Below are 56,699 nucleotides of genomic sequence, written 5' to 3' on the forward strand. Positions count from 1 at the left end.
GGAGGCCGGGGTTCCGGGGGCGTTCGACAGGCGTTGTGAGGAAGTGCTTGATGAGTTTGATTCGGTCGTCGCGTTCGGGGAGCCCGACTTCGAACGAGGTTTCGAAGCGGTCACCGCGCTCGAACGCTTCATCAACGCGGTCACGGCGATTGGTGGTACCGATCACGAGGACGCCGCGGGGCGATTTCTCGAATTCATCGAGGAAGGTGTTGATCATATCGTCTTTACCGGTGGAGTTGTTGTCGGCGCCGCGGCTGGTAGCGAGAGCATCGACTTCGTCCATGCAGATGATGCAGGGGGCGTGTTCCCGTGCGGTGGCGAAGAGTTCCTGGATGTTTTCTTCGGAGCCGCCGACGTACCGATCCTTGATGTCGGGGATCTTGACTTCGATGTAGGAGAGTTTACCCTCTCCTCCGAGGGCGCGGGCGACGTAGCTCTTTCCGGTTCCTGGCGGGCCGTGAAGCAACACGCCGGACGTTGTCTCAAGGCCAAGTTCTTCGATGCGGTTAGCGTCTCGGTAGGGGCCAAGGACACGTGCCCGGAGATCCGCCTTGAGGTCGTCGCGGCCGATGTAATCGGAGAAATCTATCTCGGGCGTTTCCGGCGCGAACGTCCCGGGCGTGTCACTGTCAGCGGAGTCGTCCGTGGTGTTTGAGTTGGTTTGGGGGCCCGGGTCATTCTCGGAGATCTCGTCCGAGTTGGATGGCTCGGAGTCGGCCTCCGTGTCGGATTCGGTGTTGAGCGCGGTTTCCCGGACATCGTAGAGGTCGTCCAGGCGGTCGCGGACGTATTCGAGTCGGGAGTCCGTGTGCGGGGTGGCGACATCCGTGTCTTTGATCGTGATGAGGTTTTGTTTCAGGGATTCGTAGAACTGGATCGTTGCCTCGAGATCCGAGCTCTGTTCGATATCCTCAATTTGGTCGATCTGAGATTCGATTTTGGTCGCGGTGTCTGCGAGTGACCCGTCATCGGCCGTAGGGTTCGTGTTGGTGTTCGGGGTGTCAGTGGACATGGTTTGATCCAGGGAAAGGAAGTGGTGAGCGTGCTGTACCCGAGGAGGAAGTGGTAGGAAGTGGGGGTGGTTAGAGGTCTTGGAGGTCTTCCATGGTCAGCGGGTCGGACGTGTCTTCGAGGTTAGTGGTGTCGTCGGTGTCACTGACGGTGTCGAGATCCCAGTCGTCGTCGCGTTTGCTGGAGAGGCGGTCTTTCTCGAGTTCTGCGAGGTCTTTGTTCACGTCGCCGAGGTCGGGTTCGGCGGTGGTGCCGAGCATGTCGAGCTGGCGGCGGAGCCGGTCGGCGTTTTGCTGTTCGATCTGGCCTTCCTCCTCGAGTTCCTCGATTTTGCGGCGGGCTGCCTCGATGTCAATCTGGGTGAGGTCGACTTCGTATTCGCGCTGGCGCTGTTTCCGGCGCTGAACGCGCTCCCATTTCTTCAGGGCGCGGCGGAGCACTTGGTATTTCTTGGCGAGGGCGTCGTACTCGGTGCGTTTTTCTTGGGCGTCCTCCAGTTCGGCCTGGGCGTCCATTTTGTAGTCCGTTGCGTCGATGCCGTCGGTCTGTTCGGCGGCCTGCAAGTACTCTTGGTAGCGCTCGAGGTGCTTGCGGATGTCCCGGCTGAGCGACCGGAGGTCGTCCCGCATTGCGGTGACAGCGTTGTTGAGCTCGGTGGTAGAGACGCCGAGGCCGAGTACGTCAGCGTTGGGCTCTACCATTTCGTCGAGTTTTGCTTCGGGGTTTCCGGAGTGTTTGAGACGCTGGATTAGCGTGCCGACCCAAGCGCGACGCTGAGGCATTAGTCGTCACCTCCGGCATCCTGGATTTTGTGCCGGTTCTGCATCATGTCGTCCAGTGCGGCCTGTTCGGCTTCGACCGGCGGAGCGCTCGGGGAGGGTGCAGGTTCCCACATGAGGAGGGCCGCGCTGATTCCGATGGCGGCGCCGATGACAGCGGTGATGGTGGTGAATTCGAATTGCGTCCAGGTCTGGAAGGTGATGGCGTTGCCGGTGAACCAGTTGCCGGTGATGATAGCGGCTGCGAAGACGCTGGTGGTGCTGATGGCGCGCGTGGGCGAGTGTTCCAGGCCGCTGTAGGCCGTCCAGACGAGTGCGGCGCCGGCGAGGAGGTTGATGAGCGCGGCAGCCATCGTGAGGGTGAGTGTGTCGGGCATTGTGTTGGGAGCGTGATTTACTCGGAGGTGTTCGTGGTCGGGCTGCGTGTGCTGTTCGTGGGGGTAGTTCCACGGTCGTGGGGAGTGGGTGGGTCGCACATCGCGTTTTGACCTATCGGAGGGAGTGAAAAGCATCCGCCGTGGAGTTGCCATCAGGTGGAATCGATATCCGGATGCGTCAAACCCCCCAATATTGATGGGTGTCGGTGGGAGTAACTCAAAGGATGAGTTGGGGCACGACGCGGACGTGGAAGTACCTCGGGAAGAATACGGTGACGCGGGATAATGTTGGTCGAATCGTGATCCCTCAGCGGGTGTTCGAGCTGGGGGTTCTCGACCAGCCGCCGGACGATCAGGAGGCGTCGGATGAGACGGTGACGGGGCACTGGAGTTTTGACAGTGAGAAGGGGTGGTTGATTCTCTCCGATTCCGAGTTGACGAATGACCCACCAGTCGTTCAGGACGGTGTAGCCCAAGATGACCGGTTCAAAACGCAACGAGAGATCGTTTCGCGGGGACCAGAAGACGGCTATCGGATGACAATCCCCTCGATGTTCTTTGCGGAGTCTGCTGGTGGAAACGCCGCGGTCTCCGATCACGTCCCTGAACGCGCACGTGTTGAACCGGGGGAAATTCGGCATTTCATCACTGCAGAAGAGTTCCTTGCGGACACACCGACAGCGACGAAGTCGTGTTACCTGATTCGTCGAAGCCAACTCGAGCACATCATGAGTTCAAACGGTGAAGAGTTCGACGACGCGTACCCTGTACCACGATTGGACAGCTAACGACCGCTGTCATCGTCCCCACTGTTATCGTCTTCTTGGAGGCGTGTGAGGCGTTCGTCGGGTGCTGGATGTGCTTTTCCCATGTGGTAGTCGCCGTAGAGGAGTTCGAACCACGAACCAACGGAGGGTGGAGAGGTGGTGTCTGGGAGAAGCGGGGTGAGTGCGGCCGCTGCACGGCGAGTATTTCGTTCGTGGTCCGCGCGGGCGCCATCAGAGAGTTGGTCGTCCAGTCGGAGCTGGCGGAGTTTCTGAAAGGCGGTGGTGAAGGTTTCGCGGCTTGTTTTGGTGGCTGCGTAGCGGTCGGCACGTAGTTCCCGGCCGGAGTAATTCAGGGCTGTGAAGAGGACGTTCCGGCCGACGAGGCAGAGGCTGGCGAGGAGGGGGGCGTAGAAGCTGAGCCAGCCGTCAGTATACTTGGACGCGTGTGCGTCTTCGTGGGCGATGAGCGCGGCCAATTGGTCGGCGGAGAGTTCCTCAACTGCGATTTCGGGGATGAAGATATAGCCGGTGCGTCCCGTGGACGTTGCGAAAAACGCGTTCACAGTGCCGGGATACAGCCGGAGTTGTGCGTCCGCGACATCGGCGGGGAGATCGATTGCTTCGGGTGAAACGGGGCGGCTGACGGTGAAGAGTGTGGTGAGCCCCCAGATGCCGGAGGCGACTTGATAGAGGAGGCCGGTGAGGAGGTAGAGGGCGCCGGACGCGACGAGAAGCGTGGTGAGGAGGTCGACGCCTGGTTGTTGTGAGACATACTGGGCCGCGAGCAATGGTAAGCCGATCCCCAGCGCCGCGACGACGACGCTTGAGAGGTAGACGCCTGCTCGGAAGACAGAGGATGTTGGGGGATCTGTGAGTGTGTCTCGGAATCGAGACATGGCAAGGTGTCGTTCACGCCGGCACGTGTACGCTGCAACGCACGCGACAGCGAGGGAGAGAACGCCTGCGAGACGGTATGCAGCGGGATCAGAATTGAAGAAGCCGGTGAGGAGGAACATGGCGGGCATCGCTGATACGATGCCGATTGTTGCGTGGATTTCGATCGTTGCGGGGAGTTGGAGGCTGGGGAGTCCACTGGCGAACCAGGAGGTCAGTGTCTCGTAGTAGGTGGCTGCGATGAAGCTCGCCACGACAAGCAGGATTGCGAGTGCGTTTACGACGTAGTTGGTGTTGAGGTAGACGGCGACCAGCCCGAGGGCTAACAGTCCGTAGATGATGGTGAGGAGGGGGGCGGGGAGAAAGCGCGATTCGGAGATGGTGAGATGGGGGTCTGTCTCGTCAAGCCCGCGCGGGAAGAGGAGGGCGGGGAGTGGGGCGAAGAGTGCGAGTGCGAGTAAGGGGAGTAACAGACTGGGCGCGAAGAGCACGGCGAACGAGCTGAGACCGGGGATGCTGCCCGTGTAGAGCAGGAGTGTGTAGGCGCCGAGCACCCCGAATATCCAGAAGAAGTAGCGGTAATCGCGGGCGATGTAGACGGTTTCGCTGACGGTGAATTCGCGGACGTCGCCAGCCGACCACCCGATTGGTTCGGCGCGCCATTCGTAGCGTGCGCGAAGTCCGAACCGGGAGAGCACGCCTTCACCGAGTATGCGGTTGTCTTCGTCGATGGTTGGGGAGGGTTCGATGTTGAGGTCGAGTGAGTCTGCTGCGTCAGCGACGCGGGTGAGAAGGTCGTTGGTATCGGTGACTGTGTAGGTGGCGTCGACTGACCGGTAGGGGGTGACGAGATCGTCGCGTTCTGTGTCGGTGTCGAAGAAGAAGTCGAGGTGATTGTGCGTGAATTCGAGACGGTGGAGCGAGTTTGTTCGGGCGAGAAAGAGGAGGAGGGCGAGGGCAGCAAGACTGGAGAGAATGTAGAGTGTACCGAGGAGCGTTCCGTACTCGAAAATGATGCGTGGGCCCTCGAGTGTGGCGAGGATGATGAGGGGGGTTGTGAGTGGGGCGTAGATGGCTGCGAGGAGGATGCTGATGCCGGTGGCGGTTGAGGCGGTGGTTCGGGGTGTGTCTGCGTCTTCGTGTTCCAGGTTGGTGATGGGGGCGGGCGCGTTGCTAACCCGGTAGAAAAAGAGGAAGACGACGGTGATAAGTGTGAAACAGACCGCGCCACCAGCGTAGTACGCAATGATCGGAAGGCCCGTTGGGGAAGTGCCCTGAACCGTCCCCGGGGAGAGGGCTGAGGAGGGAGTGTATATTCCGACTGTTGTCAGGGTCAAGAAGAGCAGGCCGAGTATGAGGGGGAGGAGGAAGAGGCTGCAGAACCCGAGGAGCGTCCACGTGTTGAACTGCCAGCGTTCACGAACCAAGGTTCCGTCGGAAGTTGGTTCGAGCGTCCAGTCGTAGAAGAATGTGAGCGGACCAACAGTGTACGTCCCGGTCGTAGAATCGTCGTCAGTCGTGATGTCAGTGAGTGTGATTTCGCGGGTAAGTCTGTCACGGGCATCGTCTTGACTAACGGGGAGTTCTTTGGTCGTTTCTCCCCCGTAATACCGTGACGGCATGATTGAGGCCTTTCAGACTATCCTACTAAGATGTAGGGGACACGAACTCATGGGCCACCTGGGTAGCGACAATCTTTTGCGCGGAGTTGGGCGTTTGGGCGAGCGCTAGTTGACGCTCTCACGCCAGATCTTCTCGGAAGTACTTCCATTCGCAGTCTCGTAGCGAGTGAGTTGGACATCGGAGGGGTTGATATTGAGCTGGTAGACCTTGATGTTATCTTCACCGCGATTTTCACAGGCCTCTTTGTACTGCTCCCTCAGTGCTCTAGTGAAGTCCGAGTAGGCGACGAGGAATTCATTGGTTGCTTCGTCGACGATGAGGGTGCTACCGTCGGCTCCTGCAGAGATTCGATCTCGAACTTCCGATTCAATGTAGGGCGGAATATCATCCAGTGAGTTGAGCATACCTGCTGTTTGGCAGGATTCCTGAAAATGGTTCGGCAGAATGGATCACTCGTGGTCAAGAAGCTACGAAGAACGAGGAACCGATAATCGGGATTGTCTCTATCTGGTGTGAAAACGTGGGGGTGTTAGTAGTCGTCCAGGAGGGGGTCGTCGTAGTAGGCCGTGTCCTCGATCATGGGGTCGTCGAGCATCGCGGGATCCTGGACGAGTTGTTCGTTGTAGTCGGGGAGGCCCCGACCGATCGTTTCGATGTCTTCCCAATTCCAGTTTTGCTGGGTCATGACTGCAACTGTTGCTTGCGCGGGGTAATGAGTAAACCCAGTGTGGAGTTGCCAGTCAGTGGCAACACCCGGTCGTTCGGGAGGAAACAGTGTGTGGCTGGTTCTAGCCGGGTTTTTCGGATACCGGTGGTTAGGTGTCGCGTGGTTTAGGTGGCGTAGATGTGCAGACAGGGTGGATGTACTGTTTGAGAGGTCTACAAATGTTGGTATGAAGGGTGTCGATTGCGTGACTGGTCGTTGTGATTGCGGAGAGTGTACTGGTGAGTTCGTCGGTGGTTATGTGTGGGGGGAGGGGAGCGGTGAGTACGTAGATGGGATCCGCGTGGGGTGTGAGGTAGGGTGTTTGGTGGGAGGCGGCGATGAGTTTGTGCGTGAGGGCGAGGGAGCCGGCGAAGTAGGCGTCCTTAGATTCGAGTGTCGGGTCAAGGGCGGCGTTCAGCGCGAGTGTCGCGCTAGTTTCCGTGGTAGGGGTGTGTTCTACTTCGAGGGTTGCGGAGGTAGTAGGATGCATGAGGCGGATTGCGGGATCACCTGTCGTGATGGCGTCCCTGATTCGGCCGTCTAGATTCTGGGGATGAGGATAGTACCAAGGACTGCTGTCGATGATCGTGGTAAGGAGTTGGTGGTAAGCTGTGTGGCCGCCGTCACTGCGGTGTGTAGAGGGCATAGTCGTGTATTGTATGGTGTGTTCGCGGGTCTTTGGGTGGGTTTCCAGTGAGTGGCAATGAGGAGGGGGAGCGGATCTGCGGAAGTATCAGATGTAGCGCATTGGTTGACAGGGTGCGTTTCGGTGGGGTTTGTCGCCCCCGCGAGGGGGTGGCGGGGCGCGTCACGTGCCCCCGATTGACGATGGCTTCGGAACGACGCAGCAAGTCACGAGCAGCGCATCAGGCAGCGACCACCCTCGACGATGAGGCGCCGTGGGAGGACCTCGAGATGACGGTTCCGACCGACCGGGGTCACGCGTCGGTCGTTGCGCTCGTGGAGTTGGCACGAGACCGCCGTCCCTCGACGAACCGTTCGCAACGAGCGCATCACCCAGCTCACGCAGTCGCCTTCGGCGCCAGCGGAGCGGTCAGGTGAAGGAGCAGCCAGCGAGCCAGATATCTTCGTCGTGAAGCCAGCTCGAGAGCTCCGAGCGCCGTAGGGACGAGTGTTAACCAACATTTTCGACCAATACCGGCACGGTGTTGGTTAACGCTGGGGTTGGATCCACTCCCTTGCCCCCACCCACCGCCCGACTTCTCGAGTGAGTGCATCCTTAGCGGACGGGCGATCTGAGGAGGTACCGAATCTGTGCGCCATGAGCTGTTTGTCGGCGCTAGGAGGCGTGCAGCGCGCAACAGCGTGCGCTGCGTGACTCACCCTGCCTGGTCCCGATCCGCACGACGACACGAGTCGCGACTACGAACAGTTCGAGAAAGAACAGCTCGCCCAGGACCGCGACGCCACCGATGTCGACACGCTCGCCGCGCTCACGCGATTCCGGGGTGAGGTCGGCCATCTTTTCATCGGCCTCGGCGCAAAACTGGTCGATGTACTAAGCGAGTAGTGGACGAAGGGATTCCTCAGGACCTCAGAGCAGGACCGTGCGATGGCACAACCCGTAATCTCGTAATGCAGGGAACGAACTGTTCTTACAAGGAGGGGGTTGACGGTACTGAGAGCTAACTATCTTGTCTGGGTACGTCACCGAGGGCCGCGAGATGGTCCATATTACTGGCTGTAAAGAACACGGCTCCGTCGACCATTACTGGTGGGACAATCACGTTGGGACTCCCGTCGAATTCGTAATGCCAGCGCATCGCTCCCGAGTCACGATCAAGCGCGCTGATTGTCGTGGTATGCGGTGAGAAGTCGGGGTCCCGGAGCGGGAGTACGACCGTTTCAGTTCCAACACAAATTCCCGCGTAGCCTACTGCGTCATCGCGACACCATTGCTCCGAGCCGGTGTCGCTGTTGACGGCGACGACACCGTCCTGGCTGGCAGCGAAGACAATCCCGTCGGTGGCGCCAACCGCCCTAATGTCGTGTCTCCCTCCGTCGTACGTGAACGAGTAGAGTTCGCGGCGGCGGTCGCCCGTTTCTTTGTCGTAGACAACGAGCGTTCGGTCGTCAGCAACAACCACTCCGGTCTGGGTTACGACGGGAGGAATGGATGAAGGAATGGCCGTGAGTTCGGTCCGCCAGCGTTCCGAGCCATCGTGCAGGGAGACGGCAGTGAGACGCGGCGCGCCATCAACCGTCCCGACGGCGAACACACGCTCGTCGGCCACTGCTGGCGCCTGGGTGAGTTGACGTACCGTGTTGGTCTTCCAGCGTTTCTCGCCGTTCGCTGCCGCGAACGCCTCGATACCGTCTTCGGACGCAACTACGACGGTTCCGGTGGCTTCGTCTGCGACGAACAGTTCTGAGAACTGGAGTCCGTTCGTCGTTTCCGTCCAGATTCGTTCCCCCGTTTGGGGATCGAGCGCAACCAACGTCGTGTCGTACGCGACGATAAATCGGTCGTCGATGATGACGGACCCGTTGTTCCCGCTCGCAGTAAGGGTGGTTCGCCACTGTTCGGTGCCATCCTGTGCGTCAAGTGCGATCGCACTCCCGTCGAGGCTCGGGGCGAAGTTCGTCAGATACACCGTCCCGTCAGAGACGACGGGCTGCCAGCGAGTGAACGCGTCCGACGTCCATGCCAGGTTTCCCTGCGATGGCGAAGAGACGCCCGGGGCGAACGTGTTCGCCCCGTCAGCACCATATTGAGCCCACACCCCGGTTGGCGTTTTTGGAAGCGGCCGGTCCGAATGCGAGGACGTGAACATCGATACACACCCCGAGAGGGTGCTGGCACCAACAGCTGCTGTCGCTAAGAATTTTCTCCGGTTCATAATTGAATTTGGAGATGGAATTTTATTATTCTTGGGCGTTTAGATGGCGGTGTTCAGATTAGCTGATTCCATGCGAAGGCGGAGGGTTTTACGGACAAGCGCATACCGCTGGCGCAGAATTCGGTCCAGTACCGAATGGTGGTGCGGACGATCCAGTAAGCGACTGAGAGAAAAATGAGCGGGTCGTCGCCTACTGTACGTGTCCCCACCATCTATCAGGTATTCGCCGGGGAACATGACCGAATCAGGGTTCACAGGAGGATACATTCTAAAACCGGGAATGGAACCGTGGGCGGAAAACAACTATCCCGTAGCCAGGACACAAGCAAGGAAGACCGACTTCGTTGACGACTATTCCAACGTCAACGGAGACCAGAAAAGCGAATGAGCGTCTCAAAGACAGCAGGAAACACAACTAATTCACCTTTTGAAGTGTAGTCTACGACGTGATAAACAAAATTATAACTCCCATATCCGCCATCTTTTCCCAGACCGTCGCACTTCAATAGTCTTCTCACGCGGCTGCGTCGTCTCATCGTCCACCGACAAGACGAGTGTGAACGGCAGTATCACCCCCCTACCGCTTTGCTGGACGTCAGTTTTCGACAATCCGACAGAGTGATGGTTCTGCCCAGCAGGATCACTCCTCGCTGAGTTCGGAGAGTCGAGCCTGAATTTCCTCGGCATCCGCCTCAGAGAGCGCCTCAATACCGAACTGGACGAGTAGCGGGTAGAAGTGGCGGTTCTTCTTGAACTCGTCCTGGCCCGCCTTGCGGAGCTTCAGCTGGGACTCGAGGTAGGTATCCTCCATCTCGTCGAGGACATCGTCGGGGATGTAGATCGTCCGCCCATTCCATTCGTCCTTGATGTTCGTCTTCGTTTTGCTCGTTTCGTTCGTTTCACTCGTTGAAGTCGATTCGGTCGTTTCGGTCGATGAACTGGTGTCCACCGTTTCACTCACCTCACTCGTTTCGCCGGAATCGACCTCATCGTCCGCCTCCTCGTAGTTGCCCTCGATGCCGGAAGCATCACCCCAGCCGTCGCTCATGCTTCCACCTCCTCAGGCGCAGTCTTCTCAAACGTCTCGTCGAACAGGTCGGCAATCTCGTTGAACAGGTCGCGTGCATCCTCGACGCGCTGGTTCTCCTTACCGAAGCCGAAGACGGACACGCCCTCGCCAATCGACTGGGAGAGGTCGGTCCGCTTCGGGATCTCGAACACCGGGAGGGAGTACGCCGACTTGATCTCCTCGATAGTGTCGCGGTGCTCGGCGTTCTGCTCGACGCGGTTACAGACAATTGCGAGCCGATTGATGTCTCCGTACGCCTGTTCGAGGGAACTCAGCTGCTTTGCGAAAATCTGGAGGCTGTTGGCGTTGAGCTTCTCGGGAATGACGGGGATGACGACGTTGCCGGTCGCGACCAGGGCGTTGTCGGTGAGGACGTTCAGGGATGGCGGCGTGTCGACAATGATGTAGTCGTAGTCCTTGTCGAGTTCGTCCAGAGTCATCTCCAACCGCTCGCGACTCTTCGGCGCCTCTAGCAGGGTCTGGATGTTCTTGTTGTTCGCGAGCTTCTCGCTGGCGGGAAGGATGTCGAATTCCTCGTGCTCGACGATGATGTTGTTCACCGACTCCATCTGGTCGAAGTCGAGGACGTCGAACAGCGTCGTACGGTCGGTATCGTAGTACAGATCGTTGTAGCCAAGCGAGCAGGTGAGTCCTCCGTGATAGTCGATATCGACCAGGAGGACGTCGTGGCCTCGGGCGGCGAGTGCGCCACCAGTATGAATGACGTCGGTAGTCTTCCCCGCGCCTCCCTTCTGATTCGCCACCGTGATTCGTGCGGTATTGGTGTCGGTCATTAGCTTCGTTTTCTCGTTGTGTTCGTTTCGTTCGTTTTGGTCGTTTAGTTCGGTGCGTTCGGTGAGGGTGTTTCACTCGGTGAGAGGATTACTACGATGTTAAAACCAACTGTTCGTTTCGCTCGTGGAACTAATTGCGTTCATTTCTATCACTCACTTCGTTCCGTTCGTTTCTACTACAAGCCAACCAGAGACAAACCAGTTCGTTTGGAGAATTCAATTCATCAACTTCGTTTACTTCATCTCCTTCATTCTATTCGTTTCGTTCGTTCCTTTCGTTTCGGCAAAGGAGGTCGTACCTTCTGTGGGGATGGCGAAGCTGGATAGGATAGTCAGCTGAGAAGGCTTCAACCGCTCTAGCGTTCTGCTGTAACAAGCTCGCCGAGCACGGGCTCGTGCAGCATCTCGGGCTTCAACCGCTCTAGCGTTCTGCTGTAACGACGCGACGAATGCAGCTTCGTCGACGCCACAACACGCTTCAACCGCTCTAGCGTTCTGCTGTAACTTCCAATCCATGCCCGTAGCGTCGGGGCACCGTGCCTTCAACCGCTCTAGCGTTCTGCTGTAACGCGTTACACTATACGTTTTATCACTTCCATTAAACTCCTTCAACCGCTCTAGCGTTCTGCTGTAACGTGCGCGACCATCTCGGAAACGGGTGGCACCCGCCCTTCAACCGCTCTAGCGTTCTGCTGTAACACGTCCTCGGCGTCGAGCACGTCGCCGTTCTTCATGCCCTTCAACCGCTCTAGCGTTCTGCTGTAACACCGGTGGTGACGGGGACGATGAAGACGACGGGGGTGCCTTCAACCGCTCTAGCGTTCTGCTGTAACACCCTACAAGGCGAAGTCGCCGAATACATTCTTACCCGCCTTCAACCGCTCTAGCGTTCTGCTGTAACACGGGGTCGAACTCGCGCCAGTCCTCGCCCTCCTCACCCTTCAACCGCTCTAGCGTTCTGCTGTAACACCATGGCCCGTTCGGCGGCCATACGCGTCCTACCGCTGGTTCGTGCTTGAAGGTTTTCGTCGACCGGCAATTGTCCTGTTACCCCAGGGGGTTGATGGTGTGGACGTGCTGCAGGGTGGTTGCGTGTGTGTGGTATGCTGGTTGGGGAGTACTCTTGAGTGGGTTGCTTGCTGGTTGGGGAGGATTGGAGTATCCTGTTTTGTTTCACGAGGCGGTGAATGCCTAGTAGGGTATCTGAGACGCTGCGATTCAGTGGTGGAGTGGTGAGAGTGACGTTACTATTTCTGTATCAGCGCCAATGAGAGCTGAGTGGGGTGGTGAGGTTACTAGACAGCTTCAAATCCGGAGTTAGAGTTCACTATTGGATTGGGTTGCGGGTAGACTGGGGCCAGCGCCCGTCTCAATATCATAGTTGGACTCGCACTCTTGGGGCGTGAGCACGAGCACATCATCTGAGGGATTTGTTGTGGGGACTGAGACAAGATGTTGTTTGAGATCCTGGAACTCCCCACGGGCCCTCGTCCACTCTCTATTGTCACGTAGCTGCTGATACGCCTGGTACTGCGTGTAGACGCCGTCATTGGGAAGGATAAGAATATCCTGAGTAGAATATGACTGCTCGATAAGCGACGCCTTCCGAAGCTCTTCGCCCCGCCCCGATATGAATGCATCCTCTAAGTCGTCCTCGAGATGTTCGGATTGCCGCTGGTCATGGAACCGATCATAATACTCAGTGGTGCTCTCGACGAGCTCGGCCTCCGGAATTTCATCCCCAAACTCGGATTGGAGTGAGGCGAGGACTGCTTGTGTCGGGCGCAGCCGTGACTCATAGATAAGTTCGCTCGGTGTGTACTCACTCTCGCTGGGATTTTCTAGGCGCCAGACTGTTGCCATACTTGGGGTGTCTCCGAAGCTGCGATTACACCGGCCCGCCGCCTGCACCAATGCTGGCAGTGGCGCGTAGTCCCGATACAAACGGTCGAAGCTCAAGTCGACACCCGCTTCGATGAGTTGAGTGGAGAGGGTGAGTGTTGGAATATCATCGAAGGGCGTCTGCGTCTCAGTGTCAAGAATGAGCTTGAGGCAGGTGAGAATCCGGGAGCGGTCAATTGGACGAAGCCGCGTCGTCAGGGGAGCGATCAGCCGATTCGAGTTGTCAGTGTGCTCGGCGAGATGCTCAAGGTACCCGGCGGAATCGAAGTCGTCCGGGGTATCCTGGTAGTCGAGTAACTTGCTCGTGATATTCGTGGTGTGGTCCGTGGTGGTGTGTTCGACGAGGCTTGCGACTGAATCAACGGTGTTGACGATTGCGAGCGTATTTTCGCCGTCACGGGTGGGGGTGGTGAGTTCGGCGGCTGCGTCTGAAAGCGCTAGCGGCCGCGCTGAATGCGAGTTGAGGTGCGTGGTGAGCGATGGGTGAAGAGAGAACGTCACGCGAGGGTAGTCCGCGAGGAGACTCGTTGTCTCCGTATCGAGCTCGAGCAATGGCGTGGGTGTGGGGGCGTCTGCGTGTCGGGCGAGGATGCGTGGCTGAGTCGCGGTCATCAAGATAACCGTCGCGTCATACTCTTCAACGAGATACGTGGTAAGGCGGCCGATAAGCGGCCACCAATTCGGTGTGACGGCTTGTGGTTCGTCAATGATGATGACGCTGTCCTCGAGCGCGGGGAGTTTGAGGGACTGGGTGTTCTGGGGGCCTGCGAGACTCTCGAAGAGTTGTGTGAAGGTCGTGAGGACGAGGCCAGCACGCCACGATTCAGCATGTAATGTCTCCCGGCCCGTCGAGTACTCTGCTCCCACTGGCGAGTCGGAAAGGTTAGTGCGTGTGTCCGCGAGATGGTGATGTTTCGTATACTTCGGACTACTCGGGGGGATGTCGAAGATGTCTTGGACGGTCTGGTCGACCTGGTCAATAATCGACGTGTAGGGGAGCGCGTAGATTACGCGACTGTCGCGGTCGCCCGCGAGTGATAGGGCTGCCCGCAGGCCACACAGTGTTTTCCCGAACCCGGTTGGCAGGCTGAGATTGAACACGCGCGTGCCTGTCTGGAACTCTTCGGTGAGTGTCTTCGTCGCGCGTGCGTTTGCCGCCGTTCGAATCGCCGCAAACCGCTCCTCCCGCGACGCATCTTCCCCGGGGAGTGCAGCCTCTGGAGTCGACAGATACCGTGCAGCAGTCCCACCGCTTTCAAGCGGCGTTTTAGAAAGCTCTTGCACGTGCTGGGTGAGTGTCTCAACGGAGAGTTTCGGCGTGTCTCGTAGACTACCTGCAGTATCGGCGGACGTGATATCGCTCGCGTCGAATTTATCCGCCGTAACGAGCGTTGCCCAGACACGGAGGACGTAGCCATAAAAACCGTCTTGTGAGGCAATCCGCTCAACAGCCTTGAGCAGCGTCTGTGTATATTCCGGGGAGTGCCGGATGTCCCCCCACGAGAGCTGGCCATCGCTCGCTTGCTGGAGCACATGGGTGGCTGCGGCAGACGCGTTGTCATCAATATCTTTGAACTGCTTCTCGACTGTCTCTATGCGGTTTTCAGCAGCTTCTCCCTGAGTGTACTTTTGAACACCGGGACGGAGATTTGGAAGACAGGAGTGATGTTTCGCCACCGCGAAAAACCCTGCTAGCGCGGTTTTTTCCGAAAACCCCTGCTCCTTGAGGGCTTGCAGGGTGACAATCGCGCCGATATCTCCGTGATACGTCAATTCGGACCAGGGCGCATGCGTCCGTGTGTCTGTCTCGAGATATGTCTGGAAGTAGGAGGTGAGTTTACCGAAATCATGCGTCCATCCCAGCGTCCTGAGGACCGCCTGCCATGACTCGCCTGTTGGCGTTGTAGACGCAGTAACGAGGTTCTGTGCAGCCGAACTAACGCCTTCGAGATGTACGGAGAGGGATTGCCCGGGTCGTGCTGCAAACTTCTCGAGCTGCATTAGCGGAAGCAGACGTGACGGCCGTCCACGTCCCGAATTGGCGCGTCCGGAGCGGTAAGCGTCCCGTCGTCGGGGGCGTACGCGTACGATTGGAACCCGGTTGTCCGCCGACTGCCAGCGTCCTGTGTCATGAAGCCTGGCGCACGCTCCATCCGCAGCTGCGTTCCCGGCGTCGGAACCACCCACTCCTCGGGCACCGTTGACGACACCTCAGTCGCATCGTCAGCCTCTGCCACGGTGGTCTGGGTGACCTCACTGAGTGTCGCAAGACACTCCGATTTACCGAGTGCCGGCGTATACACTGCCTTCCCCGCCGTCAGATACTCCGCTAGTCGTTCGAAGGTGTCTGAATCGTCGAGGACGAGGTCAACGCGATACGCCGCATCAACCACATATTCGAAGGTTCGGCGTTTCCGCTCTGCTGCGATAACCTCCGGGTCGATAACAGTCTTCCCGCTCACGCCCTCGGCCGATTTGATGTCGCCTTCTGTCGTTGGGAGCGTCAGCATCGGCAGTGACTGCGTCTCCAGCGCACACTCCGGGGAAATCGCCATCGCAGACGCCGACTGACTGAACGTCCCATAGTACGAGTCCCGTGGCTCACCAAGCACCGCTGCAAGCAAGCCCGCGACCGTCGTTCGCGGAATCACCCGATAGGTGAGCTTCTCCGTCGTCGCATCGATCCGACGGAAATGCGCGAACGGCCCCTCTACCGTGAACGAGAGGCACTCTCGCCCACGCACGTCTAGATCAGTTGTGGCCATTAGGCGTAGGGATCAACCTCAACGACACTCTCACTACCCACTGCCGCCTCAAGCTGCTCGATGAGATACTCATCCCCACCAGTCTCGTCACCCGCCTCAACCTCCAGGTGGCGGTCTACCGTGACCGTAACCGACTCAATATGCTCCGCATAGGCCTCGAGGTCGTCCAGAAGTTCGTCGACGTTCAGCAGGGTGTCCGTGATGTTTCGCAGCTCGGTGTCGTCTTTCTCTTGGGTCAGCTCCACGCCGTCATCGAGGGTGCCGATGTGGAACGCGTCAGTACTGTACTCGACACGCAGATACAGCCGGGGTTGATGCCCCATCTTTGACCGCGTGAGCGTCTGGTTTTTCACAGCCCGCCATAGCAGCGTGTCAAGCCGCTCAACGTCCGCCTCACTCAATAGGGTATCACTGGCTCCAACTTCGTTTACGATTCCATGGAACGGAATGAGGGCGTACTCAAGCCGGTTGTCAGTCGCAAACGTGCCCTGATCACTGTCAGTGTCACTTGCGACAACCGTTGAGAGCTGTTTCGACTCCGATTTCTGCACCACTGTGTTCAAGCTGCGGGCGTGGCTGAACTGCACGGGCCCGATAAACTGTCCGGGGAACTCGTCGCCGAGCTTGTTCTGGAAGTCACTACTGAACGAACACGTCGCACCGAAGTACCGCACGTCAGCCGCATGCGTGAGGAACTTCGTCGCCGCTTCACTCCCAGAGAGCTCCTTGAGAGTATCCGGGTCAAGGCCGGTGACACGCGTGAAGAGTGCATCACGGCCCGGCACGTCTTCCTGCGCGCTCTTCGACGGGTTCTTCACGTAGATACCGTGGCCGTCGTCATCCAGTTGGTCGCGCAGATACCGCTTCAACCGAACGTCAGTCACAACCGCCGCGCCAGTCGTTTCATCAATCCGCGGCTTATCGTTCGCGGACAGCGGATTTCCGTTTGGATTGGTGTCCTCTGCGTCATAGAGGAAGACAATTTCCGAGCGGTTCGCCACGTCTTCGTTGCCGTCCGTTCCAGCCGCCGTCTCCGTAGTTGTGTCACTCATTGGTATCGTAATATGTTAGGCGTTAATTTCGTCCGCCGCTGCGTCCTCTCCAGCTTCGGCGTCCTCGTCCTCGTCCTCACTGTACAGACTCTTATCGTTCAGTCCGTACGCGATGCCGAGACTGTACAGCCACTGTAGCTCCGGCTCCGTCACCGACCACTCCGTCGGAGTCGCTGACAACATCACCTCTGGCAACCGCTCCGTATACCGACTATTCGTCACGTACGACAGCTTGTCATATGCCTCTGCGTACGAATTGTTCATCTGCAACACCTCCTTTGTCACCTCCGTCACCGTCTGCTTGGTGAGGTAATCAACCGGATACCGCCGAATCAACGTCGACGAAACATCTTTTTTCTGCTGGAATGCTGAAATCCGCCCCACGAGGCCGCCAAGGAGGAATACTGCTTTATGCCTGTCTTCGGACAGCGCGTCGTGGTTGTCAATGAATGCGTCGAGTCGGTCTGTTCGGTTCTCGAAGTCGTCTGGCATGGCTGTGGTTGTGAATTCGAATGTGGAACTGGTATCGAGCGCCCCGATATCCGTGAGCGCCCGTGCTTGCACGTACTGTTCAACAAGACTCCGCGTCGGGAACGCCAGATACGACTCATCACTCCCGAACGCCTCGCGCTGATCTTGCACGAGTTGATGGACGTACTCATCCAGGAGCCGCGACGCATTGACATCCGTGTCGGTAAGAAGGTCGCGAACGCGCCCCATCCGACTATCATCAACTGCGCCGGCACCTGGCGTTTCGGACGCCTGCCGACTGGATCGCGTTGGCTCCGTCGTCCGCTGGAAATACCCTCCGTAGAGAATGTATCGGTGAAGGTCGGGCGACCGACTCAACAGGAAACTTGAGTCCAAGCCCTCGTTCCCATGGAATATATTGGATTCCCTAAACAGACTCGACCCGGTGATACCCACGTGTGCATCATAGAGGTCTAACACTGGGGAGATACCATCGAGGGTGTCGAAGTAGACGCGGTCGGGATTCCCGGTTACTTGATGCACAACTGCAAGCCGGACTGACCCCCAGTCCGCGCCATCGTTAACGCCGAAGTCGCCCAAGTCAATGCCGTCTGCCGTGTCTGGCGTCGCGGTTCGCACCTGGCGGATGATGTTCTCAACCACAGTATCGAACTCGCCGTCCGCCCCGGTGTCTGCACCCTGCAGTGTTTCGTAAACCTCGGTGGCGAACCAATCGAAGGTTTCCGCAGAGAGGTCTTGCTTCCGGGTGGCGAGATACGGCAGCACGTAGAGTCGGCGATTATTTCCAAGCCCTCGATAGAAGTCCTCAAAGAGCGACCCTGCTGCGGCAACGGCTGCAGCAACGTCGAAGGACAACGGCCGGTTCTGCCACGCCGACCCACCAGCTGTGTCGAGGTCGTGGAAGTGTTCGCGCTGTTTCTTCCCGTACATTCCGAACAGGCCTGGCGACCCGCCCGTGACGGTCTCCTCATCCCCGGTCACATAGCCCGTCCCAGTGCCACTGGCATCCTCAACGGAAATACTCTCGAGGCGCGCCGCTTTCTTCTCGCGCATCACATCGTTCAGTACGCCGACTTCCCCCGGGAATTTGTACTCGTCTTCCCCGGGGAGGCGTACTTTCACCGTGATGAGCGCGTCAATCTCGGTATCCTCGCTCTCAACCTGATTAAGGAAGGCATCCGCCAGTCGGTCCATCGCGTCATCATCGTCACCGAGCGCAGCAAGCGCATCCAAGATTGCCGTGTCTTCCTCGCTTGCTGACTCACGCACGCGATCTGCGGACTCGCTCTGCGGCCAGTCAGTAAACCGGTCTTGGATGTTGTTCGTTCCCCAGGCGTCATCGCGCAAGCCCGCGATATGATGCGCATCAGCCGTTTTCTGGGTGGTAATCGAGTAGTCAGTCATACTACTCGTCTTCCCCTCTGGGTAGGAGTGCCCCACGCGGAACCGGTCTTGGGTCGTGTAGGTCGTGATTTCCACTGGCCCTCCCTCACTGTCGGAACGGAGGGCTGGGTTGTCTGGGTCGGAGAGGTCTGCGTATACGATGACGAGGCTATCGTCTTGCCCGAAGAGGTCGGATTGCGCGCGCGGCGTTAAGTACGCCAAGTGCTCGGGAGATAACTCCCAGTCAATGGCCTCCGAGCGCGCGGCATCATACCAGTCGAGGAGGGAGTACTGCCAGGCGACCTCGTAGAGCGAGCTGGGAAGCCGATTCTGGAAGCGGCTGACAGCTGTTCCGGCAGGTGTTTGACTCATGTGTTGATATTCATGAATCCCAGTCCGAGCGCGTTCCGTTCACCCAGTCCCGTATCGAGCGCGAGATTCAGATGGCGACGATGCGCATCATCCTGAACGGTGTAGTCGAACCGCCATTTGGACAGGATATGCGTGAACGTCTCGCCCTGGGTTACTGTCAGTGGGAGTGCGAACGTCTTGATGAGCTCGTAGCTCTCGAAGAGCGGGTATGACGTGTCGGATGGCCCACGCAGGTGGTCGGAACAGAACAGCCGGTGTTTCTTATCGAGATTGTTCTCGAGTTGCGTGCGGAACGGCTCCATGGAATGCTCTGGTTTCCAGTGGATTGCTTGCTCTCCCTCCGGCGTGATATCGTAGTCGTCCGCGCGATGCTGGGGGATTCGGACGAGGATGCCCGTTCCGGTTTCGAGGGTGCCGCTGGTGCCTGGTTCGCCGACATCGGGGGCGAGGCTGGTGAGTTCCTCAATGTGGAAGGGCATCTGGCCGATATTGAGTTCGCGATTCCCGATGAAATCCTCTGCAACCGCGCTGAGTAATTGTTCTTGTGGGGCCGCGACGAGCAGGGTTCGTTCATCCCCTTCCTCCATGTTTGCCGGGGGGAAGGGGTTGCTGTACGAGAAGCCGACTGGTCGATTATTGTCGTGTAACTGGTCGTAGTCGGTGTTTTCGAGCGCTCCCCAGAAGCGTCCGCGGAGCTTGTCGTGATACGTCTCGTCGTACGCGGTATCCGCGCGTGCTGTCAACCGAGCTAATAATCTCACTGTCGTATGTCACCTAAACCGTCAATATATCACACCATAAATGTTCGCGCCCAAGAAGATGGAAACCAAAACCCAACAATGGTTCTGCTGGAAACAGCCCGTATAGTAGTATACGGGGTTGAAATACAACTTCAACCGCCCATGGCGTCTACTGGAACACTTACCGGAACATCCAATTATGACGCGAACTAATTATGGGATGCGGTGCTTACCCGTGCCTATTGTGAGGCGTCACGTAGTTCATGGCTACGCGACGCCCGATAGGCAAACTACGATATGCTAAGAGGCATCACACTACCTATGTAATGCCAGACCTACATAAAACTAGGGTGAGTAGTTACGGGTAGAAATACAGAAGAATAATCGAGGCGACAGCACAATCGCGAACAAAGGTCTCGATACAATCCTTGAGAGCGTTGAAACCGAAAAGGGGCCTCGCGGTGTTAGTGGGTGCGTCGTGCGAGAAGGCCTGCGCAGAGTGCTGCCACTACGGTGAGTCCGAGACCGAATCCGGGCGTACTCCCTGACGATCCGGACTCGCCAGCTGTCGTACTTGTAGCGGCATTCGTCGTTGTTGTTTCAGTTGTCGATTCCGCCGTCGTCGACTCCTTCGTCGTCGTTGTCGTTGAGTCAGCCGTGGTCACTGTCGAGATGGCGGTCGTTGTTACCGTCGTGGTCGTTGTGGTTGTCGTGGTCTCCTGTGCTTGCGGTGATTCAACTTGGTCGTGCGTGTTGTCAGTGGGGGCGTGTTCGTGTCGCTGTTCATATTGTCGGTGGTGCTGTCTTCTTGGGTGGCGGTTGTGTTTTTCTGGGTTTGGAGGGTGCCGCTGGAGTAGTGTAGGGAGATATCGACGAACGCATCGTTCGCTGTTTCAGTGACGGTCAAGTTCAGATCGTGTCCGCTCCTCACGACGACGCGGGGTGTGTAGTCGGGCACGAGGAAACTGACGTTGAACGTGGTTGTGCTGTCCGCGCCAAGCGCGGAGAGATCACGCACGTAGTTCCCATTCTGCGTCAACTGCACGTACACCGACCCAGACCGGTATTCAGCGTCGACAACCGGCGTCTGCGTGGGCTCGGTGCCCGCAACGTGCGAGACGGTGACGGAGCTATCTACGACGACTTCCGACCGCACCGAGCCGGTGAAGTTCCGCGTCGCCCCATCTGCGATGGAAAGCGCGCCCTCAAAGTCTCCTGTCTTCGTGAACGTGTGTTCGCGGTAGACTGGCCGCGTCTGGCCAGCGGGCACGTACACGCTTTCGTTCACGACCTCCGTGCCGTTAATCGTCAGCGACACGGTCTGCACGCCGGTTGCATTCCCAGTGTTTTCGACTTCAGCGTAGAAGCCGGTCTGGGAATTATTCACGATTCGCTCGGGCGTGTACACGCGCTTGAACGAGAGATTCGCCGTCCCCGACGTATCAGCGACTGCATAGACGGTGTAGGTCTGTCCGTCCGCCCACACATGCTTCGGCCCCGGCGTCGAGAAGGACACCTTCGTGGAGACCTCCTTCGTCATGCCGTTCGCAACGGTCGTCCGCTGTGGGTGGCACGAAAGTAACCTGGAGCGTTTTCGTCACCGACGCGGACACACAAAAGAACACACACTATACACACGTATGCGCATCGCGCATCGAACACACAAAACGTGGTGATAATACGGAAGAACATCACCATCACGGAAGAACAGGCCGAGTGGATAGACGAGAACCACATCAACCTATCCAGCCTCGTCAGAGAATGTATCGACACAAAACGAAGGGAACCCGGCAATGCCGACTAACGGCAGCTGTGTCTGAGAGTGGCACGATTCCCGCCTGGCCTGAATGCCGGGATTCACTCGCTATCTAAAGATGGGGCGGACGAACCCAACCTACCGAGATGCGCTGCGGGCAATCGAAGAGCGCTGGGCTGAGTTCCGCTGGGCACTGCGGCGTCGCGACCAGCCGCACTTCGACCGGCTGTTCGAGTACGCCCGCGAGCACGCCGACGCGAGCGGGCTGTTGAACCACCAGAACCCGCTGCTGCCGGCGCTTCTCAGCATGATCTCGAACAGGAGGCCCGACTCGGCGACCACGAGGAACGCCTGACAGAGCTTGAACAACGGCTTTCGAAAGATGGGGACGAGCAACAGCAATCGGTCGTCGAACGTGACACTGGAGATGCAGAATGATTCAGTTGACAACAATCGCCTTCGACATCGAAACAACAGGATTCGAGGCCAATGATGAACTCACAGTAATTGGGTTCGACTCGACGGTCTCGTCTCGAGTGTTTCTCAATATAGATGGAACGCCACCACAAGCAGACCTCGCAGCTCGGCTGAACGACACTCTCGAGACACCAGTACAGCTCTCACTCCACGACAGCGAACAGGAACTCCTGAACGAACTGGCGACGTTTGTCACGTCGACACTCATCCAACGTGATGCAAAGCTCGTCGCGTACAACGGTGAGCGGTGGAACGGGGGATTTGACTTGCCATTTCTCCGGACTCGTCTCTGTACGCACGGGCTCGAGTGGCCCCTTGGAACGCTGCCATACGTCGACGTGATGGACGTCTTCGAAACACGCTTCAATACAAGTGAAGATACTGAGTGGCGTCTACGAGGGACTAATCGGCGCCGGATTGAACGAACTGGATCCATTCACCGACAGTAGCGAGGCCGTCACCGCATGGAAGGAGGGCGCCAACGAGCCACTCATCACTCACAACGTCGCCGATATCCGGCGGACTCGAGCGTTGATGGGCCTTGCAGAACAGTACTGTTCGAAGTCGGATTTCTCGATGAAATCGCTTGACTCAATCGCTTCTCAGTGGGGGTTCGTAAAGGAAAGCACCCGGATGGTTCCTACGGTGGGTTACGACCTGCGTTGAGTGATTCATACGAGTCCGTGTGGTAGGCGACCCGCCAGAGTTTGAGGACCGCGCGGGCGACCAATTCTTCAGGAGATTGTGAAATGCAGGACGCTTCGACCTCGTCTGGATCAGAACTCGCGTTCGGCGGTGGATGATAGTGTTCTAATCCGGGGACGTGGATATAGTCTCCTGCGTGTGGGTGCTTCCCCCAGCGCAGATTCACTTCTTCCGTGTCCGTATAGTGGAACTTGTAATCACCTCGTGTCGTCCACTGGATATCGATTCGGGCCTCGTCGGCCCCACACAGCCCGTCGTCAAGCACAACTTCGAGGACGGATGGATGGAGGTAATCATCGAGTTCAGCTGTCGCAAGCGGTTCCATCTCCTCAACGACATCGCGAATCGTCAGCAGTGCTGGACGGTCCGTCGCCCCGCGGAGCGTATGGGGTTCCGCTCGGTCAGGAGCATCCTGCATCGCTTAGGCGGGGACGCTGTCGTCAGTCGAGCGACGGTCACTATCGACGAACTGCTCGGCGTTGCCGATCGAGAGGGCAGCGTTCGCGAATGCGAGATTCCGACGGAGCGTCTTCCACTCACGAATCGTCTCCGGGTCGATCTCGTCCCGTGACCCGGTCTCGCTGAGGGCCTGGTTCGTCTGGTTGACCGCCAATTCTTCGGGGGAATCAACACCGAATTCGGACCGATATTCGGTGAGCTGCTCGCGCATCTCCTGGATTCGGGTGACGAGTTCGTCGGTCGAGACGTGCTCAAGGATGTCGGCAGCCTGTTCGACGACGAGCGATTCGGGTGAGCGGCGATAAAGCGTACCTCCCTGTTCGCCGGGAGTCGTCTCGACGAATCCTTCGTCTGCGAGTGTGTTCAGGTGCTTTCGAGCGGTCTTTGGAGCGGTCCGTGCATCGTCAGCTACGGCATCAGCTGAGACGGGGCTGTACGTATGCGCAACAACGTGTCGAATACGCTCATAGGGTGTTGTTTCTGCTTCCCATTCCTCACCAACCGCTTCGTTGATGTCTGCAAACTCATCTGGTGGGTTTCGGTCGTTCATATAGAAACACACGAAGTAGAGGAACATAGTTCTTTGGTGAAATAGTATATTTCTCTCATGGAGAGTGCACCGGCTGAATCCAACCAGGTGAGTTCTGGAAAGCGAACGACGGAGGCGTGAGCGAGTAGAATGGGGCAGTATACTATTGACTTCTGGACGATGGTCGCGTCCTGGGGTGGGAGGCAACCGCCGACGGCGCCGTCGCGACCGAACGCGATGATTACACCCCACGATTCTACGTGGCCCCTCACGACCCAGCGTCCGACCTCGACTTCACGACGCTCCAGTCGGTGTACGACCAGCACCCGGACGTCGTCGCGACCGAGATGGATGCACGACAGCCGGGCTTTCGACGAGACGAGGATACCGTTCTCGCGGTCGATGTGGGCGACATCGACCGCGTCACTCCACTCGCCCGGCAAGCGCGCCAGCTGTCGGACTATCCAGTCGGGGATCTCGCCTGTTTCAACGTCGACTTCTCGCGGGAGTTCCGGTACTGTCTGGAGACCGGTGTCGATCCGACGCCGGCGAGCGAGCTGTCGACGCTCCGGCTCAGTATTCCGGTGACCGAAACGAGCAACGACATCTATGGGGAGCTGTCCGTCGCCGGCGACACCGTCACCGGCTCGCCGACGGATATCCTGACCGCCGTCCAAGGGGCGCTCGACGCACACGATCCGGACGTCCTGGTCTGCTCAACCAGCGAGATCGTCCCGACGCTGTACGAGATGGCGACGGACGCCGGCGTCGACGACTTCTCGCTGAGTCGGTGGCCGGACGTCGACTACCAGCAGCTTGCGAGCCGGTCGACGTACTCGAGTTTTCTCTTCGCGCATCCGTCGGGAGTTGGGCGAACGTATGAGGGTGAACTTGACCCAGTGATCGTTGCGGACTTGAGTATGTGAATAGTCCGGGCACGTCGAGATTAACCTACAAATTATTGGAGAACGTTCTTTTGTTGGTTAAGGCTGAGATATATCGGTTTTGAGAGGGTGTACTTGGTGGTTACTGCGGACATGGTGGGGTGGTTTGGTTGGCTGGCGTATTGGTGTAGAGAAGAGAGCGGGAGGGAGAGGGCGAGAAGACCTGGAAAAGAGGGAGTTAGTGAACGGGTTGGGAATTGTAGACCCTCCCTCCACTTTGTCCGCTGTTCTCGTTGAGAAGAGAGTGGGGGCTCGTTGGTAGCGGAGAATGGGTGGAAAACCCGTTTCATCTAATTCTATTCCAAATTAAGATAATGGACTATTTTAGGTAGTATCACTTAGTTCTTTCCTAGTATATAGGTGGGTTCTGTGTCTGCATTGGGACTCCCTGTTCTTTTTCTTGTTTCTGCGGACATGGTGGAGGGGGTGTGTCCCCCGCGTTCTTTATAAATGGAATTTCTGCGGACGCTGCGGACGCGGTGGTTTTATGTTGGTGTACGCGTCACGCGTTCTCATGGCGCTGTTCGAACGGGATCGAGACATCTACACCGACCGCGACGCCCTGCGGGAAGATTATCAACCCGAGGAACTCGTCGGTCGTGACGACGAGCTCACCACCTTCCAATCCGCTCTCCAACCCATCATCAACGGCGAACAACCGAACAATATCTTTCTCTACGGCAAAACCGGCGTCGGCAAAACCGCCGCCACCCGCTACCTTCTCTCCCATCTGCGCGAAGATGCCGCCGACTACGACGACATCACTCTCTCCCTCAACTTCCTCAACTGCGACGGCCTCTCCTCCTCCTACCAGGTCGCCACCCACCTCGTCAACGAACTCCGCGACGAATCCAATCAGATCTCCACCACCGGCTACCCCCTCGCCGCCGTCTACGACATGCTCTGGGAGGAACTCGACTCCCTTGGCGACACCGTCGTCATCGTCCTCGACGAAATCGACAACATCGAAGACGACAGCCTCCTCTACCAACTCCCACGCGCCCGCGCAAACAACAAACTCACCAACGCCAAAGTCGGCATCATCGGCATCTCCAACGACTTCTCCTTCCGCGAAGAACTCTCCCCCAAAGTCAAATCCAGCCTCTGCGAAAACGAAATCCACTTTCCTGCGTACGACGCCAACGACCTCATCGCCATCCTCGAACAGCGCGCCAGCGTCGCCTTCCACGACGACGTCCTCGAAGACGGCGTCATCCCACTCTGCGCCGCCTATGGCGCCAAAGACGCTGGCGACGCCCGGCAAGCCATCGACCTCCTGATGAAAGCTGGTGATATCGCTCGCGACCAGGACGGCGACATCGTCACCGAAGCCCACGTCGACCAGGGCCGGAATGCGCTTGAGCGCGGCCGCATCGAGGAAGGCGTCCGTGGCCTCACCGAACACGGCCACCTCGTCCTCTACGCCCTCCTCACCCACGAACTCGAAAACAACACACCAGTCCGCTCCCGTGACATTCGCCCACGGTATACGCGGTTCGCCGAACTCGCTGAACGCGACCCCCTCGTTCCCCGCCGCATGCGCGACCACCTCAGCGAACTCACCATGCTCGGCATCGTCGGTGTCACCGAACGCAACGAAGGCCGACGTGGCGGCACCTACCGCGAATACACCCTCGACATGGACGTCAAACAAGTCCTTGAGGCCATGTCCGATACCGTCGAGCTCGTTGGCATCCACGATTCAGTCGTCGACCAGGCACTCGCCGATGTCGATATCGACATCGAAGACCCCGCATAACACTCCCGCTCTCCAACCACCCCCGACCGACTGTTTGAGTGGCACACACAACCGCGAATTCTCGGGATGTGGGGGTTCTCTGTGTGGATAACTCCGGACACACTGGGGTCAGTGAGTGGGGGCCTTCCGGGAGCTGATTTCTGCGGACACGGTGGGGTCGCGATATCCTTTTTCCATTGCATAGTGTATTCGTTCGGGGACGTATTACTGCGGACATGGTGGGGTACTGGAGCGAAACAGTGTCTCGTAATGTCACCCGCTCTTGTGGAGGTGACTCGGAGATAGCGAACGTCTAGCGGCTTCCGGGAACAGCGGACATGGTGGGGTATCACTGGAGTGAATCGGACATAGAACTTGTTTGCAGAACAACGGACATAGTGGGGTACCAACGACCAATCCCACCCTGCTCTCCATGAGTCAGGAATATCGCGATCAACTCGAACTCGTGTATGGCCTGACAACGTTCGATGCAGAACAGCGGACACGGTGGGGTACCTTCCTCTCGATACGCACCCTCCCGCCAGACTTACCTCGACTCTCCAGGCCAGTTGAAGAGAAGTGGCCCAGCAACAACGCCGCTCCCCCACGACCCCTTAGACGTGGGATTTCCTTCAGTCGTTATTCTGTGTTCCCGGAGTTTACCGGGCCTTTGTACTGTGATTTGATTTGGTCGCCCTCTCGCCACTGCCAGTAGTAGTAGCGATTATCGTTAATCTCCTTGACCGTAATCGTTGCTTTGGTGGGGACATCGTCCGGAAGATTGTCTGGTCGTTCTTCAACTTCGTCTTGGTCGGCCGACTCCTCGAGGCGTGCCTCTCGTTCCTTGTGTTCGGCGAGCGCGTCAGCGTACGTGGCAACGTCTCGAAGCTGCTCCGATGAGGCGTCGTTGAGCGTATTGACAATCTCTGTCGGAAGGTTCGCTGGTGGGGTTGGTGGTTCGTAGGACATCGGCTGCTCTCGTGTTAACCAACACGGCCCACGAACCCATAGCTTTGTTGGTTAAGACGGTGGGGCGGTTCTCGCGATTGCTGACTGTAACACTACTCGAAACTAATTTATATGCTAGTTTCGTACTATGTTACACCGTGCTCCGGCGCATCGAACTCGAGGTCCTCGCCACGGTCGACCGCGGCGACACGATCTCCGAGCTCGCGACGAAGCTCGACCATAGCGAGAGCTACCTCTCTCGTGCCGTCGCCGACCTCGTCGAAAAGGGACTCGTCTACACGGAACGCGATGGCCGGCGAAAACGAGTCGTCCCGTCGGATGCTCGCGCCGTCGAACACTACCAGGATCTTGTCCGCCAGCACTCCCACATCGACTTCCCCGAACTGCTGACCGGGAAGGCACTCGAGGTACTGTACTACCTCGACCAGCCGCGAACCGTCTCCGAAATTGCCGACCGGAGCGACAACTACCGCAATACGGTCAATCGCGTCCTCAAGCGGTTTCGCAACCGTGGGCTCGTCGGGAGGGCCGACGGCCACTACGAGTTCAACGCTGACTTCGACCGCCTCCACGAGTTTGCCCGTGAACTCGCACACCATCTACATCGTCAACGCCTCGAAGCCGTCGCCCCGAAGGGGACGATTCTCTGGGAGGGTTACGACGAATTCCTCGCGCAGGCCGAGACGGAGATCGATGCGGAGGCGTTCCACCAAACCGGCCTCGGTCGGTTCGCGGCCTTCGACCTCCAGTTCCTGCTTACCGGCCACCGCTACTACGTCTACTCCGAGGAACTCGACGCAGTCTCGCCGGCGAAGCTCTGCTGTCACACGCTGCTCATCGACGACGGCAGCCGCCACCGCTCGTACTGTCTCCTCCTGCTCAGCCACGTCGACGTCGACGAGGCGGCCCTCCGAGCGCAGGCGACAACGTATGACCTCGAAGACGAACTCGACGCCCTGCTCCGCTACCTCGAGACGCACGGCGAGGTCGACGACGAGCGACTCCCGGAGTGGGACGAGTTCCAGGAGCTGGCGGCTGACTACAAAACCGAACCCTGAGTGCTAATTTGGACCGAATGCTCGGCAGCTACGCTTCTTCCGGACGGGGCGCGTTCTCGTACTTGACCATCTTCTCGGGCTTGTCGGAGATGGTCTCGTAGATCTGCTGGAGCGTCTCCTCTGCGGCGAGCAGGTTGTGGTCGTCGAGGAATGCCCGTCCCTTCTCGGTGAGTCCGTAGAACTTCCAGGGGTAGCCCTGTCGGCGCTGGTCATCGTCCAGGGCGACTTCCTTGACGATGCCGGCATCGATGAGCTTCTGGACGTGCTTGTAGACGGTCGCGTCGCTCACGCTGGGGTTGAGCTCCTCAAGCTCGTACATCGAGGGGAGCTGCTCGGGATGCTGGAGAATGTTGTTGATGAGCGCGAACCGCGTCTGTTGGGTGACGAAGTGGACGAGCTCGCGGGATTCCATCCCCTCAGCAGTCCCCAGATCGGTGCTCATACAACACGATACACGTTCTGGCGCCAAGTAGTTTACTCCTGAGTAAATCACCTCACAGTAAACTGTACGTATCTTAGCAGGTAATTTACTCCGTAAACCATATCTCTCCGCCACGAGACACTCATATAATGACCGAGGAGGAGTCTCCTGTTCCCGATGACGTTCTCAAAAGTGCCAAAGACCAGCTTGACGAGGAAGAGATAACGCTGGCCGACAACGAGGAAGTCTTCCACGCCTTGAGCGAGTTAACCCCGGTCTACGAGAACGACCGGTCGTATTTCGTCCTCGGAAACTATGACCGGGAGCCGATCCGACGGCTGAATCTGGTGGTGGACCGCCTTAACCGGCGCACCAACGCGTACGCGTTCCGAATGGTCGATATTCGTGGGGAGTGGGACAACAGCATCCAGAAGTTCTGCCTCATCGCGGACATCGTGACCTACCTCGTCGGTGTCGCCGAGAAAGAGCCGAGTGACTTCCTCGTCGAACAAGGACTACTCGTCGGCACGACGGAGTTCTTCGCGAAAAGTCACGTCCTAAAGCGAGAGTACGAGGACGAAGAACACCCATTTGGGTGGATGCAGGACGGCGTCTTCGAACTATTTGACCAAGAAGGACGGCTCTATCGCTGGCGAACCGAGGAGGATCTCGTTGACGTAACTGGCGAGCTGCCGTAACAGCAAGTGGGCCGATACTGACTGAGTCACCCAAAGCAAGCGTGGTCTTGAGAGCCCTGTTGGTTACTCAGGGTTAGTTCGGGTCAGCTGGGAGCCGGCCGTCTGGTCGGGGAACGCGGCCCCGTTTGATCTCGTGATCGACGCGGCGCAGGTGCTTGCAGCCGCCTTCGGGTGAACGTTGCTGCCCGTCGGGACAGGTACACGACTCGTCGATGACGTCGACTTCGTACCGGTTCCCGGACGCAGACTGTACCTCGTAGCGGCCACCCTTCGAGAGGAGTGAGACGCCCATTGCTTCGGCGACGGCACGCTTCGTGCGGGGCTCGAGATCGTCCTTCGACTGTGCGTTCTCGTCGACGACCAGTCGGTCGCGAACGTCGCCCGTTCGGCCACCGTCGGGAGCGACGGCTTCCGCAGGGCCACTGCGCCGCTCGTGGAGCACTTCCTCGACCGGATGGCCTTCCGGCCACAGGTAGTGGACCTCGCGGCGCTCGCGATGGTCGTAGGAGCCGCACGCGGCTGCGCACCCAGTCCAGACGCGCCAGGCACCGAGCGCGCCCATCACGTCGACGATGTCGCGGGGAACTGTCTGGTGGTCGTCCGGGAAGAACACCCGGAATCGGGTACACGCCTCCTGTGGCGACACGGTCTCCCACCAGTCTTCGCTGGAGCCCCAGCTGTCGTACATCGCCTCGTCGCTCCCGTAGCCGACGGTCACGCCATCGATCGGCGTCCAGTCCGCCAGGAGGTGGTCTGCCTGCCCTTCGAGTATCCGGGGGACGGCGTATCGAAGGTACTCGTGGGCTTGGTTATCCGCTGTGGGGGCGATCTGGTTCGAATCGGGTTCCGAGAGGGGTTCCTCATTAGGCATCGGGTGAGCCGGTCACGGTAAGTTCGGCATGCTCCCGGCGCACCTCCACCGGTGGTCCGGGCTCATGGATGTTCGGTGGGCAAGTGCACGGTCTACGGGAGTGGCCCGGTGAATTCAGCCGCCCGCCAGGGAGAGGTTGGAACGTGCTTCCACAATCCCACGCGTCAAATCCGCAGGAGCTCTTCTTCCAGTTCTTCCCAGAACGACGCTTTCCTGAAGGTGATCGTCCCCTCCATCAGACCCTGCTCTTCCGGGAATTCGGTCCGTGCGTGGACTTCGAAGGACTGTGGAACAGGGAGTTCACCATCGTCTGTCTGCAGGTCGTGGTACTTCATCGGCCCTTCCATCCGGACGAAATCCCCCATCACCTCCGCACTGAACCACCAGTCCCGCTCGTCGGCCGGTACCTCGATCAGGTCCCGCACCTCCTCGGGAAGGTCCTCGACGTTCGCGGACGTGTCGGAGATTTCACTTTCAGGGTCATGAGGAGTCCGCCAGGCCGTTGACTGGTACTCCGAGATGGCCTCCGGGATCGCCTCCCGGACGGACCGTGGGAGGTAGTTCTCATCGAATTCGACGGCGTCCAGGTACTCTGAGATCACGGTTACGACCGTCGACCCGTCCCAAGTGACCGCCCCTGGGTTGTAGACTAGATTCCGTTCGTACGCGTTGCGGGTCCGCTTGCCCGTGAAGCAATCGCGCGTGATCAGCTCGTCCAGGACGTCCGTGGAGGCCCGCCCCGCGATGACCAACCGATACTCCTCGCTGCTGTCGAGTTTGCCCGCGGGGAATTCGTATTCCGTGTCGGACAACTCGGCGATGTCGTACGATTCGAGGAGGTTCTTGTTCTGGATCGCCTCGAGCGTGCAATTCAGCGGGCGCTCGAGGGTGACCGTACTCCGTGCCCGGTCGAAGAACCGATCGGGGACGGTCACGCCGAAGAACAGGCGGGCATCTCCGCGTTCGTAGTTCACCTCAATCCGTTCGAGCTCGGGCTCAAAGTCACTCAGGACATCGATGGCCCGTGTGGCCCCGCTGACTAGGCTCCCGATGGGGACGGTGATGTCTGCCATCTGGTCAGTCACTCCTACTCACGCGGAGGTTCACGGGGAGCACGCACGCCCGCTCGGTCGTCTCCTCCAGCGAGACCGTGTGATGAATTGGTTCGTAGGTCGTGCCGTTCGGGTCCTCGTAGCGAATCACGATGTCGATCTCGGTCGCGGACTGCGGGACGTCAATGCCGTCGACGACCGACGTAAACTGGACGGATTCGTCGGGGTGGACCGCCGCGGTCTCGATCAGATACGCCAACCGGACGTCGTCGAGGTGTGGTTCGAGCGGGGTGAACTGCTCCCGGTCGAGCATCGTCTCCAGGACCTCGCGCAGGTCACGAAGGCCATCCCGTGAGTAGTGCTCCGGCGGTGGAACGTCGTCGTCGAGAAGCGCTACGACGTCCTCACAGGCCCGTTCGAGGAGCGCTCGATCCTGGGCGTCCAGCTTGTCGACGGGATCGAGCTTGGCGGCGTCGAACCGGTGGAGACCGATATTCAGGAATCCCTGCAGGAGGTTCCAGACTCCGCCACCAGGGATCGCGGCGGGCTCCCCGTCGACGACGGCCTCGACGTCCACAAGAGCCTTCAGCGCCCCCGTGTTTTCCAGGGAGATGTCGACCCCTCTCGCACGGTTCTGTGTGGGCAGCTGGCTCGTCGCCTCGGCGTTTAGGGCCGCCCGGAGGACGTCCAGCTGGACCCGCGTCGAACGGGTGGTTCCGGACTCGAACTCGAAGGACACCGGGAGCGAGATCGCCGTGCTCTCGGCCGGGATGTCCGTCGTTCGAAGGTACACCAGCAGGGTCCCGTAGTCGCCGAGTTCGTCCGCTGCGACCTTCGTTCGCCCCCCAGCAGTGGTCACGTCGGGGTCTTCGCCGACCACCTCAACCACCTCGAAGCTATCCGTACCGTGGATATTCACGGCTTCGACGTTCCCCGTCCATTGGAGGCGAAGCGGGAACCGCTGCTGGGGCGGGACCCAGCTCGGCGCCGAGACGGCGTCAATCGTCTCCTTGGTCCGGTGCCGTGTGCCCCCGTGGCTGCCAGGCCGGGATTCCGTGCCGAGCTGCGTGATGATGGATTCGTCCCGATCGCCGATCTCTTGAGCCGAGACGGACGCGAACGCGCGTGCAACGGACCCCGATACCGGTTCGGGCACCGCCATCGCAGCGGACGCCGTATCGTCGGCGAATCCGCTCGTCGATGCCCGCTCAGGTTCCTCCTCCCCGCCGGCGAGATCCCCCGCAGCAATGACGTCGTCAACGCGGAGGATTAGTACCGCTGCCTCGGTCGCGGACTGAATCGCGTGGGCATGGACGTGCAGCGGTTCGACCACGCCCCGCTCCCACATATCGGCGACCGACCCCGCGTGGGCGTCGATCCCGGCGCCTGTGTTCCCGGTCGTGTGCTCGGTTCGGAGTTCGACGAGTGCATCGATCGGGTCGAGCCCGGCGTTCTCGGCCAAGGTCCGCGGGATTGCCTCGAGTGCGTCGGCGAACGCCTCGATCGCGAGTTGCTCCCGGCCGGCGACCGAATTGGCGTACTCCCGGATCTGACCTGCGATCGCAACCTCGGTGGCGCCGCCTCCGGGGAGGCTCCGTCCGTCGACGAGGTTATGGGCAACGACCGCGATCGCATCTCGGACGGCGCGTTCGACCTTGTCGACCACGTGGTCGGTCCCGCCCCGGAGGAGGAGCGTCGCGACGCCCCGATCGGCACTCCCCTCGATGACGAGGCGATCACGCCCACCGAGGGCACGCACCGAAACAGCACTCGCACCGCCTAGCTCCTCCACGGTGAGGGCCTTCGCCTGTGGGACGACGCCGGCGCCCGTCGCGGTCGCCACCCGCGAGAACTGCTGGGCGCCCACCTCTTCGAGGCAGGTCACCCCCTGGTCGACCAGAGGGCCGCGGATCTCCGCGTCGATCTCTCCGGTCGAGAGGAGGACGTCCATCCCCAGCTCGACAAGCGTGGTCACCAGCGCCTGTCGAGACTCGCCCTCGTGGTCTAGGATGCGCCCGAACGTCGCCGTATCGGAGACAGTGTACTCGCCGTCGAACCCGGACAGCGCGACGTCGCCGTCGACCAGCGCCACCTCCGCGCTGTCCAGGTCGTGCGCGGCAGGGGGCCGGTCGGTTGGCGCCTCAAGGAGGACACCGTCGAGGATCGTGGACGCGGCAACCGACCTGCCCGGGATCGTCTCGATGGCGATGTTCGCGGTGTTCACATGGTCGTCGGACGTGGCGGTGAGAACGCCTGAGACGACGAGGCCGGCCAACTGGTCCGCGGCGTCACCGGTCCCCTTCCCGGTGAGCGCTGTGGTCGCGACGTTGCGGAGGTGGTCGATCTCGGCATTCGGTTCCGTCGCCGTGGCTTCCAGGATGTCCGTCGCCTTGGTAGCGGCCTTCCTGTAGCCGTTACTGATGACGGTCGCGTGGACGTCCTGGTCGAGGAGGTCCTCCGCTTGCCCGAGAAGGCTGCCAACCAGGACCGCCGCCGATGTCGTGCCGTCACCCACCGTCTCGACCTGGGACTTTGTCACCTCCCTGATCATCCGCGCTGCCGGATGCTCCAGGTCCATCTCGTGGAGGACCGACACCCCATCGTTCGTGACGAGGACCGACCCATCGGAATCCACGAGCATCTTGTCCATCCCCTTCGGGCCAAGCGTCGTTCGAACGGCCTCTGCCATCGCCCGGCCAGCAGCGATGTTCATCGACCGGGCATCCCGGCCTTTCCGACGACTCGATGACTCGGAGACGATGAACATCGGGTTAGTTCGCATTCGCTGCGTCGTCTCGGTGCGATCGTCACCCCCTGGCGACCCAAATGACATCAGTTGATGATGGTCAAGTGATACCGTCAGGATGTAATAAAATATTCGCCCGAAACGGGACGAGTAATCCAGCGTGCGAGCGGTGCCGGCTTGGGGTGCCGTCGGTCCGGTGTGGCGAGGCTGCGTACTCGGTTCCGTCGCGACCCCGTTCAGTTTCACCTATTCGGCCACTTGCACGCCGGGTCTGTCTGAGGCCCTTGAGGAAGCCCCGGTATGGACACGTATGCATTCGCGGACCAGTTCGACGCACGAGCTTCCCGAGCTTCCCACGCTCGAGCTCGGCGTCACCCTGCTCGAGACGGAATCGGACCACGCCACCGGCCCGCTCCAGACGCTCACGGTCGACCAGATGCTCCTGGACAGCGGTACCGCGCTCTGGGTCGCCCCCGGCCGCCTCTGGGTGACCTCCTCCCTGGCCGACCTCACCCCCAGTCGCCGCATTCATTGCGGTAGGAGTTGCTGGTCTGATGCTACTCGTTGGACTGTTCCGCAAGTGAAGCGAGCGGGCTAATATTCGAGCACGTCGATGAGCTCTTCTGCTGTGGAACTGATCCGTCCGAGCCGCTCGCGAACGACCTCGGGGTTATCCGACTCCCACGCAGCGGGGTAGAACGCCGACCCGCTGGTGTCCAACCCATAGTACCGCCCGACGACGTAGGCGACGGCTTCGGCCTCGACTTCGCGTTTTGCCCGCTCGGTGTCGTCGTCGACGTCGAAGTGGAGCAGGGCGTGTGCGTACTCGTGAATTAGCGTCCGCGCGAGGTCGGCCTCGTTCTCCCGATCACGCACCTCGACGAGCGGCTGGACGTCGACGAGGCTCAGCTGCTCGCAGATACCCTTCGCCTCGCCGTGGGTCCACTCCTCGGCTGGAACGATCCGCACCGTCACGCCGAGGTCGTCAGCGGCGGCAGTCAACTGTTCGACGAGGTCACCGGCGTCCCCGGTCGCTTCCGTGTCCAGGTCGGGAAGCGGCTCACCTTCGGTCTGGGAGACGTCGAACACCGGCGCGGGCTTGAACCCCACCAGGCCCTCGGACCACTTCTCGGGTGGCGTCTCGTCGTACTCACAGTCACTGTCCTCGTGGTAGCTCGGCGAGTTCTCGCACTCCGGGCACTGCTTGGTGATGATCGGCGCCCAGATCCAGATGGTCGACTCTCCTTCCGTGACGTGGCGGCCGAACTCCTCCTGCCACGTGTACGGTAGCCGGCGACGAGGTCGTCGATCCACTGTTCGATGGTGCTGTTCATCTCGTCGGATCGTGTGTCGGTCTGGTCGAAGGAGACCGACGAGTCTCTGGTCGTGGACATCGTGATCATCGAATCGAGTTCACGGCGACTGCGTCTGTTCAGACCGCGCCGCACCCCTCAGGGGCGTTCAAAAACCGCTCTGTCGGGTAGCGGAGTTCGTGACGTTCCTTAGCGAAGCCGACCGTGACGAGATATTCGAGGAACTCGTCGAACCGCTCGACGTCCTAGGCGTGTCGGTCGCAAGGTGACGCGCCCACTCAATGGCCCACTGGAAGGCGGGATCTGTGCCGCCCTTGCCGTGAATGTACCACCACCGGGTCGCTTTCAATACGACCAGCGGATTCGTCGGCGGCTGCTCATCGGCGAGCCATGGGTAATGGATTCGATTTCATCGGGGATGTCGGCGGGATCGATCTCCGCTGATTGTGTGTTGTCGATATCGACCGGAATCTCGTCGATCGAGACGTTGTCGGGACTCTGTTGTTGACTCACTGGAAGTCACCTCTGAGAGCTTTCGAAGGAGCCCTCGCCCTCTCTGGGGGCACGAAAAACAGGTCGCGAAGTCACGCCGGCGGGTGGTAGACGCTCTGCTCGCCGGCGATCTCCTCCAAGTTGTTCCGGTAACATGTAGCGAGCGGAAGCCCGCGCGCGTTTAGGGATGGACCCGAGCGACAGTACACCGTAGCAAACTACGTACTACGACTCGTCTGAATGCTCCACCACATCCGGCTTCGATTATCTCCTGGTATGCTTCTGTGAGGTCCATATTCTGCTGTTCGGCGTAGTCTTCAGCTGTATGGCTAAGATAGGGTATTCTGGATGTACTACAACTCCCCTTCAAACGAAGAAAAAGCAAAACCGCGGAGAGATCACTCAGACGATCTGCGAAAGTAGTTCAGACGCTTCAGTCATCACCACCAACAGCACTCGATTCAGGTCCGGTATCGCTCTCGATCCTATGTTCCTCCGGCCCGAAGTACCGAGTCCAGAGCACGAGCAAGCTGGGGAGAACCAGCAGGCTCGAAATGAAGGCATACAGGATCGTGAGAGAGGTGATGATGCCGAATTGCTGGAGGGGTGGGAGAATGGCGAAGGCGAGGACACCGAACCCGCCAATCGTTGTCGCCGCACTCCCGAGGAGTGCGCCACCGGTTCCAGTGACCGCACGGTTCATCGCTGTCCACATCGAATCCGTCCGTTCGAGCTCCTGATTGTACCGCTCGCTAACGTGGATGCTGTATGCAACACCGAGCCCCACAGTGAGGCTCGAAATCATCCCAGTAAGCATGTTGAACGGAATGTTCAACAGGTGCATAGAGCCGAAGATTCACGTCACGCTGAACACGACCGGAAGGACCGTCACCGCACCGAGCGTGGCACTTCCTTCACTAGCGCGGTACGCGATCATCAGGAACCCGAGAATGGCGGCGAGGGCGATGGCGAGACTCTGAATAACAGAGTCTAGTAGCCGGTTCTGGCTGATTTTGCTGACGATAGTATCGCCCGTTGCGGTGGCAGTGAGACTGCTCTCAGTCTCGATACTGTTAGCCATCGCTCGTATCTCACTCATAACTTGGCCTCCCGATGCACCACCATCCGTGGAAATGACGAGACGTGCCGCCTCGTAGTTTCCACTATCCGACTGTTCAATGACGCCAGCTGCTTGCTGGGGAGCGACTGCGAACAGTTTGTCGTACACGCCGGCGAGATTCTGATCCGGGACCCCGTCACCGTCGGTGTCCGCGGCTGTGAGCGTCTGATTGAACGACTCGTTCTCGCTTGCGACCTGTTCCATCACCGATATCGGGCCTTGGACCCGTGCTTCACCGTTCACCGATATTACGGCGGGACTCGACGCGCTTGTCTCGACGGCCCGTTCTCGCCTTCGATCCGGTACTCCTCGCGGGTGAAGTAGTGCTTGTTCTCTTTCAGCACATTCCTCGGATACAACTCCGAGGGGCCGTCTTCATAGTCGATGGCGAGATGGTTGCTGATGCCGAGGTCGATACCCGCTGTATTATCGCCCGGTGCGTCTTCGACCGAACTTTCTTTCTTACAGACGAGGTGTAGTTCTCACTCGTCGCCTGTACGACCACGACCGGTCAGCAGTACCTTTACGAAGGGCGCAACCTGTTCGCCCGCTTCTGCGATACCACCGAGGAGATCGCCCGCTTGCAGTCCAAACTCCGTGAGGGCCGGTACAGCAGTCGCCGTATTCGACGCCTCTACCGAAAGCGGACACGACGCCGCGACCACGCACAGGACGCGCTCGTCCGCGACTTGATAGAACGGCTGTACGACGAAGGCGTGGCAACCGTGTACGTGGGCGACCTCACCGATGTACTGCCGGAACATTGGACGGCAGCGGTGAACGCGAAAACCACCAGTTCTGGGCGTATCGCTCGTTCATCGACCGGCTTGCCACGACCGCCGAGGAGTACGACATCACGGTCGAAGTCGAGTCAGAAGCGTACACGACGGCGGAGTGCCCGGTGTGTGGTGAGCGCGACGATACAGAGCGGGACGGCGACGTGTTCCGGTGTTCGTGTGGCTACGAAGGTCACGCCGATCTCGACGCGTCACGGACGTTCCTCAAACGACAGGCTGGCACGAATCTGGCCGTTGCTGTCGGCGGTTTTCCTAATCTGTCTGCGACACGCTGAATGTCGTCGAGAATTACGTCTGCGTCCGTTACGATCTGGTCGCGACGATGGACTGCGGTTACGTGGCCTCCCAACTCGTTGGAGGTCGCAAATGCCTCGCCACAGTCGTCACAGATATGGTCGGTCAAAGATCCGTCACCTCCCTCCGCGATTCCCCTGTAACGGGTTATAAACTCTCGACCTCATCCTCAACTCCTGCTTCCAGTAGGGGTTACAACGGGGCGATTCGTCTCGCCAGGGATACTCTACTTCGGTCATGGCTCGGTGACGAGAGATGAACTTCCTCGCACACTCCTCGGGGGAAATAAACACTATCGGCCCGAAATCGTACTTGGATTTCAGCTCGATAAATAGCCTACAGGAAGCCGGAGAGTATCAGTGTGAGGAACCAGCCGCCGAAGAACGTGGCCCAAGTCAGTCCCTTGTGGAACCGTGACCAGTAGGTGTGAAGCGTTTGCGGCTTGTCGGTGAACCACACGTCACTATCCTCGGCGCCGTCAGTGACGAGACCGGAGCGCAACAGCAGACGGAGCCCGAGGGGCCTCGGGAGCGGCGTCAGGACGAATCCAAGGTAGACTAGCGCCGTTTGCACCATATTTGTACAGGATACTCACGTATCGGTAAGTGCAGCAGATCTATTCTTCGAGTTTGTCTGTTACCGCCTCGAAGAGCCGGTCTGTCCGCTCTGGGAAGACGAGCGCAGCGAGGGTTCCAACGACGACCCCAACAACAATACCCTGTGTGATATCTTGGAGAACTGTCGTTCCGAGTGCCGCTCCGAACGTCACTCCGACCAGCATTGCGAAGACTACCCGTTCTCCATCAGTGTCGTCGGACTCCTCAGACATCTGTATCGGATAAATCGTCGGGAGGCAAAAAACTGGGGCAGCCTTGCGTGAGCTGAAATAACTGTTCGGTTCACGCACTAACTGTGCGGGTGTTCCACGCTAACTCCCGCTCGTGAAAAGCCGCCGTATATTGGAACGGTGTTTCGATACGTAGACGTGTTCTGCTTACTGATACGTACTCTACTGTAGTATCGCTTGGGTGCAGAGTGACAATCCCCGACCTCCAGCTAGGACCCACTCTCAGTAGTTGGTGGTTCGGCTGCAGGAACTGATAGAAGAGCGTCGCAATGTCGGCTTTGCTGGATTGCTGAGGCTGTGTAGCGAAAGTAACGAGAGTTCGTTGGGCGGAGAACCTTCGACATGATCTGCGTTATCCGTCGTGTGAATCGCTCACTCCTGTTGGGCTTGAGACGCGGCAAGCGTGCCGCCGCAGTGGAAGCTAGGCTCATTGGAGATAGTCCGGCAACCGCTTTTCGTAGCCGGCAGATTCGGCGCGTTGGAGGAGGTCAGCGACGATGTCCGACTTCGCTTTGGTGTAGTCGCCGGGATCATCGGCATGATTCTTGACAGCCTCGCGCTTGACTTTCTCGTACTCCCGGCGTGCGTCGGGGTGCTCGCGGAGGTACTCGCGAAAGAGGATCTGGTTTCGAATCTTTACTTCGTCCGATTTGGTGTGCATTCTGTGGAAGACGGCGTGGTCGTCGGCCCAATTGATGAGCAGAATCGAGGTGTCCGCCTCGCCGAATCGTTCGAACTCGTCGTCTTCCTGGACGATTCGTTCTGCAGTCTCGTTCATCTGTTCGAACGAGTCGAAGGCGACTAGGACGTCCAGTGCGGGTTTACCGGGCACGTTCGGAATTGCAGTGCTCCCAACGTGGTGGACGCCGAGGAGTCCCTCACCGGCAGCATCTTGTAGTCGCTCTTTTTCGCGTTCGAATTTCTCTGTCCAGACCGGGTCTTCAAGCAGTGTGATGTCCTCGCTGGGGTCCATCGCTGGAAGCAAGTGTAGTCACTACCCGAGGAAAAAACTTACCAATTGGATTTAATTTACCCTTCACTTACTATTTCTCGATCTGGGTATTTAAAATGTTCCCTCCTCCAGATTTCAGAACCCTGGGTGGACTTCCGAGTTCCACCAGCTCACGAAGTTCGCAGATCTACTTACCGATCCCTCTTCATCAGAAGTTAGTATCCGACGAGGACGTTTACAGAGCTGTCTCGGTATACTTTCCAATTATTCAGACGTTGCAGCTGAGCTGACTGACGGCCACCAAGCCAGTTATTCAACGACAGTAGAACAGATTTCGAGTTCGTCGGTAACAGTAATTTCAGCGACAGCGTCGTCATACGTGATGCTGATCGTGACTTGGAACGGATCGTCCGAGCTGACCCAACCGGTGACGTCAGGGAGCACTTGCTCTGTCGCTCGCATGCTACTCGACTCACTGAGCGGAACATCGAGTTCGATCAGCGCCTTCGTCACCTGCGGTTCGAATTGGAGTGCACTGACGATATCGACAGTGATGAACCACGAGCATGTCCCACAGGTCAGCTCCGCAGTCGGTGTCGAGTCCTCATCGAGCCGCGCCCGCGGCACAGTGATGCTGGTGATGCCCGCACACGACGGGCATTGCCCCGTGCGAGCCAGTCCGACGTGGTGCATCATCCGGTCGTAGAGTACTTTGTAAATCCCCGCTCCCTCGCGGACAGCGATCCCGTTTTTCGGAAACCGGTACGTCGCTCCCCAGAACAGGTCACACGCAGGGCATTCAACGGTGAGAAACTCCTGGTCGTACTTCCCTTGGAGCCCAGACCCGCAGTTCGGACAGGCCTCCTCAATATCGAAGTCGGTCGGTATCGACTCTGTCGGGCGGTTCGCAATGACTGCCTCGTAGAGCGCAATAGCGCTCGCCGTTGGAACGTATCCCTCCGCCACCTCTTCGATGTAGACGCCGCGGAGCTTTTCGAGGTGGTAGTTGAACTTCCCGCTGTCTTCCATCTCTGTTGCTGCCATCAGTTCGGCGTACGAGAGCGTGCGCTGCTCCCGTACGTCCGACCGTGACTCCGGATCCACTGGCGAGTATCGCTCAAAGAACGCGCGCAGAATGTCGAGTCTGATTTCGTGGCCGAGCAGCGCGAACGCCTCCTCCGACGCCGCTCCTCCGTGTTCACTGGTCGTCATACAGACTCGTTGAACGGTGGGGCCATTGAGTGCTCCCCTCCGCGACGTGTGTGAGTTGTTCTTGTGAAGTTGGGCTCACAGAATACTTACACCCCTGAACACCCATTTCTTACGCAGTACCTACGGATGTCGAATCAAGCTCCATCACCGTCTCTGGGATCGCGTCTCCGCAAGCGGATCCAGTCTATCAGCCCGGTCTCCCTGACGCTGCTCGGGTTTATTGGGATCCTTGGGAACCTGTTCCCCGAGCTTGAGATACTCAAGTTGTTCCACCTGTTCTGGTTCTTCGTGCTCTGGCCGTTCGTGTCGATGCTGCTCAGCGGCACCAAGTACTCTATCGGAGTCGGCACTGACGACGAGGGCCCGCGAGACTGGCTCGAAATGGACAACGGCTGGCGAGGCCACGTCGCCTTTCTGCTTGGTATCCCACTGTCGTTTTTCAATCCACTCGTGTTTCGCCAGGACGCGATGCAACTGCTGGGGAGTCTCGTGGCTATCGGCAGACACCGTGGGTCGCTTCCCGATCCAGAAACGTACGACCAGGCCACAAGCTATCGACTGCCCGTCGAGGGGACATGGACAGTGGTGAACGGGAGTCCGATCAAAGAGTACTCTCACTCGTGGTTTCCGGCGACCCAGCGCTACGCCTACGACTTTGTGATCACCGACGAAGAGGGACGTAGCCGTCCAGCTGGCACAGATACGAGTATCGAGAACTACTACTGCTACGACCAACCGGTCCTCGCACCGGCCGACGGCGTCGTCGTCGATGTGCATGACGATGACCCGGAACTCGGGCGAGCCGGTGGATTCTCGCATCCGCTCAAACAGAGTATGACCGGGAACGCCGTCACGATCCGGCACGCGGAAGACGAGTACAGTTGTCTCGCCCATCTCGTCCCGGGTAGCATCGAGGTCGAACCCGGAGACCGCGTGACGCGCGGCGAGCAGATCGGTCGGTGTGGGCATTCCGGGAACTCTGCAGAGCCACACCTCCACTTCCAGCTTCAGGATCACCCGACGTTCGAGATCTCGGCGGGATTACCGATCCGGTTCGACGACATTGACGTGGACACACCGGGAGTAGATGTTGTTGAAGAGACTCGCTGGACGGAACCGGATGGGTCTGGCCGCTCCATTCACGTCGGCCAGCGGGTGTCAGATACTACTGACGGTGAGCTGCATCGATCCGAGGACACAGCTGGTCCGTCCGAGGTGACGGCTTCCTCGGGGCTCAGTCGCGTCCGAACGCTTAGCCGGGTCGCTACGGGTGTCTCCATCGGCGGCTTCGTCACCGTGCTCGCGGGGTTTGTCGTGCCGTCGTTACAGACGATTGCACTCGCGCTCGCAGGACTGGCCGGTCTCGGACTCGTCTATCAGTTCGGGCGGGGGCTCGTGAGCGGTGACCGAGTCCGTCTCGGATCTCTCGGCACAGTTTGTGGTGTCGGCGTGGCGGCGGCGCTGGCCGGTGCCTTTGCCGCCCTGGATATACGTCCCGCACTTGATTCATCTGGGATCGGACCGGGGATGTTCGTGACTGGGTTCCTGTTGTACATCGCAGTCTGGGAATACAAGCGGCGAGACCTGTTCCGAGTGATTAGTGGGGTGGCCGATAAATGAGAACGGCCATTTGCCAGATTCGCCGTCCTCTGACCCGATACAATGATGTATCGTTCCAGAAGGTCTCCTCGACGTATGCGATGATAGATCGGGGTGAGGACATATGCTAAGTTGGGTCGGAAGCACCGAGTTCCACTTCGTACTGGTGGTTTTCGGGTTCGTGATGATCGTGCTTGGCCTACGCGGCTACTCTCGTGGGACCCTCTCACAGTCGGAACTACTGTTCGTGCTGGTTGCATCCGTTGCTTGGATTGCTTACTCAATAGCAGATGCTACAGCATTCCTCTCGCTACCAAACTTCATCTCAGGTTTGTTAACAGGAGTTCTGTCACTCCTGTTCATCTCGTTGTTCCTCTACTGGGGATACATACGACGAGGAGAGGAGGACAATTGATTCGTCTCCACATGGACGACTGCTTCGTCATAGAGACCCTGAAACGGAGGATGAGCAGATGAGGGAGCCAAATCGATGACTGATAAAACGTCCGCCCTACTGCTGGCTCAGAACGCAAGCACGGTATTAAATGTAAATGGATGCGTGATTCCAGCCATATGAGAATATTTAGTCGCCTCAAAACTGGATTCGGTATGGCACGCCGGAGCGGCCGCGTGCTCAGAGCCCATCCAAAATTGCTGGTGTTCCCGCTGATTGGTGGGCTCTCCGGCATCGCGTTCATCGTAACGCTGTTCGGGAGTCTGCTCCTTACGGACTCCGTTCAGAACCCCGGGCTGGTGCTGTATGGCGCATTGTTCGTTGCCTATCTCGTCGAGACGTTCGTCGCGTCGTTTTTCACTGCGGCCCTCGTCGCAGCGACGCGCACGGTCTTCCACGGCGAGGAACCGTCGGTTCGTGGGTCTCTGGCCGCCGCCTGGCAGCGGAAGCTGCCGCTGTTCGCTTGGTCGCTCGTCGCCGCTCTCGTTGGCGTGCTCATCCGCCTCATCGAATCTGAGGATAACCTCGTGGCGCAGGTCCTCGCCGGCGTCTTCGCGGTGGCATGGAGCGTCATGACCTACTTCGTCGTCCCCGTCATCGTCTTCCGTAACCCCTCTGTCACGGAGATGTTCTCGGAAAGCGCTAGTACGTTCAAAGACACGTGGGGGGAGTCTATTGGTGCGATGGCCACCATCGACATCTTCTCGTTCCTGTTCGCGCTCGTCGGCCTCGGACTCGGTGTCCTCACATTCGTCGTGACCGGTGGCACGAGTATCCAGCTAGTAGCGACAGTGCTAATCGGTGGCTCCGCATTCGTCTTCGGCCTCCTACTCGGGAAAGCACTCAGCGGCGTCGCCAAGACAGCGCTGTACGTCTACGCCACCGAACGCACTGCGCCAGAATTTTTCGACGACATGAACTTCAGTGCGCTTGGCGGTAACACCTCAGCGTCAACCCGCGGGTTTGGAAATCGGTTCAACGGTCCAGGGAACGGGCGAATCTAACGACTGATTCCGCTGAACTGCGGGCTTTGAGAGATGATGATCCGACCAACTCACATACCCACGGACGTCCGGCAGGGAGTGAAAATCGCGCGGGCGGAGTGGATACGCCATCATCGTGAATTCGGAACTCCGCTGACTGGTCGCCCCCTTGTACTCGTCATTCTGGTCGGAATCGCCAGCGCTCTCGGGTGGCTTGGGTACTCACTGGGACGCGACCTCATCGCCGGACAGCCGCTTCCAGCTGGCGTGGTAAGCCTCTTTGTCAGTGCCGCGTTCGTCTGGATGGTTTGGCGAAGTTCGAAGTACACGCACGTTCGGTTCGAACGTCTGAACCCAAATTTCCTGTTGACGACTGTTCCCGCCAGAACCGCTGCGCTGGGTCTACTGGGGTTCGTCTACGCGCGACTACTCACTACGCTCGTCGTGCCGACACTCGGGATCGCAATCGGCACCGCAATCGGACTCCGGTCGCCAACGGTTGTACTCACAATCACTCTCGCAAGCGCGTGCGTAGCTGTGCTCGCCGCTGTACTCGGAGCCACCAGTAGACTCGCCGCCCGACTCGTCGCACTCCGACTCGTACGAGCACGGTACTATCGAGATCTCCTCATCGTGTTCGGCTGGATTCCGCTCATCATCGCTGCGATGCTTCTACAAGAGCTGTCATTCTCGCTTGCCCCGTTAGCCGGACTCCTCGGTGCGTTGCCGCTCGCATGGTTCGTAGACCTCGCGCTCATCGGCACTCCAACTGATACAGTCACCTCCCCTCGTTACCCGCTACGTGTGTTCGCTCTCCTTGGTACCACAGTCCCGATTTTCACGGCCGGGACGACGCTCCTCGCTCGCCAGGTCTGGGAACACGATTCTACCAGTTCGACAGGAACTCGCGGTTCACACTCACTTCTCAAAACAGGGATCGTCGAGCGATTTGTCGGTGAACGTATCCCGCGAGCGATGTACACCGTTGCTCGGGAGCGCTGGCTGATGGAACGCCGGGTTCCACAGGGACTCCTGTCCACGGGCTATGCCCTCCTATTCATGGGCGTGGTTGGGTTCCCAGTGGTCGCACTTGCCGGTGGTACAACCAGTCTGCTGGTGTTTTTCGCAGTTACGCTCGGCCTCGTCACTGGTGTCGCCTTCAGTTCGGATCCAATCGGCACCGAATATCGCGCCTTGCCAATGCTGTTCACGTCGGTCACCGGCCGGCAATTCGTTGGTGGGTCACTCCTCGCCGCGACCGTAGTCGGAATCCCGCTAATTGCCCTCATCATCGTTCCACTTGGCATCGTCGGTCCCGTTGGGTTTGGGCAAACGTTCTTGATTGCACTCCTCGGGAGTGCCGTCTGCACGTGTACTGCGACGGTCGCCACTATGGTCGGGCTGGGCGTCGAGCGGTTCAACTACGCTCCAGTTCCGTTTTTCTTCACCGATGTGCCGATTTACGCGGAAGTGGGTGCTGCTGCATTCCTTCGTCACGGTCTGGTTCTTGCCATCGGGGTGTTCGTCAGTATACCAGCCTTCCTGGGGACCGCTCCGCCTATCTACGAGGCCATCACAGCCCACGGGGTGCCGACCGCTGTCGTCCAGATCGGCGCGCTTCTTCTCACACTGTTGCTTGCCGCCATCATCACGAGAACTGCGTTCAGGGTTGCAGTACAGCGGTTCCGAGACTATCAACTCGGGTGACCTCCAGACTATGACCAACAGAACAAACGACACGCCGAGTGCGGATAACCGAGAACCTCGTACTGGAATAGATACTCAACCAGCGATCAGCACGGACGATTTAACGAAGACGTATAGCGACACGACAGCCGTCGATAGCCTCACTCTCACAGTCGAACGGGGAGCGGTGTACGGATTTCTCGGTCCGAACGGCGCGGGAAAAACGACGACAATCCGAATGCTGACGGCGTTACTGCCTCCGACCAGTGGCTCCGGACGTGTCGCGGGGGCATCAATCACTGACCGCGAGGCACTCATCGAACAGATTGGCTACCTGCCCGAGTCACCACCGATCCACGAGGAGTTCACCGCCCGCGAGCAACTCGAATACCACGGCGGGCTACGCAATATGACTCCAGCTGCCATCGACGACCGGATCGACACACTCCTCGCCCGATTCGAGTTGACCGACGCTGCCGACCAGCGGATCGCCACGTACTCAAAAGGGATGCGACAGAAGACCGGGTTAATTCAGGCGATTATGCACGATCCTGACGTGGTCTTTCTCGACGAGCCAACGTCCGGGCTTGATCCGCGTGCCGCCCGAACAGTACGGGAGACGATTACGAACCTCGCTGCCGAGAACACCACCGTGTTCCTCTCCACGCACATTCTCTCCGTCGTCGAGGAAATTGCGACCAGTGTCGGCATTCTCTACGAGGGTGACCTTGTCGCGGAGGGCCACCCCAGCGAGCTCACAACCCGCAAAGCAATCGATGAAGAACAAACGCTCGAAGACGTGTTCCTCGAAGTCACAACCGAAGACGAATACCGTACGGATGAATCCACCTCGGAGTGAGTACTATCCGCGCTTCGAATTGTCTCTACATTGAAGACTGAGCCGAGTATCCAAAGCTATCGTCAGTGATACCGGGGACTTCCTCATGGTTCGGTTCACCGATGGGTTCTGACGAGACGTGGAATCGCACCTATACTAGCGACAGTACTCAATACTCTGTGGTGGCCGTCCGGTCGGAACGGGAATCGATCAAGGGCTTGGAGCACGTAAAAGAGTGGAACTGCTGCACTATCGGTCACCTCTGCGAGAACTATTTCGCCGACTGATACAGGTGAGAAAGGCCGAAACAACTAATGAGGAAATGCCAGCAACAAGACTAGGCAGGGCAGCTGACGAAACCGAATCACCCTGTACTACTGAGGCGATAAACCAGCCCGCTCCGATAGCGGTTGCAAGAGCGAGTGAATCTGCAAGTGGGTTCCCGGTGAGCCGCTGAAGCAGGTCAAAGCTCATAGGCGCACCTACTTATCATTCATTCCGCTATGAACAGCCCCGAACGGAGAACGCTTGAAAAGACTGCACCGCCACTGGTGCCGAACGTACCTCGTCCACCGCTGAACCCATCACTCACCAAGAATCCACAGAGAGCGATTCGCCAGTTCATATCGGCGGCTTCCCTGATTACCTCTCTGTGTTGGTGCAGTTGATATGTATCTACCATGGTGTGTTAGCTCCGTATCCACTCCAGAAAGGTTCCTGCATCTTGTACAAAACTGTAGGCTCCATAGAGAAGACAGCCGACAATCAGTATCCCCAACGGAATGTAGAACTCGAACCAGAGACTCACGGCGACGACAAGCAATCCCGTAATGAACGCTCCTTTCCGTAGGGCTCGCCGTTTGAGCCAATTCCGATGCTCGTTAAACCCGTTGTCGGAAAGCAGTAGTGGTACGTTGTCGGTCCCGCGGAGAACCGGTTCACCCTGCTCAACGTGTATTTCACCGCTGATGCTCACTTCATCACCCTCCAGCAGCGGACGCGCCTCTAGCAAATAGCGATCCAGATCAATCTCATCGTTGTGTCGCTGTACGTATCCGGCAAACCGCTGGAAGGATCGGTGCTCGATACGATTCTGGAGATAGGTGTACCACGAGTCCCAGAGATACACGGATAGCCGGTCCTGCTTATTGACACCGCCGATCTCCAACTTCTCCAGTCGTTCGGCGTCAAGGGTGGTTCGGAGCCACGACGGATCGATACGAACCGTCTGACTGCCAGTATCAACACCGAATCGACCCCATTCGATGCCTGAGGCGAACGTGTGCCAATGCTGGCGCTCCCACCCCCAGTCTTCGATTGTGAGGTCACTGTTGGAGTTGTCCGAGAACCGACTCTGCCAAAGATACGCACCAACAGGCCGGTCAGCGTCTTCTACGGCCGCGGCGGCTGTTTCAACCGGTTCTTCGACCGTCAGCTCTCCCGTGAGGGCGACTGACTCCCCGTCGACGATTGACGACGACGTATCGGTATCGCCCGACGGGAGAGACCGAAGAACGAGCAACGCAGTCAGCGCACGATACCCATGGGCCAGGGCAATGGTCACGAGGGCCGCGATTACGATGAGAACAATCGTGGGTGGCATACGTGGATGGAGGCGAGGCGCTTTGAGGGCGTCTCAGTGGATGGGTCGGTTAGCGATACTTCGTTGGGGGATGTTAGTAGGCCGGACCTGCTGGCTGTACAGCACTGCAGTGATGGGTACACGAGGGGGCCTTGCGTCACAGGGGTTGCATCACATACCGAGGAGGACGGTTCGCTTGAATATTTTGTGAGGTGAAGTTCACAAGAACTGGTACCATTCCACATGATTTGTAGGGTTACATTCTATCACGCTGTTACGAGACGTTCGCAGTGTGCCCGTCGAGACGGGTATAGGGAGGGTAGTCCGCAGGCCCGATCCTAATCTCTCCCCGCTGTTGGATGGCGCGGGGCCGACAGAGAGTGGCAGGGCTTGCATTCAATACGTAGTGCCACAGCGAATCCTCACTCAGACAACAGTAACATCGACATCCCAGATCTGCCACGTTTGTACTGGAGTTCCTGCCTCGGAGGGTTCGGGCTTCTCAGTTTGTAATTCAATCTCGGCCTTGACCTCGAAGAGCCCCGTTACGATTACTTCAGCTTGCACCGCAGCCGTCTGTGGGTCTTGTTCGACAACGGTTATCTGTGAGATCTCTGTCGGTACGTGCGGAAGCAGCAGCTGGAGCAGAAAGCCGGTGAACAGAATCGAAAAGAACGATTAACAGTTCGCCAGTTCCCTCGAATGGCCCGTCTGAGTGGATCAGCTCCTCAGCCTCGTCGAATTTGCCCTCGGTAATACGCGTTATGAACGTCTCTGTTCTCTCCGTCGGAGAGTTGACTGGCATATTGAGTTCAATATAGGCTACTCACGTATCAGTCAGTGCAGCAGATCTATTCTTCGAGTTTGTCTGTTACCGCCTCGAAGAGCCGATCTGTCCGCTCTGGGAAGACGACCCGTTCTCCGTCAGTGTCGTCGGACTCCTCAGACATCTGTATCGGATAAATCGTCGGGAGGCAAAAAACTGGGGCAGCGTCGCATGGCGTGTTCAGATAATACCAATGTCTTTCACGTGTTATAGCCTATATATCATCGGACGATGGTCCCTGACGTTCCCATAGACGACGGAGTCGAACCGACCCCCGACGAACCCGTTCCCCTCGACCCCGAGTCCTTCGAGTCGTTTCTGCAGAGTCACGATCTCGTTCTGATCGATGTCTGGGCCGAATGGTGTGGGCCCTGCAAGGCGATGGACCCAGCCGTGGAAGACCTCGCGGCCGAGATCCCAGCCCTCGCCGTCGGCAAGGTCGACCACGAGCAGAACCCCGACCTCCTCTCCGACTACCGGAGCCTGATTGGTAGGGTCGTCTCGTCGCTCCCAGCGTTTTTCGTGTTCGTTGAGGGCGAGTGCGTCGAACAGACGACTGGCCGTCAGTCGAAGGCCGACCTCGAAGCGCTGATCTCGGAGTATCGATAAGTGGCGAGTCTCTCCAATCGCCCATCGCGATACGTTGATCGACTACCCAACCGCCGTTCTTCCACATCCCCCTGCTACTCAGTGGCTACCATCCCGCCCCTCCAGAGGCCGTGTTAATTTTGGCATTTATTCTACCAGACGGCGAGGGCTTGGAGCCACGATTCTGCGGTGGTCGGCTCCACATGGCTAAAGGTATTTGAAAATGAGGCTGTTTGCCGTTTTATCACTCTAAAGATACGTTCGACAGTATTCCGATTGCCATGGAGTTCATATCTGCAATCGGGGCCGTGTCGGTCGAGGGCAGTTTGGAGCCATTGAGCGTCATCAACGAGAAACACGGCGTTTTCGACATCGTGTTTCTCGCGTAATTCGCTCAGGAAGATTTCGATGAAACCGGTTCGATACGTGCTAAAAAGCCGAACGTGAAGGGCTTTGTTCGTTTCAGGATCGAGGGCGGCGTACAGTCAGTATTGGTGACGACCGGCCGGTTCACGAACCCTGCTCAGGAGTATGCCGACCGGCTCCAGCAGAACGACGACCCACATCCAATCGAGCTGCTCGACGGCGAGGACCTCCGGGAGTCGCCGATGAGATCGGCCTCGGCCTCTACAACGGGCGCATCGAGATTCTCTGCGACGAGACGCTCCGCCCGTACGACCCGGCCGTCGACGTCGACGCGCCCGTCATCGAGGCGTTCCGCGACATCGAGAACATCGAGGCTACCGACCTGCCGGAACCGCACTCATCGGTGACGTTCCGCCCGGTGGTCGCGGTCACCGCGGACACGAACGCCGTCTTCGAGACGTCTGTGGGCGTCATCCACCAGATCAACGACCGGACCCGATTCGTTGCCCACGCCGAACGCGGGCAGCCACAGGTCGCGGACGAGGATGTCGCAACGCTGGTCACCGAGAACCTTCACGCGACGGTCGACCTCGATGCCGAGCAGTTCGGAGAGGTGTTCGACGACGTCGAGGAGCGCCGGTTCGGGCAGACCCAGACGGAGTACAAGGACTGGGCCGTCGAGCGGCTCCAGGAGCACCACACGACGACGGTGACCTACACCGGCGACAACAACGTCACGTACAACAAGACCTGCGAGCCGAACCGTTCGGACATCTCCGTCCAGTCGATCGAACCAGTGTACCTCCCTGAGGTTCGGCACACGACCGACCTCCAGGAGTACACCTACCCCTACGAGTACTACGCGGCAGGCCCGTCAAGAGTGACAGCCGAGGACGGCATCCATCAGTGCGTCCACTGTGACACGAGTGGCGTCACCGAGACGTACACCTACTGTCCGAACTGCGGGGCCATCGCCTGCTCTAGCCACATCAAAACGGAGCGGCTGGAAGGCGAACCGGTCTGTACGGGCTGTGCGGTGACGGAACGATTCGCGCTGAAGACGAAGTACTTCTACGACGAGGAGAACCTCGAAGCGTTCCGCGAGGAGTACGCCGCGATGCCGATCCATGAGAAGGTGATGGAAAACAAGTGGCTGGCCGGGGGAAGCGTTGTCGCGACGCTGCTGGTCGTCGTCGGACTACTCGTCATCGGCGGCATCATCTGAGCGGGCTAAGCGTTCACGCCGGCTCAGCGACCAGCTCTTCGAGCGCGTGCTCAAGCGGGCCGTGGAACTGCCAGCTGGCCCGCTCGAAGGCGTCCTCGGTCGGACCATCCCACCGGGGGAACGCGGAATGACCACTCACCTTGACCGTCCACTCGGACGGCTCCTCGAATGGGTTCCGGGTCGGGAGTTCAACGACGTAGAGGTACTCTTCGTCGCCGTGAATGCCGTCAGCCGGATTCTCGACACCGTGTCCGAGCAGGAACATCGGCTGGTCGAGGTGCTCCATATTGTCCGGCTCGAGGAGATCCGAGGGGTGGTCAGCGTGGATGCTCCGGTCACGCCCTTCGTCCACGTAGAGGGCCATCGTCGAGAGCGTGTCGAGGAACAGGAACTGGGCAGCGGCGTACGCAGGCCCGCGCTCTGTTCGTGTCTCGTCAAGCAGCTGCTTCAGCTGGTCCAGGTCACGGAGGACGCTATCGGGATACCCGTCCGAGTGGCGGTAGATTTGTGCGATGCGGTCGGTATCGGACTGTTCGCCTGCGGTCTCGCTCCGTTGGATGAATCGGAGTTGACTTCGTGTCGACATCGATCACCGCCGGCGCGTGTGCGCCGGCGCCCCTCTCCGGCGCAAAAACAACCATCTCATAATAGATCCCCCGAGGAGCTACTCCGTCGATGTGGCTCAATCGATTAATTCTGGTAAGCTTGAGTTGCTGACTATACAGGATCAAGTCAGCACGGCGCACACCTTCATCATACGGTTTATAATAATATTCTTTAAGTTATTCTTACACATTCGACTCAAATTGCTAGAAAATCAGGCACCAGAGTCATCCAAGACGCCCCACTTCTGAATCCGATCCTCATGAGGCCACATCAATCGTCTGGTCCAACCCATCACATGGGAGAAAAACTCCTTAGCGGCTATTTCCCCTTCAGTTCTCTTTACGACCCACAACAATTGAGGAAATATCATTTGATAGCTCTGAGTGTCAAGCCGGCTCTTTCGCCAAGCATTTAGAACACTCTGTAGGGCCTCTTCATCTGCAATTTCAAGTAATGCTTGAGCAACGATTTCGAAACGATCACTTCCTCCTCCCAGCCATGAGTTAATCAAATCACGCTCCGCGATCACGTTTTCAAGTAATAGAATTGCTTCATCCACATCTCCTTGATCTGCCAAGAGCCGTGAGATAGGAGCAGCTGCCGTTGGGTCATATCTTGGCGATCCTATGGAATCCTCTTGAATTAGACTACCTGCCGCTGAAAGCTCGTCAGATGTTAGGCTTTCGAAGTCTTCCGTCGTAAGTGGATTATCCTCGGAATGTTGAGAAAGAATCTCGTGAATACGTTCATCTACTATTTCCTCTTCCTCTAATTCTGTTTCATATTCACTGGACCCGTTTTCGGAATCCAGATCTTCAGGGATATCTACGCCATATTCTGATGCCAACTCCCGGAGATGCTCTTTTCGCTCATCGCTGATGCCGTCTTGTACATAATCCCCCCAACACAAAGCCCGCAGGGCTTTCACAACTAGTTCCTCCCATCCAAATTCATCGGCAACTTCTGCGGCTTTAGAGAAGAAGGGAAGTTCCATTTGTGAGGTGGGGCCGCTACGGACTTTCATCTCTTTGGAATCAATCAGTTGATACAGCTCCTCTTCAGTCATTCCTTCCGAATTCTCCAAACGCCAGTTCCATAGCTTCCGAACTGTCGTAGTTTGCCAAGCGTTTTCCTCTACTGTATGATAGTTTATAGCGTCCGAATCGAGAAGTGATTTCAGGAATATGCCCTCGAAGTGGCGGGTCTCTTTTCCATCCGTCAATTCATGAAGAAGATTTGCCCAGTTGATTAATTGAATAGATGCTCCCAAATATTCGTCCCATTCTCCATCCGCTAAATCTTCGAGTCCATCCCAGACGTCGTCTAAAAATACGTCTTTCCTATATCCGTATCGGAAACAACGCTCGACTGCTTTCTCTGTGTATTTTTCAGCTCGGTCATTGTATCCTGCCCTGGCTGCTCGAACAGCTAAATCCATAAGCTCTCTAGACGGGGGCTCCTCCATAGGAGGCCTATTCAATAACTCCTCATAGCGATGGTCCAAACCTTCTGGGAGAGCTTCTTCTGGGGATATGTCCTCCCAAGCCCGAATCAGCGTCTTGGTGATCGTATCGAAAAATCGATCTCCAGAATCCATGTCCTCTGTCAATTCGAGAATCTGCTCCACACAATCTTCTGACCCGTGGTCAGCAACTTCACCGAAGGCATCTGATACCTCTGAAACCGCTTGCCAATACTTGATCTCATCTACGTTCCTAGCACTCTGATCGAGCAACCAACCTTCTTCAAAAAAGCTCTCTAAGTATTCCAGAGTCGCATCCACCCAAAGCTGTTTCTGAGTTGGAGATTCACGGGTTGCAGCGGCTCCCATCATGGCAAGAAGTTTCTGAACTCTCGGTTGCTCAACAGCGATACCATCGATAATATCCAGTATGTCTTCAGGCGACTCAACCAGGCTTGCTACTATAGAACCGGCGTAGTAGACACCGTAGAAACGAATCCCCCCTTGGCCTGGTCTATGATAAGGATCGTCCAGTTCTCGCCTTTCAACTACCTCGAGTATCTCATCCTCGTCTCCGCCACACCTGAGTAGAGTATGTAGGGCAGCGAGAGATAATTCTGAATAATCCGGTGCGTTCTCTCTAAGCTCATTCTGCCAGTCTTCAGGGAGTTCGTGAATCAGGTTCTCACACGCCTCCAACGCTACTGATTTATCCTCAAATAACCACTCTGGCGGCTCTAGCTGACTTTCGAACAGCTCGGGTTTTCTCTGGACAGCAGCTAGAACTTCACGGGGGAAGTGCTCACCAGTATCTTCACGTCTGATTTCTCCTGCCGCCTCCCAGAACTCCTCCGGCTCTAAAGCATGAGAGGCGACCTCAAAGTATGCTTCTGGGTTCCAACTAGGTTGTTCTGCTTTTCGATAATCTTCTTCCCAGCCAGCGAGCCATTTTCGGTCTAATTCGTCTTCCCAGTTCCGCGCAACAGTTTGCATTGCCTCCAGTGCCTCTTCACTACCACCGTCATAGCCGCGGATTTGGTCGACCAAGCGAAGAGCTTTATTTCGGTCATCTTGAGCGGCATAGTACGTGAGACGTAAATCGTCACTTGTATAGATGTCTAACATATTTCGAGCGACACCGCCAAGAAAGACAGAGTCAAACGCTGTGACGTAATCCCCTTCTTGAAGCGAGGCATCAAAAGCCAGGTCCAAAGTATTAGACAGATGATCAAGTTGTATCCCCTCATGCCACCATCTTAGAATGTTATCAAGAGTTGCTAAATCCTTGAGAGCGCTATTTCCGGGGCCATTATTTGCATGATATCTAAGACTGTCCAGATTTTTTGGGAAGTTGATGCACTGTTCGAATAGGTGGTCGAATAGCCGTTCATGACCGCGTTTAATTTCTTCTTGATCTAATTGGTCCTCTGTATACTTCCTGAAGCTGTCGTGGAACACGCGGAACCGGTCACCAGTCGTCGGCTCCAAGATATGAGCAAGAGGTGCCTCCTCAAGTCGTGTGCTTTCCTGTATATATGGCAGATCAATTACAGACTGTATCGTGTTTTCTTGAATACCAGTAGGATTCAACGCTACCAAGGTGGCAACGTCTCGCTCATAAGGCTCTAAAGGCCCCCAAATCGTATCATAGTATTCCTCCAGTTCCCCATCAACATGTGATGCATCAGTTAACACTGATGCAATACCCTCCTCCAAATTCTCGTTCTCAAATCCAGCTCTAGTTACAAGGTGAGAGATGATGACAGGAAGCCCTCCAGATACGTCCTCTACTTGACTAACGAGATCATCACTAATCGGTACACTTCTTCTATCAAGATACTCTCTGATCTCTTCTGAACTCCAAGGGGGTACCTCAATCTGTTGATCAACTCGGAGAATATCATGGGCCTCTGAAATTTCCCGACTTACCATCAACAGGCCAATTGGATCAGGAAAATTGAGTGATCCAATCTCTTCAAGAGCGGAACCTTTAGCAGATTCTGTAGCCCGAGTATCCCCGAACTGACGTAACGTGTGATCCAAGCCGTCGATTATAAATAGAATTTGTTGGTCCTCCTGATCCGCCCACTGAGCCACGTTATCGATATATCCCTGTAAATCCTCAATCCCTGTCCATACTGGAACCGCCGTATCTCCCCCAAATGCCTCTGGAAAAGTAGAATAAACCTGATATGAGAGTTGATGTCTAAACCACTCTGGATCACTCCTCTTCATCTCCAGTTTATCGGCATCCTCAGGTACGTAGAAGTAAAATCGAAGCGTCTGATAATTCTCTGAATCTTCCCAAGCCCGATGTAAAAGTTCGATACCTACAGATTTCCCGCTTCCAGGCCCCCCTTCTACTAAAACTCGGCCGTCCGGATCTTCAAATGTATCTTCTAAGTCCCCAAGCCATTTCGGTCGTATATACTCCTCTGGGAGTTCGAACTCCTGAGGAAATCGCTTGGAAGGCGACAATTCCAGCTGCCGGATTATATCATTACGATCTAATCTTTGAATATTCGGCTGGTTTCGTCCCCATCTGGCCAGGCCGACTGCTCTCTCAGTCAAGAAGTACGGATCATCAATCTCGGGATTTTCCCGAGCATCCAAGCGTGGGGCGACGTTTTCTACAAGCCGTTCAAACAATTCCGTGTTTCGGAGCGACTTGGTCTTCTCTTCATCCGTAACAGTACCTATTCCTGGCACGCCAAATATGAATTCAATATCAGTTTCTCCGTCAACCCTGCCTCTTCCGTCTGCTAATTTTCGCGTCCTGAATTCTATGTCACCAAGTATCGAGATCTCATCGTACTCATCTGAAAAGTTAATTCCTGATCCAACCTCATTCTTGTAGGACGTTAGAACCACGAATCGCGAACCTTCATCTGCGTCAAGCCTTTGCTCCGCGGATGAAGATAGATCTGTAAGATCTAGTCCTCTTCCACTTGAACCGTCAAAGTCGCTATGAGTAAGCCTGTAACTTGGTCCATTTTTCACCTGTATACACGTCTTTTCATCGTCTTCGAGAATAATGTCGTCAAATTTGTCTTCCCTGTTGTACTTTGATTCTATAGACACTGCATCCAATTCTTCGAAGAAAACTGAGAGAATACAGGCTCCAGCTACAACGTCTTGAAATGTGTATCCTCTTGCTGCACCAGCCGGCATTATCTATTTCACGTTATTGTCTGTGTTAGAGTCAAGTATCATTAAGCTGTCCACCAGCCCCGAGGGATGCACTACGCCAGGTGCGATACCTCATCTGGCTCCTCGACGTCGTCGAACTCGCCGCGCTCGACAGGGTCCCAGTCTTCACCCGGCTCTGGACTCCACCAGTCGACCTTGTAGGCGCCCGGTGCGCCGAGGATCTTCATGCGCGCCGACCCATCAGGCAGGTCGCGGCGCAGTTTCTCGTCGACGTGGAGGTTCCAGGTCGTGGTTGTA

Annotated in this window: 45 protein-coding genes, 10 pseudogenes and 1 CRISPR repeat array (1 of these 56 cut by a window edge); of the genes and pseudogenes, 17 read left to right on the forward strand and 38 right to left on the reverse strand. The window is 57.9% G+C overall.

Annotation, left to right across the window (positions count from 1 at the left end):
- From U3A55_RS04955 to U3A55_RS04965, 3 genes are all read right to left on the reverse strand, one after another.
- Positions 1 to 1,012, reverse strand: partial view of an ATP-binding protein gene (locus U3A55_RS04955; RefSeq protein ID WP_330990372.1) — the 5' portion only. It extends 179 nt beyond the left edge of the window; only the first 1,012 of its 1,191 coding nucleotides appear in the window; its start codon is at positions 1,010 to 1,012; the stop codon falls past the left edge of the window.
- Between the two features lie 70 nt (positions 1,013 to 1,082).
- On the reverse strand, positions 1,083 to 1,712 hold the full coding sequence (locus U3A55_RS04960; protein ID WP_330990373.1) for a hypothetical protein: 630 nt from the start codon (positions 1,710 to 1,712) through the stop codon (positions 1,083 to 1,085).
- A gap of 80 nt (positions 1,713 to 1,792) precedes the next feature.
- Positions 1,793 to 2,266 (reverse strand): hypothetical protein, encoded by a 474-nt coding sequence (locus tag U3A55_RS04965; RefSeq protein WP_330990374.1) that lies wholly within the window; start codon positions 2,264 to 2,266, stop codon positions 1,793 to 1,795.
- 125 nt (positions 2,267 to 2,391) lie between these two features.
- Here U3A55_RS04965 and U3A55_RS04970 point away from each other — a divergent pair, with 125 nt between their 5' ends.
- The gene (locus tag U3A55_RS04970) at positions 2,392 to 2,955 is read left to right on the forward strand and encodes a hypothetical protein (RefSeq protein ID WP_330990375.1); all 564 of its coding nucleotides are present in this window, start codon (positions 2,392 to 2,394) and stop codon (positions 2,953 to 2,955) included.
- On the opposite strand, the gene U3A55_RS04975 is transcribed toward U3A55_RS04970, so the two are convergent.
- The 4 genes from U3A55_RS04975 to U3A55_RS04990 form a co-directional block, all read right to left on the reverse strand.
- A complete protein-coding gene (locus U3A55_RS04975; RefSeq protein ID WP_330990376.1) occupies positions 2,952 to 5,450 on the reverse strand; it encodes a M48 family metalloprotease in 2,499 nt (832 codons plus the stop codon). The genes U3A55_RS04970 and U3A55_RS04975 overlap by 4 nt on opposite strands.
- A gap of 105 nt (positions 5,451 to 5,555) precedes the next feature.
- A complete protein-coding gene (locus tag U3A55_RS04980; RefSeq protein ID WP_330990377.1) occupies positions 5,556 to 5,855 on the reverse strand; it encodes a hypothetical protein in 300 nt (99 codons plus the stop codon).
- Positions 5,856 to 5,980: 125 nt separating this feature from the next.
- Positions 5,981 to 6,136: a hypothetical protein gene (locus U3A55_RS04985; protein ID WP_330990378.1), complete on the reverse strand. Its 156-nt coding sequence runs from the start codon at positions 6,134 to 6,136 to the stop codon at positions 5,981 to 5,983.
- 130 nt (positions 6,137 to 6,266) lie between these two features.
- Entirely contained in the window at positions 6,267 to 6,803 is a 537-nt protein-coding gene (locus U3A55_RS04990; RefSeq protein ID WP_330990379.1) for a hypothetical protein, read from the reverse strand.
- A 182-nt stretch (positions 6,804 to 6,985) separates the two neighbouring features.
- Here U3A55_RS04990 and U3A55_RS15230 point away from each other — a divergent pair.
- A pseudogene (locus U3A55_RS15230) lies at positions 6,986 to 7,283 on the forward strand (hypothetical protein).
- Between the two features lie 174 nt (positions 7,284 to 7,457).
- On the opposite strand, the gene U3A55_RS04995 reads toward U3A55_RS15230, so the two are convergent.
- The 11 genes from U3A55_RS04995 to U3A55_RS05040 all read right to left on the reverse strand — a co-directional run bounded on the left by U3A55_RS04995 (position 7,458) and on the right by U3A55_RS05040 (position 21,127).
- Positions 7,458 to 7,640: a hypothetical protein gene (locus tag U3A55_RS04995; protein WP_330990380.1), complete on the reverse strand. Its 183-nt coding sequence runs from the start codon at positions 7,638 to 7,640 to the stop codon at positions 7,458 to 7,460.
- A gap of 163 nt (positions 7,641 to 7,803) precedes the next feature.
- The gene (locus tag U3A55_RS05000; RefSeq protein WP_330990381.1) at positions 7,804 to 9,018 is read right to left on the reverse strand and encodes an outer membrane protein assembly factor BamB family protein; all 1,215 of its coding nucleotides are present in this window, start codon (positions 9,016 to 9,018) and stop codon (positions 7,804 to 7,806) included.
- A 640-nt stretch (positions 9,019 to 9,658) separates the two neighbouring features.
- A complete protein-coding gene (locus tag U3A55_RS05005; protein ID WP_330990382.1) occupies positions 9,659 to 10,066 on the reverse strand; it encodes a hypothetical protein in 408 nt (135 codons plus the stop codon).
- Positions 10,063 to 10,881, reverse strand: coding sequence for a ParA family protein (locus tag U3A55_RS05010; RefSeq protein ID WP_330990383.1), 819 nt, complete (start codon positions 10,879 to 10,881; stop codon positions 10,063 to 10,065). The genes U3A55_RS05005 and U3A55_RS05010 overlap by 4 nt, the downstream gene beginning before the upstream one ends.
- A 345-nt stretch (positions 10,882 to 11,226) precedes the next feature.
- A CRISPR array of direct repeats spans positions 11,227 to 11,849; the repeat unit is 29 nt; unit sequence CTTCAACCGCTCTAGCGTTCTGCTGTAAC.
- Between the two features lie 349 nt (positions 11,850 to 12,198).
- The gene (locus tag U3A55_RS05015; protein WP_330990384.1) at positions 12,199 to 14,784 is read right to left on the reverse strand and encodes a CRISPR-associated endonuclease Cas3''; all 2,586 of its coding nucleotides are present in this window, start codon (positions 14,782 to 14,784) and stop codon (positions 12,199 to 12,201) included.
- The gene (cas5b, locus tag U3A55_RS05020; protein ID WP_330990385.1) at positions 14,784 to 15,548 is read right to left on the reverse strand and encodes a type I-B CRISPR-associated protein Cas5b; all 765 of its coding nucleotides are present in this window, start codon (positions 15,546 to 15,548) and stop codon (positions 14,784 to 14,786) included. The genes U3A55_RS05015 and cas5b overlap by 1 nt, the downstream gene beginning before the upstream one ends.
- On the reverse strand, positions 15,548 to 16,600 hold the full coding sequence (gene cas7b / locus U3A55_RS05025) for a type I-B CRISPR-associated protein Cas7/Csh2 (protein WP_330990386.1): 1,053 nt from the start codon (positions 16,598 to 16,600) through the stop codon (positions 15,548 to 15,550). Before cas7b ends, cas5b begins: the two co-directional genes overlap by 1 nt.
- Positions 16,601 to 16,615: 15 nt before the next feature.
- Entirely contained in the window at positions 16,616 to 18,847 is a 2,232-nt protein-coding gene (locus tag U3A55_RS05030; RefSeq protein WP_330990387.1) for a TM1802 family CRISPR-associated protein, read from the reverse strand.
- On the reverse strand, positions 18,844 to 19,608 hold the full coding sequence (gene cas6, locus U3A55_RS05035; RefSeq protein WP_330990388.1) for a CRISPR-associated endoribonuclease Cas6: 765 nt from the start codon (positions 19,606 to 19,608) through the stop codon (positions 18,844 to 18,846). The genes U3A55_RS05030 and cas6 overlap by 4 nt, the downstream gene beginning before the upstream one ends.
- A 443-nt stretch (positions 19,609 to 20,051) precedes the next feature.
- Positions 20,052 to 20,252, reverse strand: coding sequence for a PGF-CTERM sorting domain-containing protein (locus tag U3A55_RS15235; RefSeq protein ID WP_442978271.1), 201 nt, complete (start codon positions 20,250 to 20,252; stop codon positions 20,052 to 20,054).
- A gap of 20 nt (positions 20,253 to 20,272) precedes the next feature.
- Positions 20,273 to 21,127, reverse strand: coding sequence for a hypothetical protein (locus U3A55_RS05040; protein ID WP_330990389.1), 855 nt, complete (start codon positions 21,125 to 21,127; stop codon positions 20,273 to 20,275).
- Between the two features lie 334 nt (positions 21,128 to 21,461).
- Here U3A55_RS05040 and U3A55_RS05045 point away from each other — a divergent pair.
- A pseudogene (locus U3A55_RS05045) lies at positions 21,462 to 21,781 on the forward strand (hypothetical protein).
- On the forward strand, positions 21,778 to 22,269 hold the full coding sequence (locus U3A55_RS05050; RefSeq protein WP_330990390.1) for a hypothetical protein: 492 nt from the start codon (positions 21,778 to 21,780) through the stop codon (positions 22,267 to 22,269). Before U3A55_RS05045 ends, U3A55_RS05050 begins: the two are co-directional and overlap by 4 nt.
- A gap of 191 nt (positions 22,270 to 22,460) precedes the next feature.
- Here the strand turns inward: U3A55_RS05050 and U3A55_RS05055 are convergent, their stop codons facing one another.
- Both U3A55_RS05055 and U3A55_RS05060 read right to left on the reverse strand, forming a co-directional pair.
- The gene (locus tag U3A55_RS05055; RefSeq protein ID WP_330990391.1) at positions 22,461 to 22,943 is read right to left on the reverse strand and encodes a hypothetical protein; all 483 of its coding nucleotides are present in this window, start codon (positions 22,941 to 22,943) and stop codon (positions 22,461 to 22,463) included.
- Between the two features lie 3 nt (positions 22,944 to 22,946).
- Complete coding sequence (locus U3A55_RS05060) at positions 22,947 to 23,534, reverse strand: DUF7342 family protein (protein WP_330990392.1); 588 nt, start codon at positions 23,532 to 23,534, stop codon at positions 22,947 to 22,949.
- Between the two features lie 152 nt (positions 23,535 to 23,686).
- Here U3A55_RS05060 and U3A55_RS05065 point away from each other — a divergent pair.
- Both U3A55_RS05065 and U3A55_RS05070 read left to right on the forward strand, forming a co-directional pair.
- A pseudogene (locus U3A55_RS05065) lies at positions 23,687 to 24,358 on the forward strand (type B DNA-directed DNA polymerase); the annotation flags it as partial.
- Between the two features lie 613 nt (positions 24,359 to 24,971).
- Positions 24,972 to 26,216: an orc1/cdc6 family replication initiation protein gene (locus U3A55_RS05070; RefSeq protein ID WP_330990393.1), complete on the forward strand. Its 1,245-nt coding sequence runs from the start codon at positions 24,972 to 24,974 to the stop codon at positions 26,214 to 26,216.
- Positions 26,217 to 26,834: 618 nt separating this feature from the next.
- Here U3A55_RS05070 and U3A55_RS05075 read toward each other — a convergent pair.
- Complete coding sequence (locus tag U3A55_RS05075) at positions 26,835 to 27,164, reverse strand: hypothetical protein (RefSeq protein WP_330990394.1); 330 nt, start codon at positions 27,162 to 27,164, stop codon at positions 26,835 to 26,837.
- A gap of 137 nt (positions 27,165 to 27,301) precedes the next feature.
- On the opposite strand from U3A55_RS05075, the gene U3A55_RS05080 reads away from it, so the two are divergent.
- A complete protein-coding gene (locus tag U3A55_RS05080; protein ID WP_330990395.1) occupies positions 27,302 to 28,222 on the forward strand; it encodes a MarR family transcriptional regulator in 921 nt (306 codons plus the stop codon).
- Positions 28,223 to 28,250: 28 nt separating this feature from the next.
- On the opposite strand, the gene U3A55_RS05085 is transcribed toward U3A55_RS05080, so the two are convergent.
- Positions 28,251 to 28,664: a PadR family transcriptional regulator gene (locus U3A55_RS05085; RefSeq protein ID WP_330990396.1), complete on the reverse strand. Its 414-nt coding sequence runs from the start codon at positions 28,662 to 28,664 to the stop codon at positions 28,251 to 28,253.
- A 128-nt stretch (positions 28,665 to 28,792) separates the two neighbouring features.
- On the opposite strand from U3A55_RS05085, the gene U3A55_RS05090 reads away from it, so the two are divergent.
- On the forward strand, positions 28,793 to 29,341 hold the full coding sequence (locus U3A55_RS05090; protein ID WP_330990397.1) for a hypothetical protein: 549 nt from the start codon (positions 28,793 to 28,795) through the stop codon (positions 29,339 to 29,341).
- A 73-nt stretch (positions 29,342 to 29,414) separates the two neighbouring features.
- On the opposite strand, the gene U3A55_RS05095 is transcribed toward U3A55_RS05090, so the two are convergent.
- From U3A55_RS05095 to thsA, 3 genes are all read right to left on the reverse strand, one after another.
- Complete coding sequence (locus U3A55_RS05095; RefSeq protein WP_330990398.1) at positions 29,415 to 30,212, reverse strand: hypothetical protein; 798 nt, start codon at positions 30,210 to 30,212, stop codon at positions 29,415 to 29,417.
- 164 nt (positions 30,213 to 30,376) lie between these two features.
- Positions 30,377 to 31,285, reverse strand: coding sequence for a hypothetical protein (locus U3A55_RS05100; RefSeq protein ID WP_330990399.1), 909 nt, complete (start codon positions 31,283 to 31,285; stop codon positions 30,377 to 30,379).
- A gap of 4 nt (positions 31,286 to 31,289) precedes the next feature.
- Positions 31,290 to 34,031, reverse strand: a complete 2,742-nt coding sequence (gene thsA / locus U3A55_RS05105; RefSeq protein ID WP_330990400.1) for a thermosome subunit alpha — start codon at positions 34,029 to 34,031, stop codon at positions 31,290 to 31,292.
- A gap of 289 nt (positions 34,032 to 34,320) precedes the next feature.
- Here thsA and U3A55_RS05110 point away from each other — a divergent pair, with 289 nt between their 5' ends.
- Entirely contained in the window at positions 34,321 to 34,608 is a 288-nt protein-coding gene (locus U3A55_RS05110; protein WP_330990401.1) for a hypothetical protein, read from the forward strand.
- Here U3A55_RS05110 and U3A55_RS05115 read toward each other — a convergent pair.
- The 4 pseudogenes from U3A55_RS05115 to U3A55_RS15245 all read right to left on the reverse strand — a co-directional run.
- Positions 34,605 to 35,404 (reverse strand): annotated as a pseudogene (locus tag U3A55_RS05115) (DUF955 domain-containing protein). The gene U3A55_RS05110 and the pseudogene U3A55_RS05115 overlap by 4 nt on opposite strands.
- Positions 35,405 to 35,442: 38 nt before the next feature.
- A pseudogene (locus U3A55_RS05120) lies at positions 35,443 to 35,836 on the reverse strand (hypothetical protein).
- A 412-nt stretch (positions 35,837 to 36,248) separates the two neighbouring features.
- Positions 36,249 to 37,211: pseudogene (locus tag U3A55_RS15240) on the reverse strand (MMPL family transporter); the annotation flags it as partial.
- Positions 37,196 to 37,417: pseudogene (locus U3A55_RS15245) on the reverse strand (transposase); the annotation flags it as partial. The pseudogenes U3A55_RS15245 and U3A55_RS15240, both read right to left, overlap by 16 nt.
- Between U3A55_RS15245 and U3A55_RS05135 the strand changes: the two are divergent.
- Positions 37,418 to 37,953: pseudogene (locus tag U3A55_RS05135) on the forward strand (transposase); the annotation flags it as partial. It lies immediately after the preceding pseudogene.
- Positions 37,954 to 38,362: 409 nt separating this feature from the next.
- Here U3A55_RS05135 and U3A55_RS05140 read toward each other — a convergent pair.
- The 4 genes from U3A55_RS05140 to U3A55_RS05155 form a co-directional block, all read right to left on the reverse strand.
- Complete coding sequence (locus U3A55_RS05140) at positions 38,363 to 38,602, reverse strand: hypothetical protein (RefSeq protein ID WP_330990404.1); 240 nt, start codon at positions 38,600 to 38,602, stop codon at positions 38,363 to 38,365.
- Between the two features lie 40 nt (positions 38,603 to 38,642).
- On the reverse strand, positions 38,643 to 38,855 hold the full coding sequence (locus U3A55_RS05145) for a hypothetical protein (RefSeq protein WP_330990405.1): 213 nt from the start codon (positions 38,853 to 38,855) through the stop codon (positions 38,643 to 38,645).
- A 445-nt stretch (positions 38,856 to 39,300) separates the two neighbouring features.
- Positions 39,301 to 39,846: a GrpB family protein gene (locus U3A55_RS05150; RefSeq protein ID WP_330990406.1), complete on the reverse strand. Its 546-nt coding sequence runs from the start codon at positions 39,844 to 39,846 to the stop codon at positions 39,301 to 39,303.
- Between the two features lie 288 nt (positions 39,847 to 40,134).
- Positions 40,135 to 41,037 carry a DUF7351 domain-containing protein gene (locus U3A55_RS05155; RefSeq protein ID WP_330990407.1) on the reverse strand — a complete coding sequence of 301 codons (903 nt, stop codon included), beginning with the start codon at positions 41,035 to 41,037 and terminating at the stop codon, positions 40,135 to 40,137.
- Between the two features lie 126 nt (positions 41,038 to 41,163).
- Between U3A55_RS05155 and U3A55_RS05160 the strand changes: the two genes are divergently transcribed.
- From U3A55_RS05160 to U3A55_RS05180, 5 genes are all read left to right on the forward strand, one after another.
- Complete coding sequence (locus tag U3A55_RS05160; protein ID WP_330990408.1) at positions 41,164 to 42,657, forward strand: M23 family metallopeptidase; 1,494 nt, start codon at positions 41,164 to 41,166, stop codon at positions 42,655 to 42,657.
- Between the two features lie 103 nt (positions 42,658 to 42,760).
- On the forward strand, positions 42,761 to 43,051 hold the full coding sequence (locus U3A55_RS05165; RefSeq protein WP_330990409.1) for a hypothetical protein: 291 nt from the start codon (positions 42,761 to 42,763) through the stop codon (positions 43,049 to 43,051).
- 194 nt (positions 43,052 to 43,245) lie between these two features.
- A complete protein-coding gene (locus tag U3A55_RS05170) occupies positions 43,246 to 44,094 on the forward strand; it encodes a DUF6159 family protein (RefSeq protein ID WP_330990410.1) in 849 nt (282 codons plus the stop codon).
- 33 nt (positions 44,095 to 44,127) lie between these two features.
- Positions 44,128 to 45,780 carry a hypothetical protein gene (locus tag U3A55_RS05175; RefSeq protein ID WP_330990411.1) on the forward strand — a complete coding sequence of 551 codons (1,653 nt, stop codon included), beginning with the start codon at positions 44,128 to 44,130 and terminating at the stop codon, positions 45,778 to 45,780.
- Positions 45,781 to 45,790: 10 nt separating this feature from the next.
- Positions 45,791 to 46,618: an ABC transporter ATP-binding protein gene (locus U3A55_RS05180; protein WP_442978272.1), complete on the forward strand. Its 828-nt coding sequence runs from the start codon at positions 45,791 to 45,793 to the stop codon at positions 46,616 to 46,618.
- 667 nt (positions 46,619 to 47,285) lie between these two features.
- Here U3A55_RS05180 and U3A55_RS05185 read toward each other — a convergent pair.
- Positions 47,286 to 48,200, reverse strand: coding sequence for a hypothetical protein (locus U3A55_RS05185; protein ID WP_330990412.1), 915 nt, complete (start codon positions 48,198 to 48,200; stop codon positions 47,286 to 47,288).
- 1,036 nt (positions 48,201 to 49,236) lie between these two features.
- On the opposite strand from U3A55_RS05185, the gene U3A55_RS05190 reads away from it, so the two are divergent.
- On the forward strand, positions 49,237 to 49,614 hold the full coding sequence (locus tag U3A55_RS05190) for a thioredoxin family protein (RefSeq protein ID WP_330990413.1): 378 nt from the start codon (positions 49,237 to 49,239) through the stop codon (positions 49,612 to 49,614).
- Between the two features lie 131 nt (positions 49,615 to 49,745).
- Here the strand turns inward: U3A55_RS05190 and U3A55_RS05195 are convergent.
- Positions 49,746 to 50,078: pseudogene (locus U3A55_RS05195) on the reverse strand (IS6 family transposase); the annotation flags it as partial.
- Between the two features lie 6 nt (positions 50,079 to 50,084).
- Between U3A55_RS05195 and U3A55_RS05200 the strand changes: the two are divergent.
- Positions 50,085 to 51,184, forward strand: a pseudogene (locus U3A55_RS05200) (restriction endonuclease); the annotation flags it as partial.
- Between the two features lie 13 nt (positions 51,185 to 51,197).
- On the opposite strand, the gene U3A55_RS05205 reads toward U3A55_RS05200, so the two are convergent.
- The 3 genes from U3A55_RS05205 to U3A55_RS05215 all read right to left on the reverse strand — a co-directional run.
- Positions 51,198 to 51,770, reverse strand: coding sequence for a hypothetical protein (locus U3A55_RS05205; RefSeq protein WP_330990414.1), 573 nt, complete (start codon positions 51,768 to 51,770; stop codon positions 51,198 to 51,200).
- A gap of 231 nt (positions 51,771 to 52,001) precedes the next feature.
- Positions 52,002 to 56,423, reverse strand: coding sequence for an NACHT domain-containing protein (locus tag U3A55_RS05210; protein WP_330990415.1), 4,422 nt, complete (start codon positions 56,421 to 56,423; stop codon positions 52,002 to 52,004).
- A 71-nt stretch (positions 56,424 to 56,494) separates the two neighbouring features.
- The coding region (locus tag U3A55_RS05215) for a DUF7567 family protein (RefSeq protein WP_442978273.1) at positions 56,495 to 56,699 on the reverse strand (205 nt) is incomplete at its 5' end.

The organism is Salarchaeum sp. III (assembly GCF_036418315.1).
Lineage (GTDB): Archaea > Halobacteriota > Halobacteria > Halobacteriales > Halobacteriaceae > Salarchaeum.

What these genes read in the sequence shown, in the direction of transcription:
- cas5b (WP_330990385.1), bottom strand. Translation starts at nt 15,548, where the DNA reads ATGGCCACAACTGATCTAGACGTGCGTGGGCGAGAGTGCCTCTCGTTC.
- U3A55_RS05205 (WP_330990414.1), bottom strand. Translation starts at nt 51,770, where the DNA reads ATGTCGACACGAAGTCAACTCCGATTCATCCAACGGAGCGAGACCGCA.
- U3A55_RS05180 (WP_442978272.1), top strand. Translation starts at nt 45,791, where the DNA reads ATGACCAACAGAACAAACGACACGCCGAGTGCGGATAACCGAGAACCT.
- U3A55_RS05090 (WP_330990397.1), top strand. Translation starts at nt 28,793, where the DNA reads ATGACCGAGGAGGAGTCTCCTGTTCCCGATGACGTTCTCAAAAGTGCC.
- U3A55_RS05140 (WP_330990404.1), bottom strand. Translation starts at nt 38,602, where the DNA reads ATGGTGCAAACGGCGCTAGTCTACCTTGGATTCGTCCTGACGCCGCTC.
- U3A55_RS05175 (WP_330990411.1), top strand. Translation starts at nt 44,128, where the DNA reads ATGATGATCCGACCAACTCACATACCCACGGACGTCCGGCAGGGAGTG.
- U3A55_RS05095 (WP_330990398.1), bottom strand. Translation starts at nt 30,212, where the DNA reads ATGCCTAATGAGGAACCCCTCTCGGAACCCGATTCGAACCAGATCGCC.
- U3A55_RS04985 (WP_330990378.1), bottom strand. Translation starts at nt 6,136, where the DNA reads ATGACCCAGCAAAACTGGAATTGGGAAGACATCGAAACGATCGGTCGG.
- U3A55_RS05085 (WP_330990396.1), bottom strand. Translation starts at nt 28,664, where the DNA reads ATGAGCACCGATCTGGGGACTGCTGAGGGGATGGAATCCCGCGAGCTC.
- U3A55_RS05060 (WP_330990392.1), bottom strand. Translation starts at nt 23,534, where the DNA reads ATGAACGACCGAAACCCACCAGATGAGTTTGCAGACATCAACGAAGCG.
- U3A55_RS04995 (WP_330990380.1), bottom strand. Translation starts at nt 7,640, where the DNA reads ATGGCCGACCTCACCCCGGAATCGCGTGAGCGCGGCGAGCGTGTCGAC.
- U3A55_RS05160 (WP_330990408.1), top strand. Translation starts at nt 41,164, where the DNA reads ATGTCGAATCAAGCTCCATCACCGTCTCTGGGATCGCGTCTCCGCAAG.
- U3A55_RS05000 (WP_330990381.1), bottom strand. Translation starts at nt 9,018, where the DNA reads ATGAACCGGAGAAAATTCTTAGCGACAGCAGCTGTTGGTGCCAGCACC.
- U3A55_RS05165 (WP_330990409.1), top strand. Translation starts at nt 42,761, where the DNA reads ATGCTAAGTTGGGTCGGAAGCACCGAGTTCCACTTCGTACTGGTGGTT.
- U3A55_RS05050 (WP_330990390.1), top strand. Translation starts at nt 21,778, where the DNA reads ATGATTCAGTTGACAACAATCGCCTTCGACATCGAAACAACAGGATTC.
- U3A55_RS05150 (WP_330990406.1), bottom strand. Translation starts at nt 39,846, where the DNA reads ATGGACCCCAGCGAGGACATCACACTGCTTGAAGACCCGGTCTGGACA.
- U3A55_RS05010 (WP_330990383.1), bottom strand. Translation starts at nt 10,881, where the DNA reads ATGACCGACACCAATACCGCACGAATCACGGTGGCGAATCAGAAGGGA.
- U3A55_RS04980 (WP_330990377.1), bottom strand. Translation starts at nt 5,855, where the DNA reads ATGCTCAACTCACTGGATGATATTCCGCCCTACATTGAATCGGAAGTT.
- U3A55_RS05110 (WP_330990401.1), top strand. Translation starts at nt 34,321, where the DNA reads ATGCATTCGCGGACCAGTTCGACGCACGAGCTTCCCGAGCTTCCCACG.
- U3A55_RS05005 (WP_330990382.1), bottom strand. Translation starts at nt 10,066, where the DNA reads ATGAGCGACGGCTGGGGTGATGCTTCCGGCATCGAGGGCAACTACGAG.
- U3A55_RS05030 (WP_330990387.1), bottom strand. Translation starts at nt 18,847, where the DNA reads ATGAGTCAAACACCTGCCGGAACAGCTGTCAGCCGCTTCCAGAATCGG.
- U3A55_RS05145 (WP_330990405.1), bottom strand. Translation starts at nt 38,855, where the DNA reads ATGTCTGAGGAGTCCGACGACACTGATGGAGAACGGGTAGTCTTCGCA.
- U3A55_RS05055 (WP_330990391.1), bottom strand. Translation starts at nt 22,943, where the DNA reads ATGCAGGATGCTCCTGACCGAGCGGAACCCCATACGCTCCGCGGGGCG.
- U3A55_RS05075 (WP_330990394.1), bottom strand. Translation starts at nt 27,164, where the DNA reads ATGTCCTACGAACCACCAACCCCACCAGCGAACCTTCCGACAGAGATT.
- U3A55_RS05210 (WP_330990415.1), bottom strand. Translation starts at nt 56,423, where the DNA reads ATGCCGGCTGGTGCAGCAAGAGGATACACATTTCAAGACGTTGTAGCT.
- thsA (WP_330990400.1), bottom strand. Translation starts at nt 34,031, where the DNA reads ATGTTCATCGTCTCCGAGTCATCGAGTCGTCGGAAAGGCCGGGATGCC.
- U3A55_RS05170 (WP_330990410.1), top strand. Translation starts at nt 43,246, where the DNA reads ATGGCACGCCGGAGCGGCCGCGTGCTCAGAGCCCATCCAAAATTGCTG.
- U3A55_RS05015 (WP_330990384.1), bottom strand. Translation starts at nt 14,784, where the DNA reads ATGCAGCTCGAGAAGTTTGCAGCACGACCCGGGCAATCCCTCTCCGTA.
- U3A55_RS05040 (WP_330990389.1), bottom strand. Translation starts at nt 21,127, where the DNA reads ATGACGAAGGAGGTCTCCACGAAGGTGTCCTTCTCGACGCCGGGGCCG.
- U3A55_RS05100 (WP_330990399.1), bottom strand. Translation starts at nt 31,285, where the DNA reads ATGGCAGACATCACCGTCCCCATCGGGAGCCTAGTCAGCGGGGCCACA.
- U3A55_RS05185 (WP_330990412.1), bottom strand. Translation starts at nt 48,200, where the DNA reads ATGCCACCCACGATTGTTCTCATCGTAATCGCGGCCCTCGTGACCATT.
- cas7b (WP_330990386.1), bottom strand. Translation starts at nt 16,600, where the DNA reads ATGAGTGACACAACTACGGAGACGGCGGCTGGAACGGACGGCAACGAA.
- U3A55_RS05155 (WP_330990407.1), bottom strand. Translation starts at nt 41,037, where the DNA reads ATGACGACCAGTGAACACGGAGGAGCGGCGTCGGAGGAGGCGTTCGCG.
- U3A55_RS04960 (WP_330990373.1), bottom strand. Translation starts at nt 1,712, where the DNA reads ATGGTAGAGCCCAACGCTGACGTACTCGGCCTCGGCGTCTCTACCACC.
- U3A55_RS04970 (WP_330990375.1), top strand. Translation starts at nt 2,392, where the DNA reads ATGAGTTGGGGCACGACGCGGACGTGGAAGTACCTCGGGAAGAATACG.
- U3A55_RS04975 (WP_330990376.1), bottom strand. Translation starts at nt 5,450, where the DNA reads ATGCCGTCACGGTATTACGGGGGAGAAACGACCAAAGAACTCCCCGTT.
- U3A55_RS05070 (WP_330990393.1), top strand. Translation starts at nt 24,972, where the DNA reads ATGGCGCTGTTCGAACGGGATCGAGACATCTACACCGACCGCGACGCC.
- U3A55_RS05190 (WP_330990413.1), top strand. Translation starts at nt 49,237, where the DNA reads ATGGTCCCTGACGTTCCCATAGACGACGGAGTCGAACCGACCCCCGAC.
- U3A55_RS04990 (WP_330990379.1), bottom strand. Translation starts at nt 6,803, where the DNA reads ATGCCCTCTACACACCGCAGTGACGGCGGCCACACAGCTTACCACCAA.